This window comes from Bowmanella dokdonensis (assembly GCF_017254865.1).
GTDB classification, from domain to species: Bacteria; Pseudomonadota; Gammaproteobacteria; order Enterobacterales; family Alteromonadaceae; genus Bowmanella; species Bowmanella dokdonensis.
In genome coordinates this window covers 1-56,994 of record NZ_JAFKCV010000002.1, presented here as the reverse complement: position 1 = coordinate 56,994, position 56,994 = coordinate 1, and the positions used below count along the sequence as shown (strand labels likewise).

Annotated in this window: 60 protein-coding genes (1 of these 60 only partly in view); 43 read left to right on the top strand and 17 right to left on the bottom strand. The window is 53.9% G+C overall.

Annotation, left to right across the window (positions count from 1 at the left end; translation table 11 throughout):
- Nucleotides 1–542 carry the 5' portion of a 23S rRNA (uridine(2552)-2'-O)-methyltransferase RlmE gene (gene rlmE, locus J0A66_RS03445; protein ID WP_206572398.1) on the bottom strand. Its footprint begins 79 nt before the window's first position, so only the first 542 of its 621 coding nucleotides appear in the window; its start codon is at nt 540–542; the stop codon falls past the left edge of the window.
- A 225-nt stretch (nt 543–767) separates the two neighbouring features.
- Here rlmE and J0A66_RS03440 point away from each other — a divergent pair, with 225 nt between their 5' ends.
- The 4 genes from J0A66_RS03440 (at nt 768) to J0A66_RS03425 (ending at nt 4,325) form a co-directional block, all read left to right on the top strand.
- Nucleotides 768–1,511 (top strand): TrmH family RNA methyltransferase, encoded by a 744-nt coding sequence (locus tag J0A66_RS03440; protein ID WP_206572397.1) that lies wholly within the window; start codon nt 768–770, stop codon nt 1,509–1,511.
- 158 nt (nt 1,512–1,669) lie between these two features.
- A complete protein-coding gene (locus J0A66_RS03435) occupies nt 1,670–2,317 on the top strand; it encodes a hypothetical protein (protein WP_206572396.1) in 648 nt (215 codons plus the stop codon).
- Nucleotides 2,318–2,712: 395 nt separating this feature from the next.
- Nucleotides 2,713–2,946, top strand: coding sequence for a hypothetical protein (locus tag J0A66_RS03430; protein WP_206572395.1), 234 nt, complete (start codon nt 2,713–2,715; stop codon nt 2,944–2,946).
- A complete protein-coding gene (locus J0A66_RS03425) occupies nt 2,943–4,325 on the top strand; it encodes a patatin-like phospholipase family protein (protein ID WP_206572394.1) in 1,383 nt (460 codons plus the stop codon). Before J0A66_RS03430 ends, J0A66_RS03425 begins: the two co-directional genes overlap by 4 nt.
- Nucleotides 4,326–4,358: 33 nt before the next feature.
- On the opposite strand, the gene J0A66_RS03420 is transcribed toward J0A66_RS03425, so the two are convergent.
- Complete coding sequence (locus J0A66_RS03420) at nt 4,359–4,631, bottom strand: hypothetical protein (protein WP_206572393.1); 273 nt, start codon at nt 4,629–4,631, stop codon at nt 4,359–4,361.
- A gap of 280 nt (nt 4,632–4,911) precedes the next feature.
- On the opposite strand from J0A66_RS03420, the gene J0A66_RS03415 reads away from it, so the two are divergent.
- Nucleotides 4,912–5,379, top strand: coding sequence for an EF-hand domain-containing protein (locus J0A66_RS03415; protein ID WP_206572392.1), 468 nt, complete (start codon nt 4,912–4,914; stop codon nt 5,377–5,379).
- Between the two features lie 111 nt (nt 5,380–5,490).
- Here J0A66_RS03415 and J0A66_RS03410 read toward each other — a convergent pair whose 3' ends face one another.
- Complete coding sequence (locus J0A66_RS03410; RefSeq protein WP_206572391.1) at nt 5,491–6,705, bottom strand: amino acid permease; 1,215 nt, start codon at nt 6,703–6,705, stop codon at nt 5,491–5,493.
- A 95-nt stretch (nt 6,706–6,800) separates the two neighbouring features.
- Here J0A66_RS03410 and J0A66_RS03405 point away from each other — a divergent pair, with 95 nt between their 5' ends.
- On the top strand, nt 6,801–8,105 hold the full coding sequence (locus J0A66_RS03405; protein WP_206572390.1) for an aminotransferase class V-fold PLP-dependent enzyme: 1,305 nt from the start codon (nt 6,801–6,803) through the stop codon (nt 8,103–8,105).
- Nucleotides 8,106–8,505: 400 nt separating this feature from the next.
- Here J0A66_RS03405 and J0A66_RS03400 read toward each other — a convergent pair whose 3' ends face one another.
- The 4 genes from J0A66_RS03400 to J0A66_RS03385 all read right to left on the bottom strand — a co-directional run bounded on the left by J0A66_RS03400 (nt 8,506) and on the right by J0A66_RS03385 (nt 11,817).
- Nucleotides 8,506–10,641 carry a diguanylate cyclase domain-containing protein gene (locus J0A66_RS03400; RefSeq protein WP_206572389.1) on the bottom strand — a complete coding sequence of 712 codons (2,136 nt, stop codon included), beginning with the start codon at nt 10,639–10,641 and terminating at the stop codon, nt 8,506–8,508.
- Nucleotides 10,642–10,725: 84 nt separating this feature from the next.
- On the bottom strand, nt 10,726–11,019 hold the full coding sequence (locus tag J0A66_RS03395) for a high-potential iron-sulfur protein (protein WP_206572388.1): 294 nt from the start codon (nt 11,017–11,019) through the stop codon (nt 10,726–10,728).
- A 150-nt stretch (nt 11,020–11,169) separates the two neighbouring features.
- On the bottom strand, nt 11,170–11,361 hold the full coding sequence (locus tag J0A66_RS03390) for a zinc ribbon domain-containing protein (protein WP_206572387.1): 192 nt from the start codon (nt 11,359–11,361) through the stop codon (nt 11,170–11,172).
- Between the two features lie 66 nt (nt 11,362–11,427).
- Nucleotides 11,428–11,817, bottom strand: coding sequence for a DUF1428 domain-containing protein (locus J0A66_RS03385; protein WP_241264004.1), 390 nt, complete (start codon nt 11,815–11,817; stop codon nt 11,428–11,430).
- 116 nt (nt 11,818–11,933) lie between these two features.
- On the opposite strand from J0A66_RS03385, the gene J0A66_RS03380 reads away from it, so the two are divergent.
- From J0A66_RS03380 to J0A66_RS03365, 4 genes are all read left to right on the top strand, one after another.
- The gene (locus tag J0A66_RS03380; protein ID WP_206572386.1) at nt 11,934–12,311 is read left to right on the top strand and encodes a YbaN family protein; all 378 of its coding nucleotides are present in this window, start codon (nt 11,934–11,936) and stop codon (nt 12,309–12,311) included.
- 143 nt (nt 12,312–12,454) lie between these two features.
- A complete protein-coding gene (locus J0A66_RS03375) occupies nt 12,455–12,886 on the top strand; it encodes a hemerythrin domain-containing protein (RefSeq protein ID WP_206572385.1) in 432 nt (143 codons plus the stop codon).
- Between the two features lie 174 nt (nt 12,887–13,060).
- The gene (locus J0A66_RS03370; protein WP_206572384.1) at nt 13,061–13,201 is read left to right on the top strand and encodes a hypothetical protein; all 141 of its coding nucleotides are present in this window, start codon (nt 13,061–13,063) and stop codon (nt 13,199–13,201) included.
- Nucleotides 13,202–13,360: 159 nt separating this feature from the next.
- Entirely contained in the window at nt 13,361–14,935 is a 1,575-nt protein-coding gene (locus J0A66_RS03365; protein ID WP_206572383.1) for a cation:proton antiporter domain-containing protein, read from the top strand.
- Here J0A66_RS03365 and J0A66_RS03360 read toward each other — a convergent pair.
- Nucleotides 14,922–15,389, bottom strand: coding sequence for a hypothetical protein (locus J0A66_RS03360; protein ID WP_206572382.1), 468 nt, complete (start codon nt 15,387–15,389; stop codon nt 14,922–14,924). The two genes, J0A66_RS03365 and J0A66_RS03360, sit on opposite strands and share 14 nt — an antisense overlap.
- Nucleotides 15,390–15,634: 245 nt before the next feature.
- Here J0A66_RS03360 and ccoN point away from each other — a divergent pair, with 245 nt between their 5' ends.
- From ccoN to ttcA, 12 genes are all read left to right on the top strand, one after another.
- Nucleotides 15,635–17,062 (top strand): cytochrome-c oxidase, cbb3-type subunit I, encoded by a 1,428-nt coding sequence (ccoN, locus tag J0A66_RS03355; protein ID WP_206572381.1) that lies wholly within the window; start codon nt 15,635–15,637, stop codon nt 17,060–17,062.
- A gap of 14 nt (nt 17,063–17,076) precedes the next feature.
- Complete coding sequence (gene ccoO / locus J0A66_RS03350) at nt 17,077–17,682, top strand: cytochrome-c oxidase, cbb3-type subunit II (protein ID WP_206572380.1); 606 nt, start codon at nt 17,077–17,079, stop codon at nt 17,680–17,682.
- Nucleotide 17,683: 1 nt separating this feature from the next.
- Nucleotides 17,684–17,875, top strand: coding sequence for a cbb3-type cytochrome oxidase subunit 3 (locus J0A66_RS03345; RefSeq protein WP_206572379.1), 192 nt, complete (start codon nt 17,684–17,686; stop codon nt 17,873–17,875).
- Nucleotides 17,868–18,827: a cytochrome-c oxidase, cbb3-type subunit III gene (gene ccoP, locus J0A66_RS03340; RefSeq protein ID WP_206572378.1), complete on the top strand. Its 960-nt coding sequence runs from the start codon at nt 17,868–17,870 to the stop codon at nt 18,825–18,827. The genes J0A66_RS03345 and ccoP overlap by 8 nt, the downstream gene beginning before the upstream one ends.
- A gap of 99 nt (nt 18,828–18,926) precedes the next feature.
- A complete protein-coding gene (locus J0A66_RS03335) occupies nt 18,927–19,418 on the top strand; it encodes a FixH family protein (RefSeq protein ID WP_206572377.1) in 492 nt (163 codons plus the stop codon).
- A 12-nt stretch (nt 19,419–19,430) separates the two neighbouring features.
- Entirely contained in the window at nt 19,431–21,797 is a 2,367-nt protein-coding gene (locus J0A66_RS03330; RefSeq protein ID WP_206572376.1) for a heavy metal translocating P-type ATPase, read from the top strand.
- 3 nt (nt 21,798–21,800) lie between these two features.
- Nucleotides 21,801–21,980 carry a cbb3-type cytochrome oxidase assembly protein CcoS gene (ccoS, locus tag J0A66_RS03325; protein WP_206572375.1) on the top strand — a complete coding sequence of 60 codons (180 nt, stop codon included), beginning with the start codon at nt 21,801–21,803 and terminating at the stop codon, nt 21,978–21,980.
- Complete coding sequence (locus tag J0A66_RS03320; RefSeq protein ID WP_206572374.1) at nt 21,970–22,641, top strand: sulfite exporter TauE/SafE family protein; 672 nt, start codon at nt 21,970–21,972, stop codon at nt 22,639–22,641. The genes ccoS and J0A66_RS03320 overlap by 11 nt, the downstream gene beginning before the upstream one ends.
- Before the next feature lie 108 nt (nt 22,642–22,749).
- Nucleotides 22,750–23,484: a fumarate/nitrate reduction transcriptional regulator Fnr gene (gene fnr / locus J0A66_RS03315; protein ID WP_206572373.1), complete on the top strand. Its 735-nt coding sequence runs from the start codon at nt 22,750–22,752 to the stop codon at nt 23,482–23,484.
- 90 nt (nt 23,485–23,574) lie between these two features.
- Nucleotides 23,575–24,507, top strand: a complete 933-nt coding sequence (uspE, locus tag J0A66_RS03310) for a universal stress protein UspE (RefSeq protein ID WP_206572372.1) — start codon at nt 23,575–23,577, stop codon at nt 24,505–24,507.
- Nucleotides 24,508–24,542: 35 nt separating this feature from the next.
- Nucleotides 24,543–24,902, top strand: a complete 360-nt coding sequence (locus J0A66_RS03305) for a DUF4112 domain-containing protein (RefSeq protein ID WP_206572371.1) — start codon at nt 24,543–24,545, stop codon at nt 24,900–24,902.
- Nucleotides 24,903–24,966: 64 nt separating this feature from the next.
- Nucleotides 24,967–25,887, top strand: coding sequence for a tRNA 2-thiocytidine(32) synthetase TtcA (ttcA, locus tag J0A66_RS03300; protein ID WP_206572370.1), 921 nt, complete (start codon nt 24,967–24,969; stop codon nt 25,885–25,887).
- A gap of 2 nt (nt 25,888–25,889) precedes the next feature.
- Here ttcA and J0A66_RS03295 read toward each other — a convergent pair whose 3' ends face one another.
- Genes J0A66_RS03295 through J0A66_RS03285 form a run of 3 tightly spaced genes read right to left on the bottom strand, consistent with a single transcriptional unit; the run spans nt 25,890 to nt 28,076 of the window.
- Nucleotides 25,890–26,540, bottom strand: coding sequence for a DUF2987 domain-containing protein (locus J0A66_RS03295; protein WP_206572369.1), 651 nt, complete (start codon nt 26,538–26,540; stop codon nt 25,890–25,892).
- On the bottom strand, nt 26,537–27,340 hold the full coding sequence (locus J0A66_RS03290) for a glucosaminidase domain-containing protein (RefSeq protein ID WP_241264003.1): 804 nt from the start codon (nt 27,338–27,340) through the stop codon (nt 26,537–26,539). Before J0A66_RS03290 ends, J0A66_RS03295 begins: the two co-directional genes overlap by 4 nt.
- Entirely contained in the window at nt 27,315–28,076 is a 762-nt protein-coding gene (locus J0A66_RS03285; protein WP_206572368.1) for a hypothetical protein, read from the bottom strand. The genes J0A66_RS03290 and J0A66_RS03285 overlap by 26 nt, the downstream gene beginning before the upstream one ends.
- A 254-nt stretch (nt 28,077–28,330) precedes the next feature.
- Here J0A66_RS03285 and J0A66_RS03280 point away from each other — a divergent pair, with 254 nt between their 5' ends.
- Complete coding sequence (locus J0A66_RS03280) at nt 28,331–28,942, top strand: toast rack family protein (RefSeq protein ID WP_206572367.1); 612 nt, start codon at nt 28,331–28,333, stop codon at nt 28,940–28,942.
- 25 nt (nt 28,943–28,967) lie between these two features.
- Here J0A66_RS03280 and J0A66_RS03275 read toward each other — a convergent pair whose 3' ends face one another.
- From J0A66_RS03275 to J0A66_RS03265, 3 genes are read right to left on the bottom strand one after another with little or no spacing between them, the layout of a single operon-like run.
- Complete coding sequence (locus J0A66_RS03275; protein ID WP_206572366.1) at nt 28,968–29,603, bottom strand: LysE family translocator; 636 nt, start codon at nt 29,601–29,603, stop codon at nt 28,968–28,970.
- Between the two features lie 11 nt (nt 29,604–29,614).
- The gene (gene cobB, locus J0A66_RS03270; RefSeq protein WP_206572365.1) at nt 29,615–30,310 is read right to left on the bottom strand and encodes a Sir2 family NAD+-dependent deacetylase; all 696 of its coding nucleotides are present in this window, start codon (nt 30,308–30,310) and stop codon (nt 29,615–29,617) included.
- A gap of 11 nt (nt 30,311–30,321) precedes the next feature.
- A complete protein-coding gene (locus tag J0A66_RS03265) occupies nt 30,322–31,356 on the bottom strand; it encodes a LacI family DNA-binding transcriptional regulator (RefSeq protein WP_206572364.1) in 1,035 nt (344 codons plus the stop codon).
- Between the two features lie 267 nt (nt 31,357–31,623).
- Here J0A66_RS03265 and J0A66_RS03260 point away from each other — a divergent pair, with 267 nt between their 5' ends.
- From J0A66_RS03260 to J0A66_RS03245, 4 genes are all read left to right on the top strand, one after another.
- Nucleotides 31,624–34,221 carry a TonB-dependent receptor gene (locus J0A66_RS03260; RefSeq protein WP_206572363.1) on the top strand — a complete coding sequence of 866 codons (2,598 nt, stop codon included), beginning with the start codon at nt 31,624–31,626 and terminating at the stop codon, nt 34,219–34,221.
- 132 nt (nt 34,222–34,353) lie between these two features.
- Nucleotides 34,354–35,076 carry a SapC family protein gene (locus J0A66_RS03255; RefSeq protein ID WP_206572362.1) on the top strand — a complete coding sequence of 241 codons (723 nt, stop codon included), beginning with the start codon at nt 34,354–34,356 and terminating at the stop codon, nt 35,074–35,076.
- A 9-nt stretch (nt 35,077–35,085) separates the two neighbouring features.
- Entirely contained in the window at nt 35,086–36,636 is a 1,551-nt protein-coding gene (locus J0A66_RS03250) for a tryptophan halogenase family protein (protein WP_241264002.1), read from the top strand.
- Nucleotides 36,633–38,150, top strand: coding sequence for a tryptophan halogenase family protein (locus tag J0A66_RS03245; RefSeq protein ID WP_206572361.1), 1,518 nt, complete (start codon nt 36,633–36,635; stop codon nt 38,148–38,150). Before J0A66_RS03250 ends, J0A66_RS03245 begins: the two co-directional genes overlap by 4 nt.
- Here J0A66_RS03245 and J0A66_RS03240 read toward each other — a convergent pair.
- Nucleotides 38,121–39,644 (bottom strand): tetratricopeptide repeat-containing sulfotransferase family protein, encoded by a 1,524-nt coding sequence (locus tag J0A66_RS03240; protein WP_206572360.1) that lies wholly within the window; start codon nt 39,642–39,644, stop codon nt 38,121–38,123. The two genes, J0A66_RS03245 and J0A66_RS03240, sit on opposite strands and share 30 nt — an antisense overlap.
- A gap of 119 nt (nt 39,645–39,763) precedes the next feature.
- Between J0A66_RS03240 and J0A66_RS03235 the strand changes: the two genes are divergently transcribed.
- From J0A66_RS03235 to J0A66_RS03160, 16 genes are all read left to right on the top strand, one after another.
- Nucleotides 39,764–42,367: a family 20 glycosylhydrolase gene (locus J0A66_RS03235; protein WP_206572359.1), complete on the top strand. Its 2,604-nt coding sequence runs from the start codon at nt 39,764–39,766 to the stop codon at nt 42,365–42,367.
- Between the two features lie 195 nt (nt 42,368–42,562).
- The gene (nagK, locus tag J0A66_RS03230; RefSeq protein WP_206572358.1) at nt 42,563–43,438 is read left to right on the top strand and encodes an N-acetylglucosamine kinase; all 876 of its coding nucleotides are present in this window, start codon (nt 42,563–42,565) and stop codon (nt 43,436–43,438) included.
- 13 nt (nt 43,439–43,451) lie between these two features.
- Nucleotides 43,452–44,450, top strand: a complete 999-nt coding sequence (gene nagB-II / locus J0A66_RS03225) for a glucosamine-6-phosphate deaminase NagB-II (protein ID WP_206572357.1) — start codon at nt 43,452–43,454, stop codon at nt 44,448–44,450.
- 7 nt (nt 44,451–44,457) lie between these two features.
- On the top strand, nt 44,458–45,594 hold the full coding sequence (gene nagA / locus J0A66_RS03220) for an N-acetylglucosamine-6-phosphate deacetylase (protein ID WP_206572356.1): 1,137 nt from the start codon (nt 44,458–44,460) through the stop codon (nt 45,592–45,594).
- Between the two features lie 84 nt (nt 45,595–45,678).
- The gene (gene nagP / locus J0A66_RS03215) at nt 45,679–46,968 is read left to right on the top strand and encodes an N-acetylglucosamine MFS transporter NagP (protein WP_439098859.1); all 1,290 of its coding nucleotides are present in this window, start codon (nt 45,679–45,681) and stop codon (nt 46,966–46,968) included.
- Nucleotides 46,969–46,971: 3 nt separating this feature from the next.
- Nucleotides 46,972–48,054, top strand: a complete 1,083-nt coding sequence (locus J0A66_RS03210) for a heparan-alpha-glucosaminide N-acetyltransferase domain-containing protein (protein WP_206572354.1) — start codon at nt 46,972–46,974, stop codon at nt 48,052–48,054.
- Between the two features lie 319 nt (nt 48,055–48,373).
- The gene (locus tag J0A66_RS03205) at nt 48,374–49,030 is read left to right on the top strand and encodes a CsgG/HfaB family protein (protein ID WP_206572824.1); all 657 of its coding nucleotides are present in this window, start codon (nt 48,374–48,376) and stop codon (nt 49,028–49,030) included.
- Nucleotides 49,031–49,044: 14 nt separating this feature from the next.
- Nucleotides 49,045–49,389, top strand: coding sequence for a DUF4810 domain-containing protein (locus J0A66_RS03200; protein ID WP_206572353.1), 345 nt, complete (start codon nt 49,045–49,047; stop codon nt 49,387–49,389).
- 1 nt (nt 49,390) lies between these two features.
- Entirely contained in the window at nt 49,391–50,068 is a 678-nt protein-coding gene (locus J0A66_RS03195) for a DUF799 domain-containing protein (protein WP_206572352.1), read from the top strand.
- A gap of 112 nt (nt 50,069–50,180) precedes the next feature.
- A complete protein-coding gene (locus tag J0A66_RS03190) occupies nt 50,181–51,095 on the top strand; it encodes an alpha/beta hydrolase family protein (RefSeq protein ID WP_206572351.1) in 915 nt (304 codons plus the stop codon).
- 106 nt (nt 51,096–51,201) lie between these two features.
- Nucleotides 51,202–52,323, top strand: coding sequence for a type 1 glutamine amidotransferase domain-containing protein (locus J0A66_RS03185; RefSeq protein ID WP_206572350.1), 1,122 nt, complete (start codon nt 51,202–51,204; stop codon nt 52,321–52,323).
- 36 nt (nt 52,324–52,359) lie between these two features.
- Nucleotides 52,360–53,049, top strand: a complete 690-nt coding sequence (locus tag J0A66_RS03180; protein ID WP_206572349.1) for a response regulator transcription factor — start codon at nt 52,360–52,362, stop codon at nt 53,047–53,049.
- Nucleotides 53,030–54,298 carry a sensor histidine kinase gene (locus J0A66_RS03175; protein WP_206572348.1) on the top strand — a complete coding sequence of 423 codons (1,269 nt, stop codon included), beginning with the start codon at nt 53,030–53,032 and terminating at the stop codon, nt 54,296–54,298. The genes J0A66_RS03180 and J0A66_RS03175 overlap by 20 nt, the downstream gene beginning before the upstream one ends.
- On the top strand, nt 54,295–55,836 hold the full coding sequence (locus J0A66_RS03170) for an amidohydrolase family protein (RefSeq protein WP_206572347.1): 1,542 nt from the start codon (nt 54,295–54,297) through the stop codon (nt 55,834–55,836). The genes J0A66_RS03175 and J0A66_RS03170 overlap by 4 nt, the downstream gene beginning before the upstream one ends.
- 110 nt (nt 55,837–55,946) lie before the next feature.
- Nucleotides 55,947–56,168, top strand: coding sequence for a TA system antitoxin ParD family protein (locus J0A66_RS03165; protein ID WP_206572346.1), 222 nt, complete (start codon nt 55,947–55,949; stop codon nt 56,166–56,168).
- Nucleotides 56,161–56,451 carry a type II toxin-antitoxin system RelE/ParE family toxin gene (locus J0A66_RS03160; RefSeq protein ID WP_206572345.1) on the top strand — a complete coding sequence of 97 codons (291 nt, stop codon included), beginning with the start codon at nt 56,161–56,163 and terminating at the stop codon, nt 56,449–56,451. The genes J0A66_RS03165 and J0A66_RS03160 overlap by 8 nt, the downstream gene beginning before the upstream one ends.
- A 108-nt stretch (nt 56,452–56,559) precedes the next feature.
- Here the strand turns inward: J0A66_RS03160 and J0A66_RS03155 are convergent, their stop codons facing one another.
- Together J0A66_RS03155 and J0A66_RS23775 are read right to left on the bottom strand one after the other, a co-directional pair.
- The gene (locus J0A66_RS03155) at nt 56,560–56,865 is read right to left on the bottom strand and encodes a hypothetical protein (protein ID WP_206572344.1); all 306 of its coding nucleotides are present in this window, start codon (nt 56,863–56,865) and stop codon (nt 56,560–56,562) included.
- 50 nt (nt 56,866–56,915) lie between these two features.
- Nucleotides 56,916–56,994, bottom strand: a 79-nt coding sequence (locus tag J0A66_RS23775) for an integrase core domain-containing protein (protein ID WP_144020606.1), incomplete at its 5' end; no start/stop codon positions are given.

Below are 56,994 nucleotides of genomic sequence, written 5' to 3'. Positions count from 1 at the left end.
TTGTCAAAGGAGCTGCGTACGTCTTTAACATACTCTTCATAGCCCACGCCCTGAAACACCTTGGCACAGAAGCAACCGCCTGGTTTGAGTACGTTACGGGACATATCCAGAGCCAGCTCCACCAGATGCATTGAGGCATACTGATCGGTGGTTTTAACGCCACTCTGATTAGGGGCCATATCTGAGATCACCACATCCACTTTATTGTCGCCCAGGGCTTGCAGGATCTGCTCGTAAACCGCTTCCTCGGTAAAATCCCCCTGGATAAAGTCCACTCCGATAATGCTGTCCATAGGCAGGATATCGGAGGCAATCAGTCGCCCTGAATCGCCGACTATCGGCGCTACCACCTGCGACCAGCCGCCGGGGGCGCTGCCCAGATCCATCACCACGCTGCCGGGGCGAAACAGCTTGTCCTTCTCATTGATTTCCAGCAGCTTATAACTGGCCCGGGATCGGTAGCCGTCGACCTGTGCCTTTTTGACGTAGGGATCGTTGACGTGTTCGTCCATCCATTTTTTACTGGTTTTTGATCGGGCCATGGCTGAGTCTGCTGCTTATAACGCTGAAAACGGCGCTTATTGTAAGCCCGCAGACCGGCTTTGCAAGTTCCCGCCGCGCGCTTTTTGCCTGACTTAAAGGGGGCAGGGCGATACAATCCACCCCACCGAAGAACTGTATCCCCACTGGCAAGCATGGGCTGAGTAGTATCACGGCATCGGTTTTTCTCAATTACCCTGTGCTTAAAAGAATAAAGGCAAGCTGCAATGAAACTGGACGACGTTAAAAAGCTCCATCAGAAAAAATATCGCGCCCAACTGGGCTGCTACCTGGTGGAAGGAGAGCACCTGATTCTTGAGCTGGCCAAAGCGGCAAAAACTCAGCCGGGTCTGAACAATACCGTGCTGTATGTAACACAAAAGTATCAGCAATGGGCAGGGCAATTGGATAGCCAATTCACGCTGGTTACCCTTAATGACAGGCAAATGGCCCATATCAGCGACACAAAAACGCCCCAGGGGATTATTGCCTGCGTACCCCTGCCGGATTTAACCCGCCCGGCAGTTGCTCCTGGCCAGGCCAAACGTTGTGTCTATCTGCACGAAATACAGGATCCGGGCAATTTGGGTACCATATTACGAACCCTGGCCTGGTTTGGCGGTTTTCGCTTGTTGCTCAGTCCCAACAGCGTCGATCCTTTTAATCCAAAAGTGGTCCGGGCCAGCATGGGCGCCATCTTCCATGTACCCCTGGAGCTGGAGGTGGAACTCAGCCAATTGCCAAACCGCTTTAACAGATTTGCTTACCTCGATATGCAGGGGACCCGTATCAACAGAAGCGAATTTTTTAATTACGACTGTTATCTGTTTGGTAACGAAGCCCGCGGCGTGCCCACCGAGGCCTTGGCAGGATTTAAGGCCGATGCTTTTACAATCCAGGGTAGCGGCCATATTGACTCACTGAATCTGGCCAGCGCCGTCAGTATTTGTATGTACCAGTTGTCGGTTTAGCGGCCAGATGCTGAGCCGCACCAAGCGGCTCACACCACCAGTAATATTTTGAAGCTACCGCTAAAATTGTGACCTGTCACAACACCCTCATTGCACACAAGCAACAACTTCTTTAGAGTGGAAGCCACCGATTCCACATGTGACATGTCACAATAAATATGACTTCCAGACCACCATCACAGACTCAAATCGAAAATCCGGAGAAAAGGCTCTGGCAGAAGTTTGTTGGTACCGGGCTGCTTGAAAAGGCCATTAAACCGGCAGATTTCATTGTGCCGGATGCCAACCTGCCGGATTTGGGGAGAACGGATCCGGCTGAGGCCATGAAGCAGCTAAAAGGGTTGCTGGTTGCGCCATGCTATACACGCTTAAATGCCAAATGGCGTAAGTATAAGCAGCGCTATTTAAGCAATCTGACCAGCCTGACCATTAAGAGCCAGACCCTGGACCGGCTTCGGGCCTTCGCAGTTAATGCCGGGCTGAATGGGGACAATTACGATCTGGTGCTGGAGTATCTGCTGGACCCGGAAGAAAAGCTGGAGAGCGCCAAACAGGCAGTAGCCGAAATGCCAAGTGGCCTGGATAACCAGGACCAGGGCAAGTTGCTGCTGGCCAAGCTCAATCTGCGACCATCCAGTCAGCGATATCTGCTCAGCCAACTTAAGCACAGTTTCAATCAGGGCTGGCTGGCCTGCAAGCAAACCAAAAAGCGCACGGTACAAACCCGTGACCAGGCTAGTGAGGAGTATATGCGCATCATCACCGGAATCTCTGAAGTTAAGGATGCCGGAGCAACAGAGAGATAGCCGCCTCAGATAAACCTGAATTCGTTACAAAACCAATCAGACTTGAGGGAGCTTCGGCTCCCATTCTAGAGACTATGCATATTCCTGTAATGTATATTATGTTAAATGCAATATGTTGATATTGAGCGTACTAATGGAAATGTGTGTATTTACTTAAAACATGTCCCCTTCTTGGTTTTTAGTGCTTAACTGAGACGAGACTTTGGCCGGTGTTGGATGCTGCTACGCGAAATCTGAGCAATTGTGTTAAGCAATCCTCCGGCAGATTTCCTGTAGGAAGTTACTCAGATCCCGGCAGCGCACCTTGCGAATTGTGCACCCATGGTTTAACACTTAATGGGACTTCAACCTGTTCTATCAGCCGTATGCAGGATCCCACGACTCAGGGCTGGAACATGGAATATCTATTCGTACATTTCTCTGCCGATATCCAGGCGCATGTTTTGCTGGATGACACAGATATCGGCCTGGTAAACAAGACGCTGCGTGTCAGCGCCGGTTTTCATACCATCACTTTGAAAACGGACTTCACCTTTTATCCCTGTCTGCATGAAATCCTGATAGATAACACCAGTTACGACTGTCCCCTTGAGATCACTTTCCTCGACAAGGATCCTCATTCGCCATGAAACACGCAGCGGTTTTATTGTTTCTAAGCCTGTTGCTTGGCGGCTGCGCGCAGTTCCACCATGCAAAACCGCTGGCGCAATACGATCCAAGCCAGGGCTATAGATATGATCAGGTGGAACGTATCAATCCCGACAATTCTGAAGATTTGTTCATCATTCTGGCATTTTCAGGCGGGGGCACCCGTGCGGCTGCACTTTCATACGGGGTGCTAGAAGCCTTTAGAGATACCACCATAGACTGGCATGGCCAGGAAAAGCGCCTGCTGGATGAAGTGGATATCATCAGTTCAGTATCGGGGGGCAGTTTTACCGCAGCGTACTACGGGCTTTATCGCGATGGCGTATTCGGTCCGGGGTTTACTGATGGTTTCCTGTATAAGGACATTGAATGGGAATTGACCAAGGAACTGCTCAATCCACTTAACTGGTTCAGACTGGCCAGCTTTGAGTATGGCCGCTCGGATCTGGCTTTTGATTACTATCAGCGGGAGTTATTTGGCCAGCGCAGCTATCAGGCCATGCTGGAGTTGGGCAAACCCTTTGTGATGGTCAATGGTACCGATATGACCACCGGCGGCCAGTTTCCTTTTGTTCAGGATCAGTTTGATCTGCTGTGCAGCGATTTGTTGAGTCTGCCGGTGGCCAGAGCTGTGGCCACCTCTTCGGCTTTTCCGGGCTTACTGACTCCCCTTACCTACCAGAATCATGCTCTGAACCCGGGCTGCGCTTACCGGGAGCCATTGTGGGTCACTAATGCAGCCAAGAGTCAGTTGCTCAATCCGCAAAATTACCAGATGGTGGACCGGCGGCGCTCCTACTATGCCCCCGCATCCTTTGAACCCGAACGACCTTATATCCACCTGATGGACGGGGGCGTGGCAGATAACCTGGGCCTGCGCTCTGTGCTGTTTGCGCTGGAGAATAATGGCGTCAGCTACAGTATTCTTAAGCGTTTCAACCAGGAGAAGATCAGTAAATTTGTGGTGATAGTGGTGGATGCCGCCACCGACCCGACCACGGACTTGGATCAGAGTGCCAGTGTGCCGGGCTTTGTAACATCCATTTTGACGGCGGCCACCAAACCGCTGGACAATTACAGCTTTGATACCCTAAGCGCTTTGCGGCTTGCCGTGCGTGAGTTCGATAGGGAGGCTGAGCCCCGAGCGCGTTGCAACACTGTCTACTGTGCCGATATCTACCTCACCCACGTGAGTTTTAACCATGTGGCCGATGAAGCTCAGCGCTACTATCTGAAGAACCTGCCCACCAACTTTAATCTACCGGCCAGGGATGTGGACCTGTTGATCCGCACAGGCCGACAATTACTGAATCAGAGCGAAAGTTTCCGGAAGCTTCTCACCGACCTTAAACCCGAGTAAGTTCAGGGTCACCCCATTGTTTATGTTACAAAATCAATCTGTTTGCTTGTGGTGTTTGCTCGTCAGAGTGAGCCTGACCAGGCGGTCATCCAGATCCCGGGCCAGCAGTTCGCTCTTATGGCGGTTTTTGCCGCGGATCTGATCCAGATGGGCAATCAGTTCATCAATGGCTTCGGCATAACGTTCAGGCACCCGTTTTACCTGTGTCTTTCCCCGCCAGGCCTTGCGCCCTGCCCCTTTTCTGGCGCCACCGCGCTTTTTCGGCAGCTCCATGCCCAGCCAATCCAGTTGTTCTTCTTTTCTCATCGGTACTGCAGTCTGCTCGTTTGGACGTACATCTACCCTGAAAGCGTTACATTATCAATGAGATTTGACCTGAATGCTCATAAATTGAGCTGCCAAGGCTGAAGAGAATGAAATTGTTGCGCAAGGATTGAAATTTCTATACCAATCACGGCTGTGTGCACCACCCTAACTGTTTCGACCCTGCGATGCTGCTATCCAGGCAATCTTGGCATGTCCATTGAATAAGCTTCCATGCATACCCAATCGGATTGGGGCCTTTTAGCAACAGAAGGAAAACATCATGACAAAATTAGGTTTACTGGCTCTTTCGACCATGAGCGTCACATTGATTGCCTGTGCAGGTAACGACTTGGAGAAGATAGGCAGTACGTTCGGAAGCCTGGATAATGACCATGACGGCTATATTTCCAAGGAAGAAGCCGATGATGATGAGATCTGGGAGCATTTCGCCATGATTGACGGCAATACAGATGGTGAAATCAGCAGAGCGGAATTCAATGCCTACATGCAGGCCAATGCGGGTCTGGTGGCTGAAGACCAGGATGTGGTCGATTCGGCAAAAGACGCAAAGGTGGCCAAGCTTGACCCCATTGAGCATGACTTCGCCACCCTGGATGAGGATGAGAATGGCTATATTTCATTGGAAGAAGCCGACGACAATCAAATTGAAAAACACTTTGGTTATGTGGACTCAAACAGAGACAGCCGAGTGAGTCGTCTGGAATATCAGGCCTATGTAAGGCGTTGATTGGTATAAGCCTTTATATGATTTCCCTTCCAGCATGCCATCAGTTCCCGGTGGCTTTTTCGCCGGCTGTTTGAATTCGGCCGGCTTTCATCTTTCCCGACTCAAAACTTGTCAGTGGCCACTGCCCTTCACCAGGAAATTGCCGATCATCAGCGCAAGACTGAGAACTAATCCCACCCAAGGCAGGAAGACCGGCACATCAAAGGGCGCATCGGCCTTGCGCCGTTCCAGAATGATTAGCGCCACATTAGAGGCAATAAAAATTAACAACATGATCAGGCTGGTAGCGGAAGCTAAAGCCTTTAAAGGAAATGCCACGGATAAAATCAGGATTACCAGCGTTGTCACCACCGTCGCAGACACTGGCGTAGCAGTTTTGTTATTTAGCTTTCCAAACCAGGTTGGCGCCCCATGCCCCTCGCCCATATTATAAAGCACCCGGGTCGCCATAATGATCTGAGCCAGGGCCCCGTTAAGTATTATCCAAAGGCTGAGCAGCACCAGAGGCCATTTGGCGTACCCCGCTTTCTCCGTCACAGTAACCAGAGGGGCGGCACTCTTGGCCAGTTCATCTGGCTCCACCACCATGAGTGCGGCAATGGAAACTCCAATATAAAGTACAGCGCACACCAACAGCGCGATTACGATGGCGATGGGCATAGCCCGTTTGGGCTTTTCGGTTTCTTCTGCCACATGCACCATATCCTCAAATCCGATAAAGGCGTACACGGCCAGGAATGTGGCTGCCAGCACACCGGTCAATACCGAGCCGTCGGTGAGGTTGGGGGTGGCTGTTCGATAGGATTCCCATCCCTGCTCCAGGCTTGTATCAATAAAGCCCAGGTATAAGATCCATAAAAGCCCCAGGATCCCCAGAGTCGTTGTGATCGCCATAAACCAGGCAGACTCCCTGGCACCGGCGATGGCTACTCCCCCTAAAGTCAGTAACAACAGGCTCTTAGTCAACCAGGCCGGCACCTGGACAAACTCCGCCAGATAGCCGGCAAAGCCGTTGGCGATGGTAGCCGCAGAGACAACTCCGGTGGCGACGATCATCCATCCGATAACACTGGCAAACCAACGGCTCTTCAAAGCTTGTTTGACGTACTCAGTGGGTCCCCCCGCGCTTGGATGGCGGGTTGACAACTCCGCATACACCATCCCGTTGACGGCCGCGACCAGTGCTGCCAGCAGAAAAGCCAATGGCATCCAGTAGCCCGCCTCTCCTGCTATTTTTCCGATCAGGACGTATATTCCTGCTCCCAGTATGGTGCCAGTGCCGTAGAGTGTCAGTAGTGGGGTATTCAATGACTTTTCCAGTGCCACAATTTTCTCCCTGTTAAATTGAAGACCGTGCAGATTCAGTGCAGCTTCGGCATCTTGGCCTATACTGCACACACTCTGCGATAATGAGCCTCGCTATGAAACGTCGTGATTTTCTCAAACTCTCCAGTCTGAGCCTGCCCGCTGTGCTAGGACTCAATCCTTCGGCCCATGCCTCCACTATGGCTGCCCTTCCGGCTAACATCAAGGCAGGGGACTGGCCAGCCCTGCGGGACATGTTTGCCCTGACCCGCAGTTATATCCACCTGGCCACCTTTTTACTGGCGTCCCACCCCAAGCCCGTAGCCGATGCCATAGAACGGCACCGCCAGGCCTTTGACGAGAATCCTGCGGACTACTGGCACGAACATTTTATGACCATTGATGCAGAGGTGGCAGCCTCAGCAGCCAGCTACATGGGCGGTAAAGGCGAGCAAATTGCCCTGACCGACAGCACCACCATGGGACTGGCGATGGTCTACAGCGGTCTTAAACTGCGACCGGGCGATGAAATCCTGCAGACAGTGCATGATCACTATTCTACCGACTTGTCCTTACAACTGCGCGCAGAGCGCACCGGCGCCCAGGTGCGGCGTATTGCCCTGTACGAAGATTCCGCCACGATCACCGAAGCCGGGGTTGTTGAGAAGTTGGAGGAGGCCATCAAAACCAATACCAAGGTCGTCGCGGTGACCTGGGTGCACTCCTCCACCGGCGTCAAGCTGCCGGTAAGATCCATGGCTGACCTGATTGACTCGGTTAATGCAGATCGTGAAGAAGCGGATCAGATCGTTTTCTGTGTGGATGGGGTGCATGGATTTGGCATCGAGAATGTAGATGTGCCGAGTCTGGGCTGTGACTTCTTTATCGCCGGCACCCATAAATGGATCTTCGGCCCCCGCGGTACCGGCCTTGTCTGGGGTTCAGAACGTGGCTGGCACAACAGCCTGGCAGTGATCCCGTCCTTCAGCCGCTCCTATGACGTATGGCTGGGCGGCAGTACACAGGATCAGGTACCCATAGGTGAACATATGACACCTGGTGGATTCCATTCCTTCGAGCACCGGTGGGCATTGCCTGAGGCCTTCAAGCTGCACCTGGCGCTGGGCAAGGACAAGATCCAGTCGCGTATTCACCAGTTGAACAGTCAGACCAAGGCAGGGCTGGCAGGCATGAAACATGTCAGACTGCATACGCCGGCATCTGACGACCTCTCCTCTGGGCTGGTGTGTTTTGAGGTGGAAGGAATGGGCCCAGAAGAGGTGGTCAGCCGCATGCATGAAAAAGGCATCATCATGAGCGCGACACCTTACCGGCAAAGCTATGCCCGCTTTGCGCCGAGCCTGATCAATAACGAAGAAGAAATTGAACGGGCTCTGGCAGGCATCCGTGCCCTCGCCTAACTAGGGCGTGTTTAGCTTGCATATTGATGCGCTGCTGGAGGCCATTTTTTTGCCCGGCAAGGAAGAAAGAGTGCGGTTTAGTGGGCCTACATAAGCGACTGACCAATGGGAACGGAACCCACTGGAGCAGCGAAGCGGTGAAATATAGGGATATATTTCATATCTCGCCGCTGGACGGAAAAAATGCCCGGAGCATTTATTAACGGCTTGGCCGGCCGCTTGTCGGCGAGTATCAGGGCTGATACGAGTAAAAATAATCCCAGCCCGAAGGAGGATTGAGGCTGAAAATCCCTCACTCCGCGTTGATCCCAACTTGTTTAGATGGCTAAAGGCGTTACTCGCGCCTTGATTGAGTGGATTTTCGCTCTCAACAGAGGCCAATGTGCAAGATAAACACGCCCTAGGGATTGCTCCATTGGATCTGTTCAGGATCGGTCAGGGAGCAGCCCAGTTCTACCCTGCCCTGAGCGTACCATTGAGGCAAGCTTTGGGTTTGCAATGTTTGCAGATTCCCAGGCTCCTGGCGCAGACTTTCGATGCCTATCCATTGGTTGCGCCCGGATTGCTTGGCTGCATACAGGCAGGTGTCGGCCAGTCCCATCAGAGTCTGCCAGGTTGCCCTGCCATCCGTTTCAACATCCAGTGGGTAGCAAACATAACCTATTGATGCAGTCTGTTGCTGGGTTTGTCCGTTGCCCAATGCAAAAGGCCCGTCCTGAATGGTCTGTCGCAGTCGTTCGGCCAGTTGCCTGGCATCGCTGCGACTGATAAACCTGGCCACGGCCACAAATTCCTCGCCACCCCAGCGAACCAGAAAATCGGAATGACGAAAAACCTGTTCCATACGCTGGCTCAGTTGTTTCAGCACGGCATCTCCAGCCAGATGACCGTGTTGGTCATTTAGCCCCTTAAAGTTATCCATATCCAGCAGGAAGACCACCAAGTCGGCATTGTGCGGGCGCTCGGCCTTGCCGGTGTGCCAATCCTGGTAGAGACGTCGGCAATGCTCCATATCCGCCTCAATATGGCTTTCCAGAAAGCGCCTGTTGTTCAGTCCAGTCAGTTTATCTGTCAGGCTGATGGCTTCCATTTTCAGGTAAGCCCGTTCCAACTCGGCATTTTGCTTCTGCAGTTGATCCGTCTGCCTGGCCACTTCCCTGGTCAGGTTGGCATTCAGGCGCCTTTGACTGATACGTTTGTAGAACATAAAAAGAATAATAAAGCAGGCTAAAAGCCCTGTGATCCACAGGTTGCGCGAGAGGCGCTGCTGTTCCAGTTTGGCCTGTTGCAGGGCCTGTTCTTTCTTTAACAGCTCGATCTGTTGCTCCCGTCGGATATTTTCTGTCTGCGCCTGGACGGTGGCAATGGTACTCATGCGTTTCTCGTCCAGCAGAGCATCATCCAGTTGCTTTTGCCTTTCCAATGCCTGGAACGCCTCTTTCATGGCGTCCTGTTGCAGGTGGGCCTGGACGCGCAGGGACTCCAGCAGAGCTTCGTCGTGTCGTTCAACATTCTCTCTAGCCTGAATGACACCCGCATCAATGTAGGTCAGCGCCCCTGCACTATCCTCCTGCTTCAAGGCCACTTCTGCCGCCATCCGGTAGGCATCGACCAGCAGGCTCAGATACAGGTTTTCCCGTGCTCTTTGGATAACTCCCTCGAGAATTTGTCTGGCAGAACTGAGATTGCCACTTTCCAGCTCCAGTCTGGCCAGGGTGGTCATAGCCCAGTCCAGATCCCGTGGCGCCTGGATCTGTTCGAACAGGCGGATGGCCTTTTCTATATGTTCCCTTGCCAGCTCAAAATTGCCCAGGGTGCTGTATTGATAAGCCAGTTTGTTATGGCTGTAGGCGATTTCTTTGGGTGTGCCGGCCTCGAGATCACGACGCAGTGCATCCTGGAAGTAGTCCAGTGCCGTTTGATGGTCACCCAGGACCCGGTGGATGTCACCCAGATTAAAGATGGTGGTGGCGATGCCCTCAGCGTCATTAAGCTCATGAAAGAGTTCTAACGCTTTCTGGTGGGCCAGAATAGCCTCCTGGTACTGGCCCATTTTTTCCAGGATCACGCCGATATTGCTGTGAGCATCACTGATGGCCGCTTTGTCCTGCAACTGCTGGTAGATCTGCATGGCCAGATAGACATAATCCAGTGCCGGCTGGTAGTTGGACTGGTACCGATAAGAGCGCCCCATCTGGCGATAGGCGTCAGCCAGTAACTTCCTTTCTCCTTGTTCCTGAAAAATGGCCAGTGCCTGTTGCAGGCGCTCCTGAGCCAGAGGATAAGTATTGCGCTCCATAGCATTGGCTGCCATGGCCATCCACGCCCTGCCCTGTTCTGTGCGGTTCCCCTGTTCAAGGGCGCTTTGCAGATATTGCTCCGCCAACTTGTCTGCCAAATCCAGATCGCCCTGCTGTCGGGCTTCCTGGATATTTTTTGTAGTGACCAGCCCGAGCGTATTCTGCGCCAGGCAAATACTCTGGCTGAGCAAAGAAACCAACAGAATAACTACAAATCGACCAACCACAGGGGACACAGCGGTTCCAGTACATCAACAACAGTACCTCATTATAAGCAAACTGCCGGTAGCTGCTACGGCCAATTGCGTAACCAAACCTCTTTAACCCGGCTTTTTAACCCAGGCCGTACACCAGCCTTCGCTCCTGACCAGCTTGTTCTGGAACAACGCACAGGGACGCCACTCCTGTCCGGCTTCACCGCCGATATGCATGCAGTTGGCGCAATTCTGATCGTCCTTTGGCGATTCATGCACATATTTCAACGCCTTAACGGTCGGATTATCCATGTCGACCTTCTCCTTAGCCCTGGCCCGAAGGGACAGTCCCCCGGTTGTCAGGCCAATCAGTAATCCACCTGACACCTTAATAAAGTCTCGTCTGTTGATGTTACTCATTTAGGATCTCCGTTATTCCTGAAAAAGAACGATTGTCATTTCCTGAACCTTCAGAATGAAAAAGGCCCGCCACGAAAGCGAGCCTTATCATTACAGGTTGACTCCTTAAGCCTAGCCGCAAGCGGGCCCATTCTCCACTAGCAGAAAGACTCAGTCGTCCTCCCGTTGCGCCTGAACCTCAAAGACTCCCCCCTCTTCCCGGATAACCAGTTCTATCGGCTGACAGCAGATCTGGCAGTCCACAATTTGTTGCTGGTCAAGGTCATGCAGGCTGTCCACTTCCAGATCATTGGGTGTCATGCAGTAAGGGCATTCGAATACCACAGATTGAGTCAGGCTCATTCCATTCCTCCATTGGCTGACAGTTTTGTCACTATACCGCGCCGGGACATTGGTTGGCGGTCTTCACTATTTAAGTTGAACAAGCTTGTCAAAACCGCCCCAGAACATACGACTGGCATCGAAAGGCATGGTCGCCGGGTCCATCATGTCGGCCAGTCTTGGATCTTTCATCACCCTGGCATTGATTTCATCCCTTTGCTCCTTCGATGAGTATGTGATCCAGGCAAAAATCACAGTTTCCCCGTCCTGCAATTGTACGGCCTGAGGAAAGGAGGTCACCTTACCCGGTTGCACATCCTCGGCCACCCATTCGCAATACTCCAGGGCCCCATACTCCCGCCATATTTCCCCTGCCCTTTGCGCCATACTCCGGTAAGCCTCAAGTTTTTCTCTGGGTACCGGCAGTACATATCCGTCCACGTAATTTGCCATCTGTTGCTCCAATTTCTGTGTCATTTGTCCCTCCGGCCAATCCAAGACCCGGACGAGTAATGGTAGTCCATCGTTTGCATCAGGAGATAGGAAAGACGAATATGCTAGCATGGCTCCATTGATGTCTGATGTTACGCCCCATGATCTGGATAACCACGCTGCTCTGGCGCTTTCTGGCGGCAACTTCTCTGATAATCGGCCTGATTGGCCTGGTGGTGCCCGGCCTGCCGACCGTAGTGTTTGTGCTGCTCAGCGCCTGGTTTGCCGGCAAAGGCTGGCCAAGACTGGAAGCCTGGCTACTGGAACATCCCAGATACGGTCCTGGTATCCACGACTGGCGACGCGAGGGTGCCATACCCCGCCGGGCAAAGTATCTGGCCAGCCTGATGATGACTATCAGTCTGGTGACGGTGTGGATATCGTCTGCCAGCCTATGGCTGCAGCTCTCCCTCACCTTCATACTGCCGGGGGTGGCTCTGTGGCTCTGGAAGCGTCCTGAAAATTCTCACCGTTCCTGAAAATGAACGCGCCCTAATTACATCAAGTTTGATTTAGATTAAATCAGCCCGCTGACGTTGCCTCTAAACTGAGTCCGACAATCCTTAACAATCAGAGCGACGCGGCCGTTGACGCCCTGCTGCTCGTGATGGTGATGACACAGATGAAACAATTTTTTACCCAGTATCTCAGTGCTAACCAGCAAAGGCTGGAATTACTGTTCAGCGCTTTTCGTAAACATCGCCATAAAGACCCACAATACGCGGGGCAGTTGTTTGAACAATTCAAACGTGGGCTGGACCGGCATCTGGGCTGGGAAAGCCAGCTACTGATGCCGGCACTGGCGAACTACGGCGGACAGCAACTGGCTCAGTCACTGCAACAAGCCGACGAGGAACATCAAAAGATACGGAGCCTGGTTGCAGACCTGTCGCTGGCGTTGCAACTGAAGCAGGATGTGCCGGATATCGAACAGCAGCTGGAATACCGGCTTACCGATCACTTTGAAAATGACGAGTTTACTCTTTATCCCCTGTGTGACCGATATTTCGATGCCGAGACGACTTTGAACATACTGCGCGCCATGGACGACTGACAGGGGCCCATGAGCTGAATATCAGCCCAGAACGTGCCGGCTGACAAGTGTTGTGCGTCTGAATGCTAAGATTGCGGCGTAAGCACAAAGAATATTGTATGTCCTTGAATAATTGCGGTTTACTGGCCAAAAAGAAGTTACGCATAACCTTTTCAAGTGAAAAGCTGACACCCTGTGCTGCCATCCTCAACGTTTCCGACGTCCTATCCCAGTTCCGACGCCACCATCCACCGCGATAAGATTGTCGATGAATTGGGCATATCGAGGATCAAGGAGCAGGAGCTTCTCAGGGAATTACAGAGCCTGATCCTGTAATTGTCTGCATAGACATTCCTCGCTCTGTTCTGTCCTTGAGTTGATACATATCAAGCATGTTTGGATCTTCCCGCATAAGTTTTTGATTATCTGTCTGAAATTCAATTAACCTATAGTCCCTGTCCCGTTCGGTAATGCAACAGAGGCTGATACGCAATAATGGACTTTATCTGGATCCTGTTCGCTTTTCTCTGCGGCCTTGGCGTCAAGCTCTTCAATCTGCCACCCTTGATTGGCTTCCTGGCAGCCGGTTTCTTTCTTAATTTTATTGGCATACAGCCCAATGAAACCCTTGGAGCGCTGGCCGATCTGGGTATCACCCTGATGCTGTTCACCATTGGCCTGAAGCTCAACGTCAGGGACCTGCTTAAACGGGAAGTCTGGGCCGGTACCGGGGTGCATATGCTGGTCTGGACCACTTTACTCAGTGCGTTGAGTATTGGCCTTGGTAGCTTATCGCTTGCCTATTTTGCCCTGCTGGACTGGCAGTCCGCCGCCTTACTCGGCTTTGCCCTGAGTTTCAGCAGCACTGTCTGCATCGTCAAGTTGCTGGAAGAGGCAGGTGAAATCAAAACCCGTCATGGCAAACTGGCCATTGGCGTGCTGGTTATGCAGGATATTCTGGCTGTTCTGTTTCTGGTTGCCGCCACAGGGAAGGTGCCGTCCATTTATGCCTTTGCATTGCTGGTGCTGTTTCTGATCAGGCCCCTGCTAAATCGCCTTGTGCAGTTGTCCGGTCACGGTGAGTTGTTGCCCTTGACCGGCTTCTTTCTGGCTCTGGGCGGCTATGAGCTGTTTACCCTGGTGGGCATCAAGGGTGATCTGGGTGCGCTGGTGATGGGCATCCTTCTGAGCAGTCATATGAAGGCAACAGAGTTAAATAAAGCGTTGATGAGCTTTAAAGATCTGTTTTTGATTGGCTTTTTCCTGTCAATTGGCTTTACCGCCCTGCCGGATCTGAACATGTTGCTGCTGGCGCTCATGCTGTGTCTGCTGCTACCGCTCAAGTTCCTGATGTTTTTCCTGCTGTTTGCCGGATTGCGCCTGCGGGGACGCACGGCTTACCTTGCCGGTCTGGCCCTGACCAACTTCAGTGAGTTTGGCCTGATTGTGGTGGCCCTGTGCGCCGACCTGGGCTGGCTGAACAAAGAATGGCTGGTGGTACTGGCGTTAGCGGTCTCTTTCTCCTTCGTCCTGACCAGTGTGATCTACCGGCATGCTCATAGCGGGTACAGCCGTTGGCAGAAAGGCATTAAGCGATTCGAAAAGTCCCGTCGCCTGCCAGAGGATATCTATGTCCAGCCTGATGGTGCCAGGGTCCTGGTAGTGGGTATGGGCCGGGTTGGCAAAGGTGCATTCCTGGCGCTGTCAGAAGTTCTGGGACAGGCAGTCTGGGGAATGGATGCAGATCGGGATCGTATTGAGAGGCAAAAACAGCAGGGCATGCAGGTGATGCTGGGTGACGGGGAAGACGCGGATCTCTGGGACAATATGGATTTGTCCCATGTGGATCTGGTGCTGCTGGCCCTGCCTTCCACTGAGGATATCCGCCATATACATGATCAGTTGCGCAGTGCCGGCTACCGGGGACAACTGGCCGCTATCGCCCGTTATGAAGACGAAAGACTGGAGATGCTCAGACATGGCATCGACCACGTCTTTAACTTCTACACTGAGGCCGGTACCGGTTTTGCCGAGGAAAGCCTGCTGCTGCTCAAGGCTAAACCGGCCTGATGGACGTACTGAACTGAAACTGCCTGGTCACCGGCTGCGCCTGGGAAGGGACCTGCAAAACCAGGATAAGGCGCCACTTCATCGAAGGTTCACTGCAACTGCCAAGAAAGGTCTGGCCCCGGACAGTCTGGGCATCGAGCCGTTCCAGAAGGACCGGGATCCGGCCCATATACATGTTGATTCCTTCGATATGGGCCTTGAGCAACTCTGCCCCTGACGGCAACTGGAAATCAATGATCACTTGCTCTTCGAGGGGGATGGGCCTGGACAGTATCTCAACCTCCAGGTTTCCTCCTTCTAACTGCACGGAACAGGCGGAGTTTTCCAGGCGACAGTCTGAATCATCTAAAGCTGTTTCTTTTTGGTTTTCTTGCAACCATAGGGCGATAAGCAGCACCATGGCCAGCAGCGCAATGACCAGGGACAATTTGATCAGCTCGGGGCGTTTCAACATGCTATTCCGGCGCTTTGGGTGGCAAAACAGTCTGAATCATTGACCAGGATCAATCAAGGGCCCTTTGGGGTATCTTTTTAGGGGTAAAAACCTTATTATTCGCGCCCGAAGTACCCCCAGTTATAAGTTGAATTTCAAGCGTTTACATCCTTGCAACATTCAATTTGCAACTGGCGGATTCTGGTTTTTTACCTATGTTTTAACGGGTAGCAAATCAATCTACAAGCAGCGGAAGATCCAAGACAATGAGTGAATCCAGTCGAGCACATCCCGAATACAATTATAAAGTAGTGCGACAATTTGCCGTCATGACGGTGATTTGGGGAATTGTCGGCATGACAGTGGGCGTATTAATCGCCTCACAACTTATCTGGCCAGAGATGAATTTCAATACGCCCTGGCTGACATACTCGCGTTTGCGACCGCTGCATACCAATGCGGTAATTTTCGCCTTCGGCGGCTGCGCCTTGTTTGCCACTTCTTATTATGTGGTCCAGCGCACCTCCCAGGCCCGGTTGTTCAGCGACAAACTGGCAGCCTTTACTTTCTGGGGCTGGCAGGCCGTGATCGTGGCCGCGGCCATCACGTTGCCGCTCGGTATGACCTCTTCCAAAGAGTACGCCGAGCTTGAATGGCCTATCGACATTCTGATCACCCTGGTGTGGGTGGCCTATGCCATCAACTTCTTCGGCACCATGATCATACGTAAGGTCAGCCATATCTATGTGGCCAACTGGTTCTTCGGCGCCTTTATCCTGACTGTTGCGGTGCTGCATATCGCCAACAGCATGGTCATCCCGGTCTCCTTCACCAAGTCCTACTCCCTTTACGCCGGCGCCGTCGACGCCATGGTGCAATGGTGGTACGGGCACAACGCAGTGGGCTTTTTCCTGACTGCGGGCTTTTTGGGCATGATGTATTATTTCGTGCCTAAGCAGGCAGGTCGTCCTGTGTATTCCTACCGGTTGTCCGTAATACACTTCTGGGCATTGATTTCCCTGTATATCTGGGCCGGTCCTCACCATTTGCATTACACTGCCCTGCCCGACTGGACTCAGTCCCTGGGCATGGTCATGTCGGTGATCCTGTTCGTGCCCTCCTGGGGCGGCATGATCAACGGCATCATGACCCTGTCTGGCGCCTGGCATAAACTGCGCACCGACCCCATTCTGCGTTTCCTGATCGTGTCACTGTCCTTCTATGGCATGTCGACCTTCGAAGGTCCCATGATGGCAATCAAGACGGTCAACGCCCTATCCCACTATACAGACTGGACGGTTGGACACGTACACTCCGGCGCCCTGGGCTGGGTGGCCATGGTGTCTATCGGCTCCATCTATCACCTGATCCCCATCCTGTTTGGACAGCCGAAGATGTACAGCGTCAGACTGATAAACGTCCACTTCTGGCTGGCGACCATCGGCGTGGTGCTGTATATCGTGGCCATGTGGATCTCCGGCGTAATGCAGGGGCTGATGTGGAGAGCGGTCAACACGGACGGCACCCTGACTTACAGCTTTATCGAAAGTATCGAAGCCTCCAAGCCGTTCTACTTCGTGCGTTTCCTCGGCGGTCTGTTTGTGGTGATCGGTATGCTGATCATGGCTTACAACTGCTATCGCACCATCCGTGCCCCCAAAGACAGCCTGCAGGCTGAAGCCCAACCAGCGTAAGGGATGAGGTCGTAATGAGAAACGTACATGATTTAATCGAAAGAAATACCGGCCTGATGGTGGTGCTGATCCTGATCGTCATCAGCTTCGGCGCACTGGTGGAAATCACCCCGCTGATGTTCCAGCGCCAGACCACTGAGCCCGTGGAAGGTCTTAAACCCTATACCGCCCTGCAACTGGAAGGCCGGGACATCTATATCCGCGAAGGCTGTGTGGGCTGTCACAGCCAGATGATTCGTCCCTTCCGCTCCGAAACTGAACGCTACGGACATTATTCGGTAGCCGGTGAAACCGTCTGGGAGCACCCCTTCCTGTGGGGTTCCAAGCGCACCGGCCCTGACCTGGCCCGCGTAGGGGGACGTTACAGCGATGACTGGCACAGAGTACACCTGATGGATCCCCGTGCCGTGGTGCCCGAGTCCAACATGCCGGCCTTCCCCTGGTTGGCTGAAAATACGCTGGATGGAGAACTGACCGCCAAAAAGATGGAAGTGTTCCGTGACTTTGGTGTGCCCTATACCGATGAAGATATCGCCGGTGCTAGGGAGGCCGTAAAAGGCAAGACGGAAATGGAGGCCCTGATTGCCTATCTGCAATCCCTGGGTACGGCGCTGAAATAACATGGATCCGGTAACAGTAAACATCATCTGGACTGTGGCCATATTTGTCATCTTTATCGCCATCGTGGTTTGGGCGTTCAGTAAACGTGCAAAGAAGGGCTTCGACGAAGCGGCAAACCTGGTGTTTGACGACGAGAAGCAGATTAAACCCGAGGCAAACCTGAAAAAGCGGGAGTCATCTAACAATGAGTAGCTTTTGGAGCATCTGGATCTCTGTGATTTCACTGGGAACCATTCTGGGCTGTTTCCTTCTGTTGCGCTGGTGTCTGAAAAACAAGACGGGCGTCAAGGAAGGGGACGATATGCACCACGATTTCGACGGCATAGTCGAAATCAACAACCCCCTGCCACGCTGGTGGACCATCATGTTCTACGTGACCATCGTATGGGGGGTGATCTATCTGGCTTTGTACCCTGGCCTGGGTAACTTCCAGGGGCTGCTGGGCTGGGAAAGTTCCAACCAGGATATCCGCAGTCTGGAAGCGTCCAGGGAAGCGCATGCCCAGGACCTGGCCAACGGCAATCTTAATGAGTACAGCCGCTCCATTGCAGCGGCCGAAGAACGCTTTGGCCCTATCTTCGAAGCCTACGCCAAGCGTGACATCGAAGAACTGGCCAGGGATCCTGAAGCCCTTAAAGTGGGACAGCGTCTGTTTCTGCAGAATTGTTCCCAGTGCCATGGCTCCGACGCACGGGGACAGCGGGGTTTCCCCAACCTGACTGATCATGACTGGTTGTACGGCGGCAGCCCCGCCGAAATCAAGCAAACGCTGATGGAAGGCCGTCGCGGCGCCATGCCTGCCTGGAAGGACTCTCTGGGTGAACAGGGAGTCAAGGAAGTGGTGGCTTATGCCCTGTCACTGAGCGGCAGAAAAGTCGACCCGGATTTAGCCGAGGCGGGCCAGAGCAGGTTTGCCGTGTGTGCCGCCTGTCACGGACAGGATGGCCAGGGCAATTATGCCTTCGGCGCCCCAAATCTGACCGACAATATCTGGCTGTACGGCGGCAGTGAGCAGGCTGTTATGGAGACCGTTCTGGAGGGGCGTAACGGTGTCATGCCTGCCTGGAAAGACATTCTCGGTGAAGAGAAGGTCCATCTGGTCACGGCCTATGTTTATAGTCTGTCGCTGGGCAAGGACGAATAGATCAAATTCTGGTATAAGGAGCCTCGCTAAGCGGGGCTTCTTTTTATCAGCTTCTGCCCGCTCTGCCCTACCAATGACTTACAGGTAAGACTGAATAAAATGAAAGACGCGCCCCCCCCACCCTGGTACAAGCAATTCTGGCCCTGGTTTCTTATCGCCATTCCTTTGGTGTCCATCATTCTCAGTACCAAAATGCTGCTACTGGCGACCAGTGGGCAGGACAGTATGGTCATCGATGATTATTACAAGGAAGGCAAAGCCATCAATCTGAGCCTGGAAAAGATCCAGCGTGCCAGAGAATTGGGCATCGACAGTCTTATTCACTTCGAAGGACAACGTATTACCCTGCGCTTTGTGCAGGGAGCACCAGCTTCCGGTGAAGCCCTCAGCCTGTATTTTCAGCATCCCACCCTCAAGGACAAGGATTTCCAGTTGCTGCTGACACAAAATGCCGACGGGGCTTACAGCGCACAGCTTCCCAACGCCCTGGCAGGCAAGTGGCACCTGACGCTGACCCCTTTTGACGGAGAATGGAAAGTCCTGCAGGAAGTGGGACTCCCCCGGCAAGACCCCATTGTATTTCGTCCCTGAGGCGGAGAATTGATGCGTTGTTATCATTGTCATCTGGATATTGTTGATTCCTCTCCCCTGACCGCCGACGTGCTTGGCGAGCCACGGCCCATGTGCTGTCCCGGTTGTAAGGCGGTCGCCGAGGCGATTGTCGGTAACGGCCTGGAGGATTACTACCGTTTTCGTACTGAAGCGGCGGACAAGGCCGATGGAGGTCAGGAGGATATATTTGCCAAGCTGGCCTTATATGATCGCCCCGAGTTGCAGGAAGAATTTGTCGTCAGCCACGGCGAGGAACGACAGATCCAGTTGAGTATCGAAGGTATCAGTTGCGCTGCCTGTGCCTGGCTGATTGAAAAGCAACTGACTAAATTACCCGGGATCAAACAGATTGCCGTAAATGTCAGTTCCCGGCGGGCGCTGGTAAGTTGGTACGCACAAGAATTGTCATTGAGCAGAATACTTCGCGCCATTGAAAAAATCGGCTACCACGCCCAGCCCTTTTTGGCTCAGCAGCAGGAAGAGAGCTTTAAGCAAACCAGTCAGGCTTATCTGAAACGCTTGGGTCTGGCGGGTCTGATGAGCATGCAGGTAATGATGATTGCCGTGGCCCTGTATTTCGGCCTGTTCGGTAATCTGGATGAAGACATCAAGGCCTTTCTACATTGGGTCAGTCTGGCCTTGTCCTTTCCGGTGGTGATCTATTCCGGGGCCGGCTTTTATGCCAGTGCCTGGCGGGCCTTTAAAGCCAGAACCGTCAATATGGATGTGCCCGTCAGTATCGCCATCTGGGCCTTGTTCTTATCCAGCGCAATGGCCACGGTCAAAGGAGAAGGAGAAGTCTTCTTCGAATCCGTGTGTATGTTCATTTTCCTGCTTTTGATCAGCCGTTATCTGGAGCACCGGTCACGGCACAGGGCAGCGCAGATTTCAGCCAATATGAGCAAGTATATGCCGGTCACGGCCACCCTGATAGAGGGGGAGCAGACCCACAATGTCCTGGCCAAGTCCCTGCAAAAGGGCCAACAGATTCTGATCCGCCCCGGTGAAACCATCCCGGTGGATGGACAGCTTCTGGAGGGCCAGGGCTATGTGGATGAGTCCATGCTCAGCGGCGAGTTTGAACCGGTGCGCAAACAGGTCGGCGACATGCTTTACGGAGGTACGCTCAATCAGTCAGGCAGCCTCCTGGTCAGGGTGGTGCGTCCCCTTAAGGAAGCCATGGTCAGCCAGATCCTGCGCCTCCAGGACGAGGCATTGATGAGCAAGCCGGCCATTTCCCGGCTGGCCGACCGGATTGCCGGCCATTTTGTCAGCCTGGTACTGATAATCTCTGTGCTGACCTACAGCTACTGGTCCTGGCAGGGCAATCCGCAGGCATTCTGGATCACCATCTCGGTACTGGTTGCCACCTGCCCCTGTGCACTGGGCCTGGCCACCCCTTCTGCCCTCACCTGTGCAATGGCCAGACTCAATCGTCAAGGAATCCTGCTGAAACGGGCCGATCTCCTTGAGTCACTGGTACATATCGATACCCTGGCCTTTGATAAGACCGGCACCCTCACCGAGGGCCGGTTCAGTATCGCCAGATGGCGGAATCTCAGTGATCGGGCCGACAGCGACATCCTTGCCATTGCGGCCGGCTTGGAAGCTCATTCCGAGCATCCCCTGGGCCGGGCCTTCGACAATTTACCCGTCAGCAGGGCCAGTCAGGTCGAGATCCTGCCTGGCTTTGGTCTGAGTGGAAACGTTGCCGGGCGGCATTACCGGCTGGGCAGTGCCAATCTGATGCAACATGAGGTGCCCCAGGCCCTGCAACAAGCCAATGTATTGCTCGAGGAAGATTCTGGCTTGTTGGCGGGATTTGAACTCAAAGATCAGATAAGTGTGGGGACAGAATCCGCCCTTCAGGCATTGTCACATCACCAAACCCTGATTATCAGCGGCGATGCCGAAGCCAACGTGGCTCAGATTGCCAACAGTCTGGGTGTACAGCAATGGTACAGTCAGTGTCGCCCCGAGCAAAAGCTGGCATTGATAAAACAGATGCAGCAAGAGGGTAAAAAGATCATGATGGTGGGTGACGGCATCAATGACACACCGGTGCTGGCAGCGGCGGATGTTTCTGTTGCCGTCGGCGGCGCAACTGACCTGGCTCGCAATGCCGCCGATATTATCCTCATCAACCCGAGGTTGACCTTACTCCCCGAGCTGTTCAGGATGGCAGCACGGGCTCGCCGCAAGGTGATCCAAAATCTGGCCTGGGCCCTGGGTTACAACCTGCTGGTGCTGCCCCTGGCGGTGACCGGTTATCTCACCCCCTGGCTGGGTGTGATTGGCATGTCACTGAGTTCCATCCTGGTGGTGGCCAATTCCGTGCAATTGCTGAAAGACGAGTAAAGAATGGGAATTCTATATATTTTGATCCCTATCGCTATCCTGCTGGTGACCCTGGCAGTGATCCTATTTTTCTGGGCGGTAAAATCCGGACAGTTTGAAGATCTTGAGCGGCAGGGACACAGCATTCTGTTTGACGAGCAGGATGACAAAACCGACAAGCCGCAGGATAAAGATGGACAGTAGTCTCTCCCTGGGGGCCGCTTTTCTGATTGGGCTGGCTGGCAGTGTACACTGTGTGGCCATGTGTGGGGGTATTGTAGGGGCTTTGAGTTTTTCCATTCCCAGACAGCGGGCAGCCCTGCCCTACATGGTCAGCTACCATGCCGGTAGACTGTTGAGTTACAGTCTGGCCGGGGCGCTGACCGGCGGTTTGGGGGCGATGTTTTCTCACCGCGTCGAACAGGGGATCGTCTGGCTTAATCTGTTAAGTGGTCTCTTCCTGTTGTTACTGGCGTTGTACATCGGTAATTGGTGGCGGGGCCTGGCCTGGCTGGAAAAACTGGGAGCCATCGTGTGGAAACCTTTGGTTCCTGTATCAAAACATTTGTTGCCTTTCCGGCATCCGCTGGCCGCGCTGCCCTACGGAATAATCTGGGGATGGCTGCCCTGTGGCCTGGTCTATTCCACCCTGAGCTGGAGTCTGGCGGCCGGTTCCTGGCACCAGGGCGCCGGGATCATGCTGCTGTTTGGTCTGGGCACCCTGCCGGCCCTGCTGAGTCTGGGCAGTTTCAGTCACCAGTTGCAAAGCCTGTTGCGACATCCTGCCACCAAACGCTGGATTGCGCTGTTGTTGGCAATAACCGGACTGGTGATACTCGGCAATGCTTTGCTGCGCGTGACCTGAGTCGGTTTATGGCATACGACCATAATCTGACCACGGGCTGATTTCTTCCTCAGTAAAAGGTGCTATCCTAACGGGTAATCATGCCCGGATTATAGCTGTCTAACACCCATGAAAAATTATCGCGATTGCACCATTCATTGCCAAAACTGCAGCATAAGTCAGCTTTGCCTGCCCTTTACGCTGAACAGCAATGAGCTGGAAAAACTGGACAATATCATCCAGCGCAAGCGCCCGTTTCAGAAGAACGAGCGCCTGTTCCAGTCCGGAGAGCCCCTCAACAGTCTGTTTGCAGTGCGGTCCGGTTCATTCAAGAGTTTTACCCTGGCTTCCGATGGTGAGGAACAGATCACCGGCTTTCACCTGCCCGGGGACATCATCGGTTTTGACGCCATCCATCATCAGCACCACCGGAGCTTTGCACAGGCTCTGGAGACGTCCATGGTTTGTGAGATCCCCTACTCCACCCTGGAAAACCTATCCGGGGATCTGCCCAGGCTCAGGCAGCAGGTTATGCGGCTGATGAGCCATGAGATCCAAGAAGATCAGGACATGTTCATGTTGCTCAACAAACGCACTGCCCATCAGCGATTGGCCTATTTCCTCAGCCATCTGGGCCGCCGTTACCACGAGCGGGGCTTTTCCAGCAGCCAATTCCGCCTGAGTATGACCCGGGGTGAAATCGGCAACTTTCTGGGCCTGACGGTAGAAACCATCAGTCGGTTATTGACCCGCTTTCAGAAAGAAGGACTGATCCAGGTGGAAGGTAAGTTTATTACTCTCCTGAAACCCCAGGCGATGCTGGAACTGGTTGACGCGCCACTGCTGGCCGCTGGGGTCAATTAACAGGAATATTGATCTTGCTCAACTTGTAGGTTGGATAAAAATACTGCCCTAACATAGACTTATACTACATTCACGTTGATGGTAGGGAAAATGATCAATTACAATAAATTACTGGTCGTCATCGACCCCACGCAGGAACAGCAAAAAGCCCTTGGCCGGGCCATGGATCTGGCCAGAAAGACAGGTGCCAGTCTGACAGCTTTCCTGTCCATTTATGATTTCTCCTATGAAATGACCACCATGTTGTCCGTGGATGAGCGGGAAACCATGCGCCAGGCGGTGGTAGACGACAGAACAGAATGGCTGACCGAACTGGTGGACAAACAGGTTACCGACAAGAGCCTGTCTGTGGACGTTAAAGTTGTATGGCACAACCGTCCGTTTGAAAGCATCATCTATGAAACCCTCGAAAATCAGTATGACCTTATTATCAAAGGGACGCAGGGTCATGGTGGCCTCAAGTCCGTTATTTTCACCCCCACCGACTGGCATCTGATGCGCAAAGCGCCGGTTCCCGTGTTGCTGGTGAAAGAGCACGAATGGCCGGAGGGCGGCAATATTCTTGCCGCTGTCAATGTCGGCACCGAAGACGAAGAGCATAAGTCGCTGAATCAGCGTGTCACCCGTACCGCCATGGAGTTTGCAAAGACGCTCAACGGAAGGGTCAACTTGGTCAACTCCTATCCTGGTACACCGGTCAATATCGCTATCGAAATACCGGAGTTTGATCCGGCCAGTTTCAACCAGTCGGTGCGCAACCATCATCAGGATGCCATGAAGACGTTCGCCAGCACCTATGGAGTCACTGATGAGCAGTGTTTCGTGCAGGAAGGTTTGCCCGAAGATGTCATACCTCAGGTAGCCAAGGACATGGATGCCGAACTGGTGGTGATTGGCACTGTGGGCCGCCATGGCATTTCAGCGGCCCTTATCGGCAACACGGCTGAGCATGTAATAGGTACGCTGGATTGTGACGTGCTGGCCATTAAACCAGAAGGTTTTGTCAGTCCCTTGCAGAAATAGTGGGCATAGCCACCGGATGCAGGAGACGCACTGATTTGTCCACCAGGCAAGACAATACTCAGATACCCAAAGAAATACTGCAGGCGAGAAAGCTGGCAAGATTGACCGATGGGGCCTTTAGGGTCCCGGGGACAAGGCTCTCTTTCGGTTGGGACTTTATTGTCGGACTGATTCCCGGCCTGGGAGATCTGCTCATGGGTCTGGTTTCTTTGCGACTGGTGATGCTGGCCAGAAAGCTGGGTGCTCCCTGGATCCTGTGCCTGCGAATGACGGCTAACAGTCTGGCTGATTTTCTGCTCGGTTCTGTTCCTGTGGTTGGCGATCTGCTGGATATTTTTTTCAAGGCCAATCGTCGTAACCTGGCATTGCTGGAGTCCTGGTGGGAGAAGAATTGACCCGGACGCCCTGTCATTTGCCGGCTGTTTAGTTATAATCGCCGCCTTAATTCAGGGGTGCCCAATGACGCGATTAGACGAACTCACCGGCAAGCAGAAATACGGTTTCAACAAGCTGCAGAAGCGCCTGCGCCGTGGCGTCGGCAAGGCTATTGAAGATTTCAAAATGATAGAGGAAGGTGACCGCATCATGGTCTGCCTCTCCGGCGGCAAAGACAGCTATACCATGCTGGATATACTGCGCTACCTGCAGCGGATTGCGCCGATTCGTTTTGAACTCATTGCCGTCAACCTGGATCAGAAACAACCGGGTTTCCCCGCCCATGTACTGCCTGAATATCTGCAGTCCATCGGTGTCCCCTTCAAAATCGTCACTGAAGACACTTACAGCATTGTCAGAGACAAGATACCCGAAGGTAAAACCACCTGTTCTCTATGCTCCCGATTAAGAAGAGGAATTCTTTATCGCACTGCCACCGAACTGGGTGCGACAAAAATTGCCCTCGGCCATCACCGTGATGACATGCTCGAAACCCTGTTCCTGAACATGTTTTACGGCGGCAAGCTGAAATCCATGCCTCCAAAACTGGTCAGTGATGATGGTAAACAGATGGTTATCCGGCCATTGGCCTATTGCGCCGAAAAGGACATTGATCGCTACGCTCAGCTGCTGGAATTTCCCATCATCCCCTGTAATCTCTGTGGTTCGCAGGAGAACCTGCAACGTAAGGTCATCAAACAGATGTTACAAGGCTGGGACAAGCAGTACCCGGGACGGATAGAGAATATGGCCAGAGCTCTGCAGAGCGTAACACCCTCCCACTTGGCCGATCCCAATCTGTTTGACTTTAGCGGGCTGAAGACGCAGGAAACTCCCTATGAAGGGGGCGATATCGGCTTCGATGCACCGGAGCTGCCTGCCGTACCCCCTTCATTTCAGGTGGAAGAAGCCTTTGCTGAACTTAAGATAGTTAACCTGGATTAAAGTTATCCGTCCTGCTGAGTAATAGCAGTAATCCGCAGGGGAGCGGCAGGTAAATCAATGCTTCCCTGCCCCTGCAGAAAGGCTTCATTCAAATTCAGTTGATGGTTCTGCAACGCCGGCGGCTGCAATCCGTACATACTGGGTTGCTCCGTCACTTCTGTGCCAAACTGCAGTTTGAGTCCCTGTACCGATGGCATCATAAAAGACAGAAAACCGCCCATGTCATCGAAGAACGTCTGGTACTGAATAAAGATCTCACGCAATTCTTCCAGGTCATAGCGCGATTTCAGATATTGGGGTTTGGTCTCAAGCTGCACCGACATGTCACATTGATTAACCGGTTCAGCAAGTTCAAACCTGACCACGGCTTTGGCCAGCTTCAGGGCCTTTTCTGACGGCACCACGAATCGCTGTTCATTGTTTATCCGGACAGGGATATCCTGTTTTGGCGTATGAATGTACGCCGACTCAATGCCGCACAAATGTCCCTTCTGATGATGTTTGAAGCCAAAAGCAAACTGCAGGGCATCCAGTTGTTCATCATCCAGTTGCCGGGTATGGCAGTATAGACTGGCGTAGTCCAACTCAAGTGGTTCGGCCAGGACAAGGGGGGGTCCCGCCAGCGCGGTGATCAGCAGGATGGCAGATTTCATGAATTAATATATTTCCTGTTGGTTCGTATCATGTGCAGCAGTTCATCTATGTAGTCCTGTCCCCGTTCAGAGTAACTCATCAGGCCGTCCACCAGATATTCCGCTGACACGGGCTGCTGATGGCGGCGCAGGGAAGCCCGGATCCCTCTCAGTTCACTGTAAGCATAATGGCTGTTGATATTGGTCAGGTAGGCCCGCACTGCATGGGACAGGTCCTTGAACCTGGCCACCTCATGGCTGGAGTCTTCTTCGCGTTGCCTCGGAACAAAGCCACAACCTCGCCTGAAACACCACATACCGAAGAAATTAAAGCCTTCCCGGGCAAATCTTGACGTTCCCCAAGCCGACTCATTGGCAGCCTGCACGAGCACCAGCTCGGTCGGCACTATATCCACCCTGCGCAGCAGTCTGTTGATACTGTCCAGGTCGTTAACCGCTTTGTCCAGTTTGTAAATGCGGGCCAGTTTATCCAGCCGGCGCTTCTGGATCAGCCCCAGCTTCTGCCCTTCAATTATTTTCTGACGCATGGCCTGAACAAAATTGCGCTCCTGAAGAATCAGTTGATTGTGATAGTTCACTGCCGGACGTAAGTATTCAAAGAATGCCTGTTTCTTTTCTTCGATGGATTCATAGGTGGAAAAATCCGGTACCTCGGCGGAAATTTCGTCAGGCATGGGTATAAGAGTTTGCTCTTCCTCTCCGATAAAAGGATAAATCAGGGCCGCCCCGACCAGCACCAGCCAAACAAGCCGGAGCAGTTGAGTAAGAGGCTTGTCACGCATGAAAGACAGATTCGTCATGCTGAACCCCTGTGCTGATATCAACGCGCACGGTAATACCAAAGATATCTCTGTATAGCAGACCTTTCACCGCATAGTAAAAGGGAGCCACCCAGAACAAGGCCAGGCCGAAGGTGATAATGCTAAGGAAGAACAGGCAGCCAAACAGGCAGTAGAGCAGCAGGAATTCGCGCCATTTATGATTAATCACACGGATGGAAACAAAAATGGCTTTGGCTGGAGTCAGTCCCTTCTCCACAACCAATGGCAGGCTGAAGCTGGTCGCCACCATCAGGTACAGGCCGGGCAGGATAAACAACATCATGCCGAGTTCCACCAGCAAACCCGACATTAAGGCGGTCAGTGCCAGCACCAGGGTTCTGGGCAGAAAATGAAACAGCTGCTCCGGCTTGCAGATACCGCCGACACTGTTATTGATGCCCATCATAATCAATCCGGTAAAAAGCGGAGCACTGAGGATTATCCAGCCAAGCTCCGCCAGCATAAGGAACTGTGGATCTGTGGGTTCAATACCTTTAATTTCAGCTAGTTTGAGGTACGCCAGCACCCCAACGATGGTCAGAGACACCAACAAAAGCACGGCCTGCACCATTACCCACCGGTTAGTGTTCGAAAGGGCCCAACCTTCTTTGAGCAGGGCCCGTAAATCGATTTTATACTCCCCTGCCAGGGCGTGCTCCAGGCTGCCACCCAGCACCAAACGCTTTTTCTCCTGCAATGCTTTAAACCTCAGCAACTTCAATGGCGACTATGATACCAGCGGGCGGGCGATCAGGGCCATGCCGAACGCACTGATTATTGAAGTCTGTCAGTCGCCAGTTTCGCCAATTAATCAGGAAAATCACCATCATAAGACAGTCATCTTAAGAAAATGGTTTCCATGTCATTGTTTTAGTTGAAATAAATTCTTGGTGCCTGACTTGCATAATCCACTTCAAGCAAAACATACAGTACTGAGCCCATGGGGTTTCAACAAACGGAGAACGCACAATGAACACAAGACTAATCATTTCAGTATTAGCCCTTCTTGCCTTGCCGGTCCTGGCAAAAGATGAGGTAACCCTTCAGGACCGCTTACCGGCAGGCTCCGCCACGCTGTTTGTGCTGGATGTCCCGGTAGGTGAGGTGCAGATAGAGGCTTATGAAGGTACGGATATCGAATATCGGGTTAAGGTACGCGAAGCAGATGGAGGTTGGTTCAGCTCTTTTGATAGGGACGATGTTGAGGTTCGTCAAAGCAGTAGTAGCGACCGCATCAAACTGGAAGTGGATTTGGAAGATACTGAACAAGAGTGGCATGTGAAGGTTCCCTCCCACCTGAATCTGATTCTGGAGTTGGGAGTGGGTGAAATGAACATCGAGAATGCCAGCCGGGACCTGGATGTTGAGGTAGGGGTCGGCTCTATTGATGTTTCACTGGCTGGCAAGGACTATCGGCGCATCGAACTGGAAGCCGGTGTGGGCGAAGCCGATCTGAAGGGGTTTACCAACTACAGCAGCGATCGGGCTATCGTCAGCGAAGAGGTCAGCTGGCGTGGCGAGGGTCATTACGAGATCAAGGCCAAAGTCGGTGTGGGTGAAGTCGAAGTCCGTGGCAGGTAATGATGCGGGGGACGGCTATCTGCCGCTACATCCCCCATACCAGCCTGACGGCCAGGGCAATCAGCAGCACGCCCATGATCCTGTCAAACCAGTGGCCCTGACGTCGGATAAAGTCCCTGACGTTCTTGGAACTTAAGAAGAAAGACAGGCCGATAAACCACAAGGCTGTGGCCACGGCAAAATAAAGGCCATAGAAGATTTTAATCTGATTAGGCGTCTGCGCTGATATGGCCACGGCAAACAAAGAAAGAAAGAACAGGGTTGCTTTGGGATTAAGCCCATTGGTCACAAAACCCGTCACAAAAGCCTTCTTATCTGAGATTTGCCCGGATTCCCCGTTGATGCGTGCTGCTGAAGACTGTGTGCTGCGGATGGCATTAAAGCCAATCCAGGCAAGATAAGCGGCCGCCGCATAGCTCAGTACATCGAACAACCAGGGAGTGGTTTTAATCAGCAACCCTATGCCAAGCAACGAATAGGCTACATGCAGCAAAATGGCCAGACCGATGCCGACACTGGTAATCACGGCAGCCCGGCGCCCGAAGCTGATACTGTGCCTGAGTACAATGGCAAAATCGGGGCCGGGGCTCGCCACCGCAAGCAGATGAACCGTAGCGATAGTGATAAATTCAACCCAGTAGGGTTGCAGCGCATCTAACATGCCTCTTTTCCTTACGTCTTGAGCAATTCATCGACCAGTCGCGGGACCAGATGACTGGCAAGACCACAACGCTTTTGGGCAAAGGTGCCTGAACCGGACTGCAAGTTAATCTCAATGCTGTGGGCCCCTGCCCGGTTAGCTTCGGCAACAAAGCCTGCTGCGGGATAAACCTGTCCGGAAGTGCCAATGGCAACAAAGAGATCAGCGTCCCTCAGCGCCCTGCCAATATGCTCCATTTGCAGGGGCATTTCTCCAAACCAGACCACGTGGGGACGAATCTTACTCGCCGGCCGACAGCACTGACAGCCAGCCCTTTGAGAAAAATCGCCCTGAAAATCAAAAACCTCTTCTGTCTGAATACAACGGGCTTTAGACAGCTCACCATGCATGGCAATCAATTTCCTGCTACCTGCACGCTGATGAAGATCATCCACATTCTGAGACACCAGTAAAAAATTCCCTGGAAATTCCCTTTCAAGCCTTGCCAGCGCATGATGGGCTGCATTGGGCAGAACCTTTGCCAATTGCTGTCGCCTCAGATTGTAAAAGCGGTAAACCAGATCCGGATCCCGGGCAAAGGCCTCTGGCGTCGCCACTTCCTCTACCCGATGATTTTCCCATAAACCATTGCTGTCCCTGAAGGTGCTAAGGCCGGACTCGGCGGAAATGCCTGCGCCGGTCAGAATCACCACTTTTTTGTACTTCACCCGCCCCACCTCTACGCTGAAGTACGTTGAGTGGACTCCCTGACCACCAGTTCCGGTTCGAAATGCTGGTGCACCGTGTCCGGTTTGGTCTTACCGCTACGCTGCAGCATAATCTGGGAAATCAGCAATCCCGCCGCTTTTCTGGCGATCAAATTGGTGGGCTGGGCCGCGGTGGTCAGTTTTGGCCAGGTCTGGCGGGAAAAAGGGCTATCCTCGAATCCGGCGATGGAGAGCTGTTCGGGTACGGATACATTCAACAATCGCGAGGCAAACAATGCGCCGGCGGCTATCTCATCGTTACAGGCAAAAATAGCTGTGGGGGGCTTGTCCAGTCCCAGCAAGCGTTTGGCCCCCTTGACCCCGGTCTCAAAAGAGTACTGTCCTTCAAACAGGTACTCAGGCAACACTGGCAGTCCGGCCTCTTTCATCGCCGCTTTAAAGCCATTCAAGCGCTCATCGGTGGATTTGTGTCCCTTATCGCCGCTGATAAAAGCTATTCTCTGATGGCCGAGCCCAATCAGATGCCGGGTGATCTGGTGCGCCGCTTCATGGTCATGAACAAAGATACAGGGAGTGGATTCGGGCTTTTGTCCGGACCCGGAAATAATGCGCACAAACTGTATATCCATTTCGCTCAGGGTCTTTAAGACTTCGGGCATCTCAGACAGAGGTGGCGAAATTACCAGTCCAGCCAACTGTGATTTGGTCACCATGGTCTTGAGCTCATCACAGATGGTCGCAGAAGCCGCATTGCACGGGTGGATAATAAGTTCATACCCCCGCTCTCGACATTCGCTAAGAATGCCATTTTGCATGTCGATCACGTAGTAGGCATTTGGGTTGTCGTACACATAGCCCAGCGTGTAGGAACGGGTGCCGGCCAGGTTTCGGGCAGCCAGATTGGGTTCATAATTCAACGACTTGATGGCCTGGGTGACCTTTTCAATGGTGTCGGCCCGCACCGAGGCTTCCTTGTTGATCACCCGCGACACTGTCTTGATGGACACGCCTGCCAGGTGGGCAACATCCTTAATGGTTGATTTCATTTGGTTTCTCTAAAACCCTTGTGAACGCTAGTAAACATGATGGCTCGCCTAAATACCAGCCCTGACCTGCATAACTGGTGGTTGACTGAACGATTGAAGGACTACAGATGTAATTTTTTTGTAACCGGGCAGTTGCGGCTTTGAAAATTATGATGTAAGTTGAACTTAATGACAACGCTGTCATATTCCAATGTCGGCGATTGTCATTTTAAATAACAACAAATGACAGCGTTGTCATCCACACAATAAGCATCATGAGAGGGCATCATGACATCAACCAAGCTAAACAAAATCACGCAGGGCCTGAGCCTGGCGATGATGGTCGGTGCAACCATCAGCAGCCAATCAGTCATGGCTCAGGACACCCAGACTGGCGCAGAGAATCAGGATGTAGAGGTTATTCAGGTACGCGGCATTCGTGCCAGTGCGGCGGCCAACCTTAACGAAAAACGCTTCTCAAACGCCATTGTTGACGCCATTACGGCAGAAGACATCGGCAAGTTCCCGGATAAGAACGTGGCAGAATCACTGCAGCGGATCCCCGGCGTAACCATCCAACGCCAATTCGGTGAAGGAGCGGCAGTCTCGATTCGTGGTACCGGTGCAGACTTAACACTGACCACTCTCAATGGTCAGAACGTCGCGTCCACCGGCTGGTTCGTGCTGGAGCCAGCAAAGCGCAGCTTCAACTATGAACTGCTCCCTTCGGAGCTGGTTGGTGATCTGGAAGTCTACAAAAGCTCCCAGGCCGATCTGGCAGAAGGCGGCATCGGTGGTACGGTCATCGTCAACACCCGCAAGCCGCTGGATTTGGATCCCCTGACCCTGTACGGCTCCGTTGAAGGCCAGTACCAGAGCGATTCAGAAGAAACCGACCCGCAATTCTCCGGCCTGGCGAGTTGGAAAAATGAAGACGAAAACCTCGGCCTGCTGGTCAGTGGTGTCATGCAAAAACGCCATCTTCAGCGTCAGGGTAACGAAGCCTTCTGGCAATGGGGTGCCGGCCCCGTAGGCTTTACCCAGGAGCGTGAACGTTCCGCTATCACGGCGACCCTGCAGTATGCTCCAACAGATAATCTGGAAGTCATTGTCAATTATATGGACATGAAAATGGAAGCCGACAACGTGAACTACGCGTTGTGGCTGACCCAGGCTGATACCACCTGGGGTGGTGGCGTGACGGAGGAATTCATCGGCGAGGGTGAAAATGTTACGCCGGTCAAAGGCCCGCTGAATGTGGCCTATTATCAGGCGCGTCCCCGTGAAGCGACCATGAACTCCGATGTGTTCGATGTGCGCCTGAATTATCAGGGTGAAAACTACAAACTCAGTTTGCAGGCCGGTAAGACCACCTCATCAGGTGGCACCGACTTCGAAATGGTGCTGGAAGATGGCACCGGTGGAACGCCTATCAATAATGGCACCTACGATTTTACCAACGGTTATCAGAGCTGGAGCTTTGATGGTATTGGCGAAAACAATGCCACCTACTCAACCTATGATCCGGGATCCTTGACCATGGGCACCGGTCCCAATTTCAACCGCACACCCAAGACAGACGATGAAACCTATTATCAGGGCGATATCGAGTTTGATGTGGATCTGGGCCCCATCTATGCCATCAAGAGTGGCGTTAAGTACACAGAGCATGAGAGTACCAGTCTGCGTTTTGAGTATGTACAGGAAGATGGTTTCAATCCCACCATCTCCACCAGCGGCCTGGACCAGGGGCTGATGGATGTGGGCGCCGGTGATTACCAGATCATCAAGTTCGACGCTGATGCCCTCAAAGACTGGGCCAAAGCCAGCATAGTCGGGGAAAATGAGGATCTGGGCGCCCATTCGGAAATACAGGAAGACAACCTGGCTGCGTATGTCATGGCCAAGTACAAAGGCGATAATATCCGTGGTAACTTCGGCTTGCGCTACGCCTCCACCGATGCCACCTCGGTATTCTACGTGGACGGACAGCGCCAGACCGAAGAGGCCGACTACTCCGAATTCCTGCCCAGTTTCAACCTGGCCATGAACCTGACGGACGATCTGGTATTGCGTTTCGCGGCAGCCCGCGTGATGGCCCGCCCCCAGTACATCGATATGTACGTGAATCCGGATATCCGCGGCACCAATGACGACCTGCCAAACAACCAGTTCTGGATCAAGGGTAATGTGGGGCTGGAACCCTTTGTGTCCAACCAATTTGATGTGGGCTTGGAATGGTACTTCAACGAGAGCTCTCTGTTGTCGGCGGCCATCTTCAAGAAAGATGTGAAGAACTTCGTGTCCTTCACCGAGTACAGCGCCAGCGCTGGGGAGATCCCCTTCGAGCTGCCTGACTATGAAGCAGAGTTTGGCTGGACAGTGCAGGAAAAGGCCAATGGTAAGGATGCCACCATCGAAGGTCTGGAATTGCAGTACCAACAGGATTACGGCAATGGCTTCGGCAGTATCGTTAACTACACCTATACCGAAACTGACACGGATGAAGATACCTTCCCTGCAGATGGTAACGGTGTACTGAGCGACAGTTCACGGCACTCTTACAACATCACGGGTTACTACGAAAACGACCAGTTCCAGATTCGTCTGGCCTACAACTGGCGCGATCAGTACATGCTGCGTGAGGTGGGCTCCTACGGAAATCGTCTGCATGATGATTACGGGACCCTGGATCTCGGCGCCGTCTATCATCTGACCGACAATGTGGATCTCAAACTGGATGTGAATAACATTACCGAAGAAGGCTCCAAGCAGTTTGGTAACAATAACTTCCCCAGCTTCTACAACGGCTTTGCCCGCGGCTTCCCCGTATTTGAATACGAACAAGCCCGTCGCATCACAGCCGGGGTCAGCGTGCGTTTCTGACATTTAAAGTGCACAAGGGATAAAAAAGGGGCCTTGCCCCTTTTTTTATCCCTGGAAAGCTGCTTCAATCGGGCACTTTCACTATACCCGGTGGATTAACCCAGTGGGTAGTTACAAGTATTTGGAGTCATTATGTCCACCCATATCGTGCCACTGAATAACCAGGTTCATAGTCACCTGAAAGTCCAGAATAAGGCCCTGTTCAAAAGCTTTGCCGAAGATCACCTGATCCCTGTCTTGTTGAGGGAGTTTGTCGGCGTGGCCGCCGAGTTTCCGATCATCTTCGTTAAAAGCGAAAACACCGGCCAGTTCCATTGTGTGGCCATGATGGGCCTCAAACGCGGCCAGAACCTTTATTGCCAGGGCGACAGTTTCCCTGCCGGCTATATTCCCCAAGCCCTGCGTAATGCTCCTTTTTCCGTGACGCCAAAAGAGGAGGGTTCTGAAGAACTGATGATCTGCATTGATGAATCCCACGAGCTGGTCAATGCCCATGAAGGGGAAGCGCTGTTTGATGAGCAAGGGGAACAAACGGAGTTTCTCAAGGCCAGGGGCGAGTCGGTGGTGCGCTATATCAGCGACACGCAAATGACGCTGAAGTTTATGCAGATGCTGCTGGAGAAGGATTTGCTGGTGTCCAGAGATATGAAAATCAGCATGAAAAACGGTGAGGAGTTTGTCCTTAACGGTATCTATGTGATCGACGAACAAAAAGTCAACAGCCTGTCTCTGGAAGACCTTGAGGTCTTCCGCAGCCGCGGCCTGCTGTCGGCAATTTATGCGCAACTGTTCTCCATGCAGCAAATTCACCGTCTGACCCGTAAATATATTGAAGTCAACGGTGACAACAAGTAAGGGATAGCCATGACGGGGGAGATCCGCCATGTGGTGGTACTAGGCGGCGGAACAGCCGGCTGGCTGGCCGCCAACCATCTGGCCAGACGCCTGCAAAGCCATTTGCCGGATACGGTGCAGGTCAGTCTGATTGAGTCTCCCGACATTCCCACAATCGGGGTGGGCGAAGGCACCGTACCGGCCATTCGCAGCAGTCTGCATCACCTGGGCATCAGCGAAACCCGGTTGCTCCGTGAAGCCGACGCCACCTTTAAACAAAGCATTAAGTTTGTCGGCTGGATGAAGCCCCGCCAGGGGGCTGCCCACAGCTACCATCATCTGTTCGATTACCCCGACATTCTGGACTCTGATCCCACGCCGGCCTGGTTACAGGGCAAACTGCCCGGTATGCATTATGCCGATGCCGTTTCTGTGCAGGGCCGTTTCTGTGATGCCGGCCTGGGCCCTAAGCTCATGACCCAGCCGGAATACGCGGGCATCAGTCAATATGCTTACCATATCGATGCGGCCAAGTTCGGTAAGCTGCTGGCGGAGCATGGCAGCAATAAACTCGGTGTCAGGCATATTCGCGCCCATGTCACCTCTGTTAAGGTCAAGACCGATGGCGGCATTGACAGCCTGATCACGGATTGTGCCGGTGAGATACAAGGTGATCTGTATGTGGATGCCAGTGGCTTTAATGCCCTGTTGCTGAGCCAGACGATGAATATTCCCCTGGTGGACAAGTCCCATGTTCTGCTTGCAGATACTGCCCTGGCGGTCCAGGTCCCCTACTCTTCACCTGCCCAGCCAATTGCCTGCCACACCCTGGCCACGGCACAACACGCAGGCTGGATCTGGGATATTGGGCTGACTGAACGACGTGGCGTTGGCTATGTGTATTCATCGTCTCATACCAGCCATGAGCAGGCCGAACACAACCTGCGTGACTATCTGGGGCCCCTAGCAAATGATCTGGCCATGCGGCGGATCCCAATGCAAGTGGGCTACCGAAAGAAATTCTGGCACAAGAACTGTGTTGCTATTGGCCTGTCCCAGGGGTTCGTTGAACCCCTGGAAGCCACCGGTCTGCTGATGTTCGATATAACGTCCAGGATGCTGGCCGACCAGTTTCCGGCCCATCAGGCGCAGATAGACCAGACAGCCGGACGCTTTAACCGGCAGGTCAGTTATGCCTGGGAGAGGGTGGTGGATTTTATCAAGCTGCATTACTGCATTTCGGACCGCGATGACAGCGAATTCTGGCTGGACAATCGTCATGAGCAAAGCATTCCACAGAGTCTGCAGGAAAATCTCGAGTACTGGCGGTATCAGTTGCCCAGCCACTATGACTTCACCAATGTCTCCGGTATTTTCAATTTGGAAAATTACCTCTACGTGCTCTATGGCATGCACTACCCTACCCAGATTGCCGACAGACCAGGTTTCGCTGCACCTGCCATGGCGGCAGAGCAAAAAGTGCAGGCCATGCAAAAAAGGGCCGCTCAACTGGCCGCTCAGATGCTTCCCCACCGGGAGCTGATTAACAGAATTCGTCAATACGGCTTGCAACGCATATGAACACAGCACCACAGCGTACCTTAACCATTGTCGGCGGCGGTGCCGCCGGCTGGATGACCGCCATTTACCTGAATCGCTATTTCAATGCAAAGCCCGGCGCACTGCATATCCGGGTGGTGGAAAGCCCGGACATCGGCATTATCGGTGTGGGTGAAGCCACCGTGCACAGCATCCGCTTTTTCTTCGCCGCCATGGGACTGGATGAACGGGAACTGATGCAGGAAGCCAACGGCACCCTCAAATCGGGGATCCTGTTTCGTAACTGGATGAAGCCGGTTAATGGTCGGACCCATGAATACTTTCATCCCTTCGAGGCGAATCTTTCCGGCTCGCAACTGGATATTTCCTCCAGTTGGTTTGCCAGCGGTACGCCAGGAAGCTATGACGAGGCGGTGTGTACCAGCGTGCATCTGATTCGTGACGGGCTTTGCGCCAAAGGCAAAAACTCTCGGGCTTATGACGGTGTAGTTCCCTATGGCTATCACCTGGATGCCACCCTGATGGCCCGCTTCCTGCGCAGAAAAGCAGTGCAAAGCGGCGTTGAGCATATTGAAGCCACCGTCAGTGAGGTTGAAACGCAGGGGGATCACATACAGGCGGTAGTGACCGATAAGGGCAGGATAGACGGCGATATCTTTGTGGATTGTACCGGCTTTCGAGGTCTGTTGATGGAAGCCTTACAGCAGAATAACTGGCAGTCTTTTGCTGACGCCCTGCCCTGCAACAAAGCGGTGGCCATTCAAAAAGCCTATGCTGACAGTATCGAGCCCAGGCCCTATACCCAGGCCACGGCGCTGACAAACGGCTGGGCCTGGCAGATTGATCTGACCAACCGTCAGGGCACCGGCTATGTGTATGACGGTAACCGGTTGTCTCCTGAGCAGGCTGAAGCGGAACTACGGGATTTTATCGGCACCGGGGGCGCTGTGCTCAAAGCGGTGCACCTGGATATGAAGGTTGGACGGCGAAAGCAATTCTGGGTGGGTAACTGTATCGCCATGGGCCTGGCCGGCGGCTTTATCGAGCCGCTGGAGTCCACCGGTCTGCATGTGATCAATATCGGCGCCAGGCTTCTGGCCACCCATCTGTCATCCAGCGAGATCAGTCAGCCCGTGCGGGATTCCTATAACGAGCTGATGATCGGCGTCTATGAGGACTTAAAGCAGTTTATTGTGCTGCATTATTGCCTTACCGATCGAGACGATACCGACTTCTGGCGTCAGGCCAAAGCCAGCGTGGAACATTGCCCGGCACTTAAGCAAAAGCTGGCCGTTTGGAAGCACAAGGTCTGCGAATACCTGGATCTGGCCGGCAGCTATGCCACCACCTTTACCGATGAGAACTACCGCTATGTGCTCTATGGGATGCAGCATTATCCTGATTTGGCCCTAAGGCCCGACCCTGAGCAGATTGAGCAGGTTTTTGCCCGCGGTAAACAAAAGGTTGAGATGGCCCGTCAGCAGGCCCTGCCCCATGCGGCTTATTTAAAGGCTATCGGCACCCTGCCAGTCTGACAAGCGTTGACTGACCCCGTGCAGGTAGGGTTCAAAAGCGCGCCAGCCTTGAATGTAACGCTCCTCTATTCCCTCTTGCAATTGAGCGGCACTCTGGGTGGCCACCACTGCCCTGTTCCCCTTCAAATCCACACAGGTCTGCTCAAAAGGCAGGCTCAGGTGATCCAACACTTTGCGTAGTTGCTGTTCGGTTGACTGGGTCAGCTCAGCCAGGGAAACATCCAGGATCTGACCCGGCAGATGTTGATGCCAGAACCGCATCAAGTGCTGATAAGCCAGGTACGTATCTGTCAGTTCGTCCAGATCATAGGTAAAGGCCTGACCATCGGCAAACAGCTGCTTGAAACATCCCCAGATAGTGGCAATTGGCTCCCTTACCGTATGCAGGATCCTGGCATGGGGCAGGGCTTTTTTAATCAGAGCAATGGCCTTGTAATTAGCCGGCATCTTATCGATACATAATCCGCTGCTGCACCTGGAGGTAATCCGCTGCAGGTAATGCTCCCCTATATGTTGCCATTGCTGCTCATTGAGCAAGGGCAGCCAGTCAGGATATTCCTTGCTGATGCCAGCCTCTTTGAGAACTGACTGACTGGCGCGGGCCAACTCCAGGGTTTCTCCCAGCGGCGTAATCTGGCTGTGACCGGCCAGCAATCTTTCTAGCATGGAGGTTCCTGAGCGGGGAAAACCGCAGATAAAGACAGGAACCGGGAGTCGGGCTGCCCAGTCAGGCTTGGTTGGGCAGCCGGTATCAAAATGTTGCGCGGAGAGTTTGACGCTAAGCTGTTGCAACCGCCTGAGTTCCTGCCCGGCCTCATGCCTGAAAAGCGTCCTGCGAGCCGCCGCCCCCTGGCTGTACCAGTGAAAGCTCTGCTTTGTTTCTCCGTACCATTCCCAGCCGCGGCCCAGCGCATAGCAAAGTTGTGCTCTGCCAAGGGCGTTGTGTTCAAGCTCAGTCAGCTGTTCCATCTCGCGCAACTCTGCCACGGGGATATCCGCGCTGATATCGGCCCGGCTCCAGTACGCTTCAGTAAAGTTCCTGTGTTTTTTGATACAGTCGTCGAAAATTTCCCGCGCCTCCATCAGCCTCCCTTGCTCTTTTTTAAGCAGGCCCAGTTGATGGCGCAGGGCAACGGCGCCGGGTGCTTCTTCCAACGCCCCAGCCAGGATCTCGCACGCCTGTCCATGGGCGTGGCGATAACGAAGCGCCAGGGTATGGGCCTGCAACAGTCCTTCATCGAGAGGGTGATGGTAAAGCCCCTGCCCGCTTATCTCTTCCAGCGCCTGAAAATTGCCGTCCTGATAATACAATTTGCACAATATTAAGCGCACCGCCAGCGTCTCGGGAGCCTGGTCTAGGATCTGTGTTGCTGCCAGGATACTTTGGTTGGACGGGACATGGCCGACCAGCCGACGTAGCCGGAGTTCGGCCTGTTCTACGGACATGCTTACCGCTTGCTGATAGTCGGAAAACCGGATGGAAATCTCTTTCATAAGGGGGTCAGGCCCAGTCTGGCTTGGCTGTTGGCCAAGCTAGCACACAAACTCTTTGCATTGCAGAAAAGCTTTGTTAACATAAATGACAACGCTGTCATTTTATCGGGAACCAAACTGTGACGCAACCATCCTCATTGCTATCGAATTCAACCGGCCTTACCCGCTCCTTGCAAGCCATGCTGATTTGCGCGGCCGCTTTGCCGCTGCAGGCAATCGCTCTTGACCAGCAGCAACTGGACCATCTGGCGCATAACCTGCAGGTCAGCTACAAGCTGGTCGATAACTTTGAGACACACTGCGAAGACGGACAGACAAAAGGGAATTGCTACCTGGCCAACCTGACCCTGAGTATGCCTGAAGATTTCGCTGCCACCGACTGGCAACTCTATTTCAGCCATCCACGACCCATTGACTGGGAAGGTAGTACAGAATTTGATATTAGCCATATCAATGGCGATCTGCACCGTCTTACCCCCACCGCTGAATTCTCAGGTTTCAGCGGCAAGACTCTGGTCGTTCCGCTGAAAGCCGCTCACGCCTTTGTGTCCGAATCCGACATTATGCCCAACTACTATCTGGTGAGCGAAGGACTCGCCCCCCGGGTTATCGAATCGACCAAAGAACAGCGGGATGAGCAAAGTGATTTGATTGCCGTCGCCCATGTGGAACCCTTTATTCTACCAAAGCAATATCTGCGCAGTCCCGATGACAGCGTAGCGCAGGCTGATGCGGCTTATCTGTACCAATACCACCAGACACTCCACCCTCAACAGAGCAGCAATGCTGACGAGTCCAATCCAACCCGCATTATTCCATCCATCAGTGACGCTGCCCCCAATGGCCACTGGCTGGATCTGAGCAAAGGAGTGGAACTGCCTCAGGATCCGGAGTTGGCGTTCGCCACTGGGCAATTACAGCAGGCAGGGATTCAGCACAGCCCGCAAGGTATTCCCCTGACCCTGTCGTTCAGTGACCGGTTGGCCCCCGAAGCCTACTCCCTGCAGATAACAGACAAGGGTATTGATATTCATGCCGGAAGCAAGACAGGTCAGCTATATGCCCTGATCAGCCTGTGGGCGCTGCTGGACAAGCCAGGCCTGAAGGTCCACACCGGCAGCTATCAGGACGCGCCCCGCTTTGCATTTCGCGGTCTGCACCTTGATGTGGCGAGGAACTTTCACTCCAAGGAGATGGTATTAAGACTGCTGGACCAGATGGCGCTGGTTAAACTGAACAAACTGCACCTGCATCTGGCCGACGATGAAGGATGGCGTCTGCAGATCCCCGGACTGCCCGAACTGACGGAAATCGGCGCCTACCGCTGTCACGACCCGGATGAGCGTCGCTGTCTGTTACCGCAACTGGGCAGCGGTCCTCACCGCGACACCCAGGTCAATGGCTATTACAGCGTACAGGACTATAAGGACATTCTTAAGTACGCCAAAGCCCGTCATATAGAGGTGATCCCCTCATTGGATATGCCCGGCCATTCCCGTGCGGCGGTACGGGCAATGCAGGCCAGATATCAGCACTACATGGAGCAAGAGGATGCCGGCAAAGCCAGGCAGTATCTGCTGACCGATCCGGATGACAGCACTGTCTATCAGTCCATCCAGTATTATCACGACAATACGCTCAATCCCTGCCTGGACTCCACCTATACCTTTGTGGAAAAGGTCCTGAGGGAAATTAAGCAAATGCACCAACAGGCCGGTCTGCCGCTTAGTCGCTATCATATCGGTGCCGATGAAACGGCTGGCGCCTGGAAAGCCTCACCGGCCTGCCAGAAACTGATGGCCCGGGAAAACATCGCCGAGGCGGAGCATCTGACCGCTTATTTCGTCGAAAAAGTGACCGGCATAGTCAATCAGATGGGTATTATGGCCGGCGCCTGGTCCGACGGTTTAAGCCATGTTGAACCGGATAAACTGTCTCCGCGAATTCAGGCCAATATCTGGGACACCCTCTATTCACAGGGCCATAACCGCGCCCATGACTTTGCCAACCGGGGCTGGGACACTGTACTTTCCTTACCCGATGTACTGTATTTCGACTTTCCGGCAACGGCCGATCCTAAAGAGCCCGGCTATTATTGGGGCTCAAGAAGCACCGATACCTTCCAGGTTTTCCAGTTTATGCCGGACAACCTGCCTGCCCATGCGGAGCTCTGGCCGGATCGCCTGGGTCAGCCCTACGCAGCCAAAGACACCACCCCACTGGCTGAGGACGCAGGCATTACCGGCATCCAGGGCCAACTCTGGAGTGAGACGGTGCGTCACGACAGTCAGGCCGAATATATGCTCTACCCCCGGCTGTTCGCCCTGGCTGAGCGCGCCTGGCACCGGGCAGACTGGGAACTGGATTACGTGGCCGGCCGAGAATATGGCCCAAAGACCTCACACTTTGCCCCGTCGGCCCGTACCGCTCAGTTACAGGACTGGCAGGGCTTTGTCCGGCAACTGGCCAGCGAAACCCTACCCCGTCTGGCCGCTGACGAGATCATGTTCCGTCTCCCGCCCCCGGGCGGCAAGATTGAAGAGGGTAAGCTGTATGCCAACGCCCTGTGGCCGGCACTGCAGATAGAGTACCGCACCGATCAAGGCCCCTGGCAGTCTTATCAGTCACCGGTGTCAGTGAGGGGCGAAGTGGAAATTCGTGCCAGACTGCCAGGCTTTAAGCGAAGCAGTCGTATTCTCAGGGTAGCCAGCCATGCCAAGTAGCCATCCTACTAACAGCAGGCCGGGGAAGACTCCCCGCCCCTGCTACTCCGACCAGTGGAGTGGGCATTCGAAAAGACCCGGATTAAGGTTAAAACGAAATGACAACGCTGTCATTTTTCTGATAGTCTCTATTCTGGCCGCTCCCCCCACACGGGGCAGGCAAGCCGGCCAAACAAGTCAAGAAGGGTTGATGGAATGAAAACGCAAGAAACACTCTATCTGGGCATCGACGGCGGCGGCAGTAAGTGCCGGGTGCTGCTGACCGATGACAAGGAGAACCGGCTGGCCAGCGGTATTGCCGGCCCCGCCAACCCCAATCAGGGACTGGATCTTGCTATCAATTCCATCCTCGATGCCACCCAACAGGCGCTGGAACAGGCCAGGCTGCCTGCCGGTTACATCGACCAACTAATAGTCGGTATCGGCCTGGCCGGGGTTAATCTGCCCAAGTACCGCCTGATGCTGGAACAGTGGGACCACCCTTTTAAACAGATGCATATTACCACCGACCTGCATATTGCCTGCCTTGGTGCTCATGGGGGGCAAGACGGCGCGGTGATCATCACCGGTACCGGTTCCTGTGGTATGGTCCAGGTAAACGGCACGCAGATCGAACTGGGTGGACATGGTTTCAGTGTCGGTGACCAGGGCAGCGGAGCCTGGCTGGGTATCAAAGCGGTTAAGCTCTGCCTGCAGTCCCTGGATGGTCTGATGCCGCACAGCGGCCTGGTACCCAGGCTGCTCGAACTGACCCAATGTAACAATGCCCAGCAACTGGCTGAGCGTATGGCTAACCTGGCCCCGGCCGGCTATGCCAGGCTGGCGCCACTGGTACTGGAATGTGCCGAAGCCGGTGATGAAAATGCCCTTGGCATCGTCCGCGCTGGGGCCGATTATCTGAACAGGCTGGCTTATAAGCTGATGAGCCACCAACCTCCGCGCTTGTCCATGATCGGCGGCCTGGCCCAGAAGATTCAACCCTGGCTGGATGCAGACATACGCACCTTGATCCAGCCGGCCATACAGCCACCGGAAATCGGCGCTATCCATTTTGCCCAACAACAAGTTTGAGTGAGAGAATTTAATGTTTACCACTATCATGGCCAAAGAGGCCACTGAAACCCCGGGCCGGGTCAGACATCAACTGGAACACAATCGTGATGCCTGTTATCAGCTAGGCCAGCGGATTCGCCTGTTCGACCCGGCCTTTGTGCTGATGGTCGGGCGCGGCTCGTCCGACCATGCAGGGGTATTTGCGAAGTACCTGATTGAGGTCGAAACCGGTACGCCGGTGACCGCGTCCGCTCCGTCGGTGGCCAGTATCTACGGCAAGGAGCTGAGACTGCGCCAGGCCCTGGTGATCGTCATTTCTCAGTCCGGCCGCAGTCCGGATATCCTGGCCCAGGCTCAGGCGGCCAAAAATGCAGGCGGTCTGGTGGTGGCCCTGGTTAACGATACCCACTCTCCCTTGGCGCAATTGGTGGACTTTGTCCTGCCGCTCAATGCGGGTGAAGAAAAGGCCGTGGCTGCTACCAAGAGTTATCTTTGTACCCTAAGCGCCCTGCTGCAGATGGTGGCGTACTGGAAACAGGACAAACAGCTTATCGAGGCGTTGGAGACACTGCCAGAGGCTTTGCAGAAGAGCATCGATGCGCCGCTGCAACTGACCCTGGAGTTTGTCCGCGAGCTGAAGCACTGTGTGGTGCTGGGTCGCGGTTTCGGCTACGCCATCGCCCGGGAGCTGGCCCTCAAACTCAAAGAAGTCTGTGCCATCCACGCAGAAGCTTTCTCCAGCGCCGAGTTTCTGCACGGTCCGGTAACCCTGGTGCAGAAGAAGCTGGCGGTGGTGGATCTGGCTGTCGAAGACGAATCCTTCGAGGCACACAGGCAACAGATAGTGGAAGTGAAACGCCGCGGCGCGGTAGTCTGTCATATGACTCAACCCGTTAGGCAGATCCATCCCAGGCTGGCGCCCCTGACCCTGTTGCAACGTTTTTACCTGGACGTGGAACAGGCCGCCCTGGCCATGGGATATAACCCGGATCAGCCCCAAGGTTTAAACAAAGTGACCCAGACCCTCTAGGAAGCCTATGCCAGTCAGTTATCGTCCTTCATTATTCTTCGACGGTGAACAGTTCCACCAGGACCCTTGTATCACGATCGAAGACAACCAGGTGCTTTCCCTGGAACCACGGGCCGGGGCACAGATCGTCGAGCTGGACGGTCTGCTTGCCCCTGGCTTTGTGGACGTGCAGGTTAATGGCGGCGGCGGAGTGCTGTTCAACCAGGCGCCGATGCCCGGGACCTTTGAAACCATGGTCAGGGCTCATGTCCGCTTTGGTACCACCGCCATGCTGCCCACCCTGATTACCGATGGTCTGGGAGTGATTCAACAGGCCGCCGACGCCATGGCACAGGCCATCACCGACAAGATGCCTGGTGTGTTGGGGATCCATTTCGAAGGGCCCCATCTTAGCGAACCGAAAAAAGGCATTCACCGGCAGCAGTTTATCCGCCCCATCAGTGACGCCGAACTTGAACAGTTCTGCCGTCAGGATCTGGGCAAGGTGCTGGTCACACTGGCGCCGGAAAACGTGCCGCCTGATGTGATCCGCGAGCTGGTGAGCAAAGGGGTCAAGGTCTGTCTGGGTCATTCCAATGCCGATGTGGATAAGGTGCTGGCGGCGATAGAAGCCGGGGCCGACGGCTTCACCCATCTGTTTAACGCCATGTCGGCCATGACCAGCCGGGCGCCGGGCATGGTGGGGGCGGCGCTGGCCAGTGACAGTTACTGCGGCCTGATTGTGGATCATTACCATGTGCATCCTGTCAGTGCCAAAGCCGCCATCAAGGCCAAAGGCATCGAGCGCATCATGCTGGTGACCGACGCCATGGCCCATGTGGGGGCACAGATGGATGAACTGCCGTTTTTCGATACCCGTATCCGCCGAGACGGCGACAAGCTGACCATCCCTGGGGGTACCCTGGCAGGCTCTGCTTTGGATATGGCCAGTGCCGTGCGCAACTGCCACCGGGATTTGGGATTTGATCTGAGCAAGACCCTGCAGATGGCCGCCCTGACCCCAGCCAGCTATCTGGGCCTGGACAAACAGATAGGCAAGCTTAAGCCCGGTTACCGGGCCGATATGGTATTGCTGGATGAACAGCAGCAGGTGAAGCAGTGCTGGATTGGTGGTGAGGAATGTATCAGCGTTGCATTGACATAGTTTTGAATTAAGTAACAAAAACAGCAACAAGCGTGTCGGGATCAACCCGGCATTAACCAAAGCGAGAATAAGATGGATACCACAATGAGTACCCGCGATCTGAGAAAAAGCAATCTGGTGCCCATGGCCCTTGTTGCCTCAATGTTTTTCATACTAGGCTTTGCCACCTGGCTGAACGGCTCATTGATGCCCTACCTTAAGCAGGTACTGCAACTGACCCCCTTACAGGCTTCCCTGATCCTGTTTTCTTTTTATATCGCGGTAACCTTTACCGCTATCCCCTCGGCCTGGGTCATTCGCAAGGTGGGTTATAAGACCGGTATGGCCCTGGCCATCGGCGGCATGATGGTGGCGGGCCTGTTGTATATTCCTGCGGCCAAGACCCAGACCTTTGAACTGTTCCTGTTTGCGCAACTGGTCATGGGCATCGCCCAGACCCTGTTGCAAACGGCGGTGAACCCTTATGTGGTGCGCCTGGGGCCGGAAGAATCGGCGGCGGTGCGGGTCAGCATCATGGGCATTTTGAATAAAGGGGCCGGCATCGTTGCGCCGCTGGTATTCAGCGCCCTGATTGCCAGCAACTTTACCGGTCTGGTGGGTAAAGAGCTCAGCCAGGATGAAATTGATTTAATGGCCAACAGCCTGATTCTGCCCTATCTGGGCCTGGCCGGTTTCCTGGCCCTGTTTGCCCTGGGGATTAAGTTTTCGCCTCTGCCAGAGATCCGTGAAGAGGGCGAAAAAGATGCCGGCGGTTCGGTCAAAGAAGCCCTGGCCCACCCCAATCTGGTACTGGGAGTCATTGCGATCTTCTTTTATGTGGCCGCAGAAGTCATTGCAGGCGACACTATCGGCGCCTTCGCCCTGTCTCTGGGCGTGGTCAATTACAGCGTAATGACCTCCTACACCATGGCTTGTATGGTGGCCGGTTATATTCTGGGCATTGTGCTGATCCCCAGAGTCATCTCTCAGCAAACGGCGCTCACCGCCTCGGCAGTACTGGGCATGTTGCTCTCCTTGTTTATCGTGTTTGGCGATGCAAGTTCTAGTGTCTTGGCCGATACCCTGCTGGTGCCCTTTGGCGGCGTGTCACTGCCTGATACCCTGCTGGCCATTGCGGTGCTGGGTCTGGCTAACGCCATTGTCTGGCCGGCGGTATGGCCCCTGGCCCTGTCCGGTCTTGGCCGGCTGACCAGCACCGCATCAGGCCTGCTGGTGATGGGCATTGCCGGTGGCGCCTTCGGGCCACTGTTCTGGGGCCTGGCCAGCGGCGCGGGGGATGCCGGCAGTCAGCAGTTTGGCTATATCGTGTTGTTGCCCTGCTATGCCTACATCCTGTATTTCGCGTTGATTGGTCATAAGAAGAAGAGTTGGTAGCGCGTGGCCCGAGAGAGCAGTCTGGATATATTTCGCGGCCTGACCCTGGCCGCGATGATCCTGGTTAACACCCCCGGTTCCTGGTCACATGTGTATGCACCTTTTCTGCATGCCAAATGGCATGGACTGACTCCCACCGATGTGATTTTTCCGTTTTTCCTGTTTATTGTCGGCGCGGCCATGTTCCATTCCCTGCGCCGTATTCCCCATGGGCAGATCCCCTGGGCCAAAATCGCCAAGCGCACGCTGTTGCTGTTCGCCATCGGCTTTTTGCTGAATATTTTTCCCTTTAATGACCCGCCCGCCAACTGGCGGGTCATGGGCGTGTTGCAGCGTATTGCCCTGTGCTATGGCCTGGGGGCCCTTTTAATCTTAAGCCTGAGCCGCCGGGCATTATGGCTGGTCAGCCTGGTGATACTGCTTGGCTACTGGCTGATAATGCTAAGCGCACAAGATCCCTGGACCCTGGAAGGCAATCTGGTCCGGCAGGTGGACATTGGGTTGTTTGGCGCCAGTCATCTGTATCAGGGCTTTGGTGTGCCATTCGATCCGGAAGGTCTGCTAAGCTGCCTGCCGGCCACGGTGAGTCTGCTGATGGGCTATCTGACCAGTGACAAGCTTGCCCGCTGTTACACCAGCGAGGCCAAGCTGCGCACCCTGGTCAGTTGGGCGCTGCTGGCCCTGATAGCCGGGTTATTCTGGCACCCGTTGCAACCCATTAATAAATCCCTGTGGACCGGCTCCTATGTGCTGGTCACCAGCGCCCTCGCCTGGCTGGTGCTGGCCGGCATTTTATACCTGCATGATGTAAGAAAATGGCACAATGGCTTTACCTGGGCACAGATCTACGGCAGTAACCCGCTGTTTATCTATGTGTTGTCCTGGCTGTTTGCAGCCACCCTCGCAGAATTGATTTACTTGCCCGTCAACGGCCAATGGCAAAGCGCCTATCAGTTAGGCTTTATGGCCCTTAGCAGCGTTTTACCGGTCAAGCTGGCCTCCCTGGCTTTTGCCCTGGTCATCGTCTGGCTGTTCTATCTGCTCAGCCGCCATCTGCACCGGCGAAACATTTTTATCAAGTTGTGACCAACAACATACAAAATAAAACATTATTCTGCCTTTGCATCATATAGAGTGCCCACCAGAGCCGGTGGTAAACTGTACAGCAGAGACGGGATCGTTTGGTGTGTTAATCCCATAAGCACCAACAGGGAGTAGATCTTGGCCGGCCGGTGGCTTTGCAGCATCACACTGATTTGCCGCGCCGGACAGTATAAAAAAGAACCTTTGTGATCTGTCTCCTGTATGGCCTTTCCACCTGAGTTTCAATTTCATTGCCCAGCTCCCATTTTGTACAAATTGCATTAACCAAGGAGTGACCGTGTTCACACTCAATACAACTTCACTGAAGACTGCTCTTATCGCTGCGGCAATTGCTGGGGCGTTATCCGGCTGTGCCACCACCGAATCCAGAGTGGTTAGCACCCCTACGGTGGCCAGTTACAACACCCAGTACACAGGCGAGAAAAGTAAACTGGTGGTGGGCCAGTTTGTAAACCGGTCCAGCTTCCAGAACGGCATTTTCTCCACCGGTGAGGATCGCTTAGGCAATCAGGCTAAAACCTCCATCATCAGTCATCTGCAACAAACCAACCGCTTTATCGTGCTCGACCGGGACAACATGCAAATGCTGGCCAGCGAAGCAGAGCGTGCTGGGGTACAGCAAAGTATCAGCGGCGCCAGGTTTGTGGTCACCGGCGATGTCACCGAGTTTGGCCGCAAAGCGGTGGGTGACAAGCAACTGTTCGGCATTCTGGGTAAAGGCAAATCACAGATCGCCTATGCCAAAGTCACCTTAAATGTTGTCGATGTCAGTACTTCCGAGGTGATTTATTCTGTACAGGGCGCCGGTGAATACAGTCTGTCAGAGCGCGAAGTGTTGGGGTTTGGCAGCACTGCCAGTTACGATGCCACCCTCAATGGCAAGGTATTGGATCTGGCGATCCGTGAGGTGGTGAATAAGCTGGTTACCGGTATTGAATCCGGCGCCTGGAAAGTCTGAGCCGGGGATGCATAATGAACAAGTTGCTCTTAACGGTGCTGGTCGCCCTCGCCCTCACCGGCTGTAAAACCACCGAGCCTCTTTACTATCACGGCCAATACAATAAAGCGGTGTACAGCTACTTTAAGGCCGAAGATGTCACCCTGGAAGAACAAATCCAGATCCTGCAGCAATTGATTCAAACCGCGGCGGCCCACAGCAAGCCTGTGGCGCCTGGTGTGCACGCCCATCTGGGCATGCTGTATTTTGAAACCGGCAATCCGGATCTTGGCCGGCAGCACCTGGAGCAGGAAAAATCCCTGTTCCCCGAATCTGTCCATTTCATTGATTTTCTGCTGAATAAACAAACGGAAGCCTGAGATGCACCTCGATAGACTTTTACTGGTGCTGGCCACCCTTTTGATAACCAGTGGCTGTATCAGCATGCTGCCCGCCCATGACTACTCAGCCTTCAGGCAGGCCAATCCTCGCTCCATTATCGTATTGCCGCCTATCAACAATACCCCGGAAGTGATTGCCCCTTACAGTCTGATGGCCCAGGTCGGGGCACCTATCGCCGAGTCCGGCTACTATGTGTTTCCGGTGGCGTTGGTGGAACAGACCTTCCGTAACAATGGCCTGACGGTGGCCAATGACATACACAATGTGCCGGTCAGTAAGCTGCATGAGATCTTTGCTGCAGACGCCGCCTTGTACATGACCATCGAAGAGTACGGCACCAGCTATGTGGTGATTTCCAGCGAAACCGTGGTCACGGTCTCGGCCACCCTGGTGGATCTGAAAAGCGGCACGGTGTTGTGGCAGGACAAAGCCAGGGCGTCGTCGGCTGAGACCCGCAGCAGCAACGGCGGTGGCCTGATCGGCGCACTGGTGGAAGCGGCGGTGCATCAGATTGTTGAAACCGTGGCCGATCGCGGCTTTGATATCGCAGCCATTACCAGCAACAGATTGTTGTCTTCTGAATCCCACAACGGCCTGTTGTACGGCCCCCGTTCTCCCAAATACGGTCAGCCGGTGCCCAGCGAAAAAGCCCGCTGATATTAGCCGATTGACTAAAAAGGCGAACCCTGACCGGTTCGCCTTTTTCATTTTCACACCCGCTTCACACGGCATGGCGCATCCTCTGTTCAAACAAGAACAGGACATCACTATGACTCACTTACTGAAATGGGGAATTGCCATGTTAGCGGCTTTAATCCTGGGGGCTGCGGCCTTCTGGTACAGCTTCTTTACCTTACATCCGTATGAATTGACTGAGCAGCAAAAGGCCGAGGCTTACGAGTATGCCCAGCCAAGTGAACTGCAGATGCAACTGCAACCTTTAACCGATACCGCCTGGGAATTTACCTACCGTTCTTTTGATGACGCCCTGGTGAACGGTCAGATCCACTACCCCCGCCCGCCGGCTGAGCTAAACGGCCCGGTACCGCTGCTGATTGGCCTGCATGCCATGGGCAGAAGCCAGATCCGTTGGTGGCAGGACAGTTTTAAAGACAATCCCACCGTCACCCAGTCCCACCGCATCAGCAGAATGGCACTGGATAGCGGCTATGCAGTGATTGCCATTGACGCGCGGGAACATGGTAAGCGTAAAAACCCTGACCGCCTGCTGCCCGATATCATGTGGGATATGCATCTTTGGGGAGATAAAGAGAACTACGAACAGATGATCCACAATACCGTGCGCGATCATCGGGTACTGCTGGACTGGCTCGAACAACAGCCGGCTCTGGATGCCAGCCAGTTCCATGTGGCCGGTTACAGCATGGGCGGACAAGGGGCATTATTGCTGGCCGCCCTGGATGCACGGATCAACCGGGTGCTGTCCATTGTGCCGCCGCACACTGACAGCAAACTGGCATTGGTGTCGCCCCTAACCTGGTTGGACGGCCTCTCGGACAACGAAGTGCTGCTGGTCACCGCCAACGATGACGAACATGCCAGTGAAAGCGATAACCTTGCCCTGTTTAACGCCCTGCCCACAAAGCGTAAACGTCATATCAGCCTGGATGGCGGGCATATCCTGCCCCCGGACTATGTTGAGAAGCTTAAAGACTGGTTCTGAAGACGATGTACCGCTTTGACCTTTTGCCAGTCAATGCCCGTTTCCTTCACGGGGATTTCACAGGCTGCCTGGCACACTGCCCCCGAACCCATAACGGAGAATCCCGATGAAACGTATAACAACCTTAGTGCTGGGCCTGTTACTCAGCCTTCCCCTGCTGGCCCAGCCGCGCCTTTTGATGGTACTGAGCAGCCACGGAGAGCACGACAGCGAACAAAATATTGTTCAGCCCGGCTTTGAATTTGATGAACTGGCCAAGGCCTATAATGTGTTCAGCGCCAATGGCATTGAGGTGGATATCGCCTCCCCCAAAGGCGGCTTACCGCTGGCGGATAACTATGACCCACAAAAAGCCTATAACCAGACCTTTATCCAGGACAAACAGGCCATGGACAAGCTCAGTCACAGCCTGAAACTCAAGGCCGTTAACGCCAGCGACTACCAGGGCATTTTTGTGGTGGGCGGCAAAGGCCCCATGTTTGACCTGCATCAGGATAACCACCTGCAGGCGCTGATCCGCCAGATCTGGGAAAACCAGGGCGTGGTTTCGGCGGTCTGTCACGGACCGGCTGCGTTGGTGGATGTGACACTCAGTGACGGCAGCTACCTGGTGGCGGGCAAACGGGTAAACGGCTTTACCAATCAGGAAGAAATGGCCTTTGGGAAAAAGTGGCGCCCACAATTTGCCTTCTTACTACAAGACAAACTCAGCGAACGTGGGGCCAAATTCGAGCGCTCGTCCTTGATGCTGAATCATGTGGCGCAGGATGATAGGCTCATCACCGGACAAAACCCCTTCTCCACCGTGGATACGGCCCTGGCGGTGGTCAAGGCCATGGGTATTGACACCAAAACCATCCCGGCCTATGCCGATGACCAGACCATTAAGCTGGTACGCCGCTTGTTAGAGGGTGAGGCCTATACCACTGAGCAGCTTAAAGCCGAGCAGGATATTCAGGTGGAACTGCTGGGTATGTATGGCTACTATCTGGCTCAATTTGCCGAAAGCCAGGTCCAGCAACGCCAGGCCGCCCAATTGATGGAACTGGTTCAGCCCATTATGCAGCACCCGGTGCTGGCGCTGGAAACCGCCAAAGTCTACCAGAGCCTGGGCGATGCCACGCAGGCCAGGGATACCCTGAACGCACTGCTGCAAACCCATCCTGATATGGAAGAAGCCAAGCTGTTGTTACAGTCACTTAACGGTACACAGACGGACTCGGAATAACCGGCCAGGCAACACGAAGCATCGACAGAGGAAGCCATGAAGATCCTGATCATCGAAGATAACCGGGAAATCGCCGCCAATATCGCCGATTTCTTCAGCCCACAGGGCTGGCAACTGGATTTTGCCGACAACGGCAAACTGGGGTTGTCCCTTGCCCTTGAGCATTACTATGACCTGGTGATCCTGGATCTGATGCTGCCTGGCCTGGATGGCTGGCAAGTCTGCCACGAGATGCGCCAACAAGCCCACCGGCATATTCCTCTGTTGATGCTGACCGCCCGTGACAGCCTGAGCGATAAGGTCAAAGGCTTTGAACTCGGCGCCGATGACTACCTGACCAAGCCCTTTGCCCTGGAAGAGTTACTGATGCGGGTGCAGGCCCTGACCCGCCGTCAGGATCTCAATCAGCCTCACCGCCTCATCCTGGGACCACTGGTGATAGACAAACAGGCCTGTCAGGTGTGGCGCGACACCAAGTTGATTGACCTGAATCCCATTGCCTACAAGATCCTGCTGGTCCTGGCCCAGGCTCATCCGCGGGTGGTTACCCGCAGTGAGCTTATTGAACGCATCTGGCCGGAGGATCCCACCGAGTCCGATGCCCTGCGTTCCCATATTTATCAGTTGCGTCAGAAACTGGATAAACCCTTTGCCCAGCCATTGGTACAGACCCTGCACCAGATTGGCTTTACCCTGGCGTTGCCCGATGAAAAAAGCCAGTCTTAAAATCCGTTTGCTGACCAGTATCACCCTGGTCACCTGCCTGACCGCCCTGCTCTTCGGCCTGGTCAGTTTTTTGTTTGCTTATCATATCGAGGACAGTTTTTTCGAGCGATTGTTGGACGATGAAGTACAGCGCTTAAGCCAGCACCAGTCTTCGGCGCCCACCCTGCCGCTGTTTAGCTTGTATCAGCATCGGTCGCAGCTGCCCGGCGGCATTTTAGCGGTGCTGAATGAAGAGCCACAGCGGCGGGAAATCGGCCTGGCGGATGGGCGGCACTACCACATCAAACACCTGCCGGACGGCCGCGTGCTGCTGGCTGAAGTCAGCGACTATCTGGTAGTCAGAAAGATCAAAGGCAATATGCTGGAACTGATGCTGTTCTTCCTGGCCATTTTGCTGTCGCTGTCTTTGTGGGTGGCCCTGTCCAACGCCAATCGCCTGCTGCGCCCCTTAAGCAGCCTGACCCGATCGCTGGAGACATTGCCAGACACGCCCCTGCAACCCGGCTTTTCCACGCCCTACCCAAACAATGAAATCGGCCTGCTGGCCCGCACCCTGGATCAGCAGATGCAACGCATTCAGGCCTTTATTCAGCGCGAGCAGCAATTTACCCGCGATATCAGCCATGAGCTGCGCACGCCGCTGACGGTTTTTTCCGGCGCCCTGACCCTGCTTAAGCGAACCGAACTGACGGACAAACAACAGGAGTTGCTACTGCGACTGCAAACCGGTCAGCAGCAGATGCAACAGTGCCTGCACACTCTGCTGGCCCTGGCCAGGGAGGAAAACCTGCAGCGCGAGGCCCTGAGCCTAAGCGCAAAGGTAGAACAGGCCTTGCTCCGGCATTTGCCGCAGCTGTCCAGCCAGGACCGGGAGGTAACGCTGGATATCCAAACCGGCACCCGGGTATGGCTGCCCCACTCGGTCCTTGGCATCTTACTGGATAACCTGATTGGCAATGCCGTGGTGCACGGAGACGGCCGGATCAACATAGCATTCAGCGAAAACTGCCTGCAGATCAGCAATCAGGGCCGCATTGACCCCAACCTGCATGAGACCTTGTTTGAGTCTGGCAGCAAAGGGCAAGAGAGCCAGGGCCTGGGCATGGGGTTGTCCATTGTCAGACGGCTGTGTGAGGCCTACGATATTGGCCTTAGCTGGCGCTCTGACCAGGAGGATATCCGCATCAGCCTGGATCTGAGCCGGGTGCTGGGCACAGGACAAGGACCTCAGCAGGCCGTTTCGCCATGAACAAGCCTCTGACTATTACCCTTGCGGTGCTGGCCATGTTCCTGGTGCCGCTGGCGATACTGTTACTTATGCCCCTGCCGACCCTGCCCGACCCCGGCAAGCCCGCACAGGTGCTGCTGCGCCAGGTCAGCCTGATTGATGTCCAGGACGGCAGCGTACATAAAGACCAGGATGTGCTGGCGCAAAACGGCCGGATAAGCGCCATCTATGCCGCCGGTGCCGGGCCCAAACCTGCAGGCGTCACAGAAATCGACGGTCAGGGAAAGTTTTTACTGCCCGGCCTGTGGGATATGCATACCCACTCGACCAAATTGGCCCCGCAGACCTACCATCCACAGCTGCTTGCCAACGGCGTGACCGGCATCCGCGAGATGTGGGGCTGCATGTCTGAGCCGGACAGCTTTATTGCCTGTGCTGACGACATCCGCCGCTGGCAGCAGCAATCCGGCTTCTCACCACGCTATGTGCAACAAAGCAGCTTTCAAATCAATGATGGCCTCGAAGTGCCGCCAAACTACCCTGAATTCTTCCGCGCCCGCACTGCCGATGACATTACCCAACTGGTGAGCTTCTACGCCAAAAGCGGGGTCGATTCACTGAAAACCTACAGTCAGCTTCCGTTAATCACCTACCAGCTGCTGGCCGAAGAAGCCCAAAAACAGGGTATCGCCCTGGCCGGTCACCAGCCGATGGCTGTGTCGCTACAACAGCTCATCGATGCCGGGCAGCGCAGTATCGAACACCCCCGCCTGTTTTTATTTGAGTGCTATCAGGATGCTGTGGATTTTCGCGCCCGGTCCAACCCCCTAAGTGCGTTTTACGGGGACTTACGACTGAAGTTGCTGGAACAGCAGGACCCGGACAAATGTGGCCAGTTGATGGATAACATGGCGCAGTCCAACACCTGGTGGACCCCCACCCTGCAGGTACTGAAAATGAGTGCCATGGCCAATGACAAGGCGTTTCGTGAGGATGCCAACCTGACCTATATGCCTTACATCCTGCGCCAATTAATGTGGGAGCCGGATGCGGATCGCAGTGCGAAGGGCGCTCACCATGCATCAGGGCGAAACCTTCATAACGAACTTTACCTGTTGGCCCTTAAACAGGTGGGTCAGGCCCATCGGGCCGGGGTGAAAATTCTCGCCGGCACCGACGCCGGAGATACCTATGTACTGCCGGGCTTTGGCCTGCATACAGAGCTGGCCGAACTGGTTAAGGCTGGGCTTACCCCGGCCCAGGCACTAAAATCTGCCACCCTGGATGCAGCCAGATACAGCGGCCTGGACAGCCAATACGGCACCATCGAAGTGGGTAAAGTCGCCGATCTGTTGCTACTTAACGCCAATCCCCTGGAAAACATCCACCACACAACGCAAATCCACGGCCTGCTGTTTAACGGCAAATACTACGACAGACAGGCGCTGGACAGCCTGCTGCAGTTCGCCAAACAGCAGGCTAACAGCCTGCAAACCAACCTGCACCTGCTTTGGCGCCTGTTTGCCAGCCCCCTGATCCGCCAGCAGCTTGCTGATTAAGGCTGAATTGCCTTAACACCAGTCGGTTGCAATTCGCCTAGCGCCCTGACGCAAATTGCAGCCTATGTAGCGGATTGCTACAATTAGCAAGACAAACATCAGGAGGTCCTATGTCCACCGCCAGCATCAGACTCGATCAAGAATTGGTCGAGCGGGCCAATATTATGGCCAAAGCACTGAACCGTACCACCCCGAAGCAAATAGAGCACTGGGCCAAAATCGGTGAAATGATGGAAAATAATCCCGATCTTCCCTATGAATTTGTAAAGCAGGCCATTATTGCCAAAGCAGAAAAAGAGGCCGGCAAACTGGATCCATACGAATTTGGCTAAGATCACGCAGGTACTGCAATCACCGACCTTTAAAAAGGCGGTGAAAAAACTGTATGTAAATCAAAAAACGGATCTGGACAAAGCGGTCAGAGAACTTATCAATAACCCCTATCTGGGTGAGCAGAAGAAAGGGGATCTGTCTTTTCTGCGGGTCTACAAGTTCAAGATGGTTAAGCAACTTACCCTGCTCGGCTACAGCTATCAGGACGGTACCGTAATCCTGGAACTATTGGCCTTAGGCACATATGAAAACTTTTACCGGGATGTGAAGAACAGGTTTTGAACTCGAATTTCATTTCAATCCTCTGTTTTCCTGCATTTTAAGAGCGCGAAAAGTACGCCAAGACACTAAGAAAAGCGGGGTTGCTACCGCACATTGAGTCTATTTTAGTTACACAACTTTATTTGAAGTAAGGCTTCGGCTTGCAGAGTAAAATGCCAGGGTAATCAGTGCCGGGAAAATAAATCCCCTCAGATAGGAAAGCGGGTGCCTGCCCTCGGTGAAATCCACAGGCAAATTGCCCAAATGCGCCCAATAATGCGTAGCCACCAGTCCGCCGATACTCAGCCACATCCCCCACAAAGCCCAGCGCACCCCAAACACCACAAGCAATAAACTGATGGTGATCAATGCCCGCAAGACCGACTGTATATGGTCAAAAAGGGTAAGTGCGCTGTTACCGGGGACAATATACATTTTGACCTTTCCCCGAGATTAGTACCAATCCCTCAATGAGATTTTCCTGCTTAAGCTGCCTGTTTTGCATACTCAACAGGCGACATGTAATTCAGTGAGCTATGCGGGCGAACATGGTTGTAATGCTCG

Coding starts and splice junctions, on each gene's coding strand:
- J0A66_RS03440 (WP_206572397.1), top strand. CDS start 768: ATGAAACTGGACGACGTTAAAAAGCTCCATCAGAAAAAATATCGCGCC.
- J0A66_RS03435 (WP_206572396.1), top strand. CDS start 1,670: ATGACTTCCAGACCACCATCACAGACTCAAATCGAAAATCCGGAGAAA.
- J0A66_RS03430 (WP_206572395.1), top strand. CDS start 2,713: ATGGAATATCTATTCGTACATTTCTCTGCCGATATCCAGGCGCATGTT.
- J0A66_RS03425 (WP_206572394.1), top strand. CDS start 2,943: ATGAAACACGCAGCGGTTTTATTGTTTCTAAGCCTGTTGCTTGGCGGC.
- J0A66_RS03420 (WP_206572393.1), bottom strand. CDS start 4,631: ATGAGAAAAGAAGAACAACTGGATTGGCTGGGCATGGAGCTGCCGAAA.
- J0A66_RS03415 (WP_206572392.1), top strand. CDS start 4,912: ATGACAAAATTAGGTTTACTGGCTCTTTCGACCATGAGCGTCACATTG.
- J0A66_RS03405 (WP_206572390.1), top strand. CDS start 6,801: ATGAAACGTCGTGATTTTCTCAAACTCTCCAGTCTGAGCCTGCCCGCT.
- J0A66_RS03395 (WP_206572388.1), bottom strand. CDS start 11,019: ATGAGTAACATCAACAGACGAGACTTTATTAAGGTGTCAGGTGGATTA.
- J0A66_RS03390 (WP_206572387.1), bottom strand. CDS start 11,361: ATGAGCCTGACTCAATCTGTGGTATTCGAATGCCCTTACTGCATGACA.
- J0A66_RS03385 (WP_241264004.1), bottom strand. CDS start 11,817: ATGACACAGAAATTGGAGCAACAGATGGCAAATTACGTGGACGGATAT.
- J0A66_RS03380 (WP_206572386.1), top strand. CDS start 11,934: ATGATCTGGATAACCACGCTGCTCTGGCGCTTTCTGGCGGCAACTTCT.
- J0A66_RS03375 (WP_206572385.1), top strand. CDS start 12,455: ATGAAACAATTTTTTACCCAGTATCTCAGTGCTAACCAGCAAAGGCTG.
- J0A66_RS03365 (WP_206572383.1), top strand. CDS start 13,361: ATGGACTTTATCTGGATCCTGTTCGCTTTTCTCTGCGGCCTTGGCGTC.
- J0A66_RS03360 (WP_206572382.1), bottom strand. CDS start 15,389: ATGTTGAAACGCCCCGAGCTGATCAAATTGTCCCTGGTCATTGCGCTG.
- ccoN (WP_206572381.1), top strand. CDS start 15,635: ATGAGTGAATCCAGTCGAGCACATCCCGAATACAATTATAAAGTAGTG.
- ccoO (WP_206572380.1), top strand. CDS start 17,077: ATGAGAAACGTACATGATTTAATCGAAAGAAATACCGGCCTGATGGTG.
- J0A66_RS03345 (WP_206572379.1), top strand. CDS start 17,684: ATGGATCCGGTAACAGTAAACATCATCTGGACTGTGGCCATATTTGTC.
- ccoP (WP_206572378.1), top strand. CDS start 17,868: ATGAGTAGCTTTTGGAGCATCTGGATCTCTGTGATTTCACTGGGAACC.
- J0A66_RS03335 (WP_206572377.1), top strand. CDS start 18,927: ATGAAAGACGCGCCCCCCCCACCCTGGTACAAGCAATTCTGGCCCTGG.
- J0A66_RS03330 (WP_206572376.1), top strand. CDS start 19,431: ATGCGTTGTTATCATTGTCATCTGGATATTGTTGATTCCTCTCCCCTG.
- ccoS (WP_206572375.1), top strand. CDS start 21,801: ATGGGAATTCTATATATTTTGATCCCTATCGCTATCCTGCTGGTGACC.
- J0A66_RS03320 (WP_206572374.1), top strand. CDS start 21,970: ATGGACAGTAGTCTCTCCCTGGGGGCCGCTTTTCTGATTGGGCTGGCT.
- fnr (WP_206572373.1), top strand. CDS start 22,750: ATGAAAAATTATCGCGATTGCACCATTCATTGCCAAAACTGCAGCATA.
- uspE (WP_206572372.1), top strand. CDS start 23,575: ATGATCAATTACAATAAATTACTGGTCGTCATCGACCCCACGCAGGAA.
- ttcA (WP_206572370.1), top strand. CDS start 24,967: ATGACGCGATTAGACGAACTCACCGGCAAGCAGAAATACGGTTTCAAC.
- J0A66_RS03295 (WP_206572369.1), bottom strand. CDS start 26,540: ATGAAATCTGCCATCCTGCTGATCACCGCGCTGGCGGGACCCCCCCTT.
- J0A66_RS03290 (WP_241264003.1), bottom strand. CDS start 27,340: ATGACGAATCTGTCTTTCATGCGTGACAAGCCTCTTACTCAACTGCTC.
- J0A66_RS03280 (WP_206572367.1), top strand. CDS start 28,331: ATGAACACAAGACTAATCATTTCAGTATTAGCCCTTCTTGCCTTGCCG.
- J0A66_RS03275 (WP_206572366.1), bottom strand. CDS start 29,603: ATGTTAGATGCGCTGCAACCCTACTGGGTTGAATTTATCACTATCGCT.
- J0A66_RS03265 (WP_206572364.1), bottom strand. CDS start 31,356: ATGAAATCAACCATTAAGGATGTTGCCCACCTGGCAGGCGTGTCCATC.
- J0A66_RS03260 (WP_206572363.1), top strand. CDS start 31,624: ATGACATCAACCAAGCTAAACAAAATCACGCAGGGCCTGAGCCTGGCG.
- J0A66_RS03255 (WP_206572362.1), top strand. CDS start 34,354: ATGTCCACCCATATCGTGCCACTGAATAACCAGGTTCATAGTCACCTG.
- J0A66_RS03250 (WP_241264002.1), top strand. CDS start 35,086: ATGACGGGGGAGATCCGCCATGTGGTGGTACTAGGCGGCGGAACAGCC.
- J0A66_RS03245 (WP_206572361.1), top strand. CDS start 36,633: ATGAACACAGCACCACAGCGTACCTTAACCATTGTCGGCGGCGGTGCC.
- J0A66_RS03240 (WP_206572360.1), bottom strand. CDS start 39,644: ATGAAAGAGATTTCCATCCGGTTTTCCGACTATCAGCAAGCGGTAAGC.
- nagK (WP_206572358.1), top strand. CDS start 42,563: ATGAAAACGCAAGAAACACTCTATCTGGGCATCGACGGCGGCGGCAGT.
- nagB-II (WP_206572357.1), top strand. CDS start 43,452: ATGTTTACCACTATCATGGCCAAAGAGGCCACTGAAACCCCGGGCCGG.
- nagA (WP_206572356.1), top strand. CDS start 44,458: ATGCCAGTCAGTTATCGTCCTTCATTATTCTTCGACGGTGAACAGTTC.
- nagP (WP_439098859.1), top strand. CDS start 45,679: ATGAGTACCCGCGATCTGAGAAAAAGCAATCTGGTGCCCATGGCCCTT.
- J0A66_RS03200 (WP_206572353.1), top strand. CDS start 49,045: ATGAACAAGTTGCTCTTAACGGTGCTGGTCGCCCTCGCCCTCACCGGC.
- J0A66_RS03195 (WP_206572352.1), top strand. CDS start 49,391: ATGCACCTCGATAGACTTTTACTGGTGCTGGCCACCCTTTTGATAACC.
- J0A66_RS03190 (WP_206572351.1), top strand. CDS start 50,181: ATGACTCACTTACTGAAATGGGGAATTGCCATGTTAGCGGCTTTAATC.
- J0A66_RS03185 (WP_206572350.1), top strand. CDS start 51,202: ATGAAACGTATAACAACCTTAGTGCTGGGCCTGTTACTCAGCCTTCCC.
- J0A66_RS03180 (WP_206572349.1), top strand. CDS start 52,360: ATGAAGATCCTGATCATCGAAGATAACCGGGAAATCGCCGCCAATATC.
- J0A66_RS03175 (WP_206572348.1), top strand. CDS start 53,030: ATGAAAAAAGCCAGTCTTAAAATCCGTTTGCTGACCAGTATCACCCTG.
- J0A66_RS03170 (WP_206572347.1), top strand. CDS start 54,295: ATGAACAAGCCTCTGACTATTACCCTTGCGGTGCTGGCCATGTTCCTG.
- J0A66_RS03165 (WP_206572346.1), top strand. CDS start 55,947: ATGTCCACCGCCAGCATCAGACTCGATCAAGAATTGGTCGAGCGGGCC.
- J0A66_RS03155 (WP_206572344.1), bottom strand. CDS start 56,865: ATGTATATTGTCCCCGGTAACAGCGCACTTACCCTTTTTGACCATATA.